This is a genomic window from Variovorax sp. 10L421 (assembly GCF_056395365.1).
The window spans coordinates 1-56,492 of sequence record NZ_JBFTJJ010000009.1 but is presented as its reverse complement, the minus strand read 5'-3'; the positions used below and the strand labels follow the sequence as shown (position 1 = coordinate 56,492).

At 64.2% G+C, this 56,492-nt stretch carries 55 protein-coding genes and 1 pseudogene; 42 read left to right on the top strand and 14 right to left on the bottom strand.

Translation table 11 applies throughout. The features are described from left to right. Positions 1–5: 5 nt before the first annotated feature. Entirely contained in the window at positions 6–431 is a 426-nt protein-coding gene (locus AC1DFC_RS14110; protein ID WP_413331582.1) for an NfeD family protein, read from the bottom strand. Positions 432–647: 216 nt separating this feature from the next. Here AC1DFC_RS14110 and AC1DFC_RS14105 point away from each other — a divergent pair, with 216 nt between their 5' ends. After that, positions 648–2,945, top strand: a complete 2,298-nt coding sequence (locus AC1DFC_RS14105; RefSeq protein ID WP_413311685.1) for an Orn/Lys/Arg family decarboxylase — start codon at positions 648–650, stop codon at positions 2,943–2,945. A 28-nt stretch (positions 2,946–2,973) separates the two neighbouring features. On the opposite strand, the gene AC1DFC_RS14100 is transcribed toward AC1DFC_RS14105, so the two are convergent. Next, positions 2,974–3,816: a DNA ligase gene (locus AC1DFC_RS14100; RefSeq protein ID WP_478179452.1), complete on the bottom strand. Its 843-nt coding sequence runs from the start codon at positions 3,814–3,816 to the stop codon at positions 2,974–2,976. Positions 3,817–3,878: 62 nt separating this feature from the next. Beyond that, positions 3,879–4,661, bottom strand: coding sequence for an enoyl-ACP reductase FabI (fabI, locus tag AC1DFC_RS14095; RefSeq protein WP_130424770.1), 783 nt, complete (start codon positions 4,659–4,661; stop codon positions 3,879–3,881). Between the two features lie 157 nt (positions 4,662–4,818). Between fabI and AC1DFC_RS14090 the strand changes: the two genes are divergently transcribed. From AC1DFC_RS14090 to AC1DFC_RS14035, 12 genes are all read left to right on the top strand, one after another. Further along, entirely contained in the window at positions 4,819–6,498 is a 1,680-nt protein-coding gene (locus AC1DFC_RS14090) for an extracellular solute-binding protein (protein WP_478179451.1), read from the top strand. 27 nt (positions 6,499–6,525) lie between these two features. Then, positions 6,526–7,560 (top strand): microcin C ABC transporter permease YejB, encoded by a 1,035-nt coding sequence (locus tag AC1DFC_RS14085; protein ID WP_413311690.1) that lies wholly within the window; start codon positions 6,526–6,528, stop codon positions 7,558–7,560. Beyond that, positions 7,553–8,596 carry an ABC transporter permease gene (locus tag AC1DFC_RS14080; RefSeq protein WP_413331584.1) on the top strand — a complete coding sequence of 348 codons (1,044 nt, stop codon included), beginning with the start codon at positions 7,553–7,555 and terminating at the stop codon, positions 8,594–8,596. Before AC1DFC_RS14085 ends, AC1DFC_RS14080 begins: the two co-directional genes overlap by 8 nt. Continuing rightward, the gene (locus AC1DFC_RS14075; RefSeq protein WP_478179450.1) at positions 8,593–10,230 is read left to right on the top strand and encodes an ABC transporter ATP-binding protein; all 1,638 of its coding nucleotides are present in this window, start codon (positions 8,593–8,595) and stop codon (positions 10,228–10,230) included. Before AC1DFC_RS14080 ends, AC1DFC_RS14075 begins: the two co-directional genes overlap by 4 nt. A 16-nt stretch (positions 10,231–10,246) precedes the next feature. Next, on the top strand, positions 10,247–11,449 hold the full coding sequence (locus AC1DFC_RS14070; RefSeq protein ID WP_007832268.1) for a YbfB/YjiJ family MFS transporter: 1,203 nt from the start codon (positions 10,247–10,249) through the stop codon (positions 11,447–11,449). Between the two features lie 195 nt (positions 11,450–11,644). Then, positions 11,645–12,292, top strand: a complete 648-nt coding sequence (rimP, locus tag AC1DFC_RS14065; protein WP_042673195.1) for a ribosome maturation factor RimP — start codon at positions 11,645–11,647, stop codon at positions 12,290–12,292. A gap of 16 nt (positions 12,293–12,308) precedes the next feature. Further along, on the top strand, positions 12,309–13,802 hold the full coding sequence (gene nusA, locus AC1DFC_RS14060) for a transcription termination factor NusA (RefSeq protein ID WP_056596656.1): 1,494 nt from the start codon (positions 12,309–12,311) through the stop codon (positions 13,800–13,802). A 24-nt stretch (positions 13,803–13,826) separates the two neighbouring features. Beyond that, on the top strand, positions 13,827–16,814 hold the full coding sequence (infB, locus tag AC1DFC_RS14055; protein ID WP_007832258.1) for a translation initiation factor IF-2: 2,988 nt from the start codon (positions 13,827–13,829) through the stop codon (positions 16,812–16,814). A 21-nt stretch (positions 16,815–16,835) separates the two neighbouring features. Next, positions 16,836–17,207, top strand: coding sequence for a 30S ribosome-binding factor RbfA (rbfA, locus tag AC1DFC_RS14050; protein ID WP_007832256.1), 372 nt, complete (start codon positions 16,836–16,838; stop codon positions 17,205–17,207). Positions 17,208–17,209: 2 nt separating this feature from the next. Further along, on the top strand, positions 17,210–18,166 hold the full coding sequence (truB, locus tag AC1DFC_RS14045) for a tRNA pseudouridine(55) synthase TruB (RefSeq protein ID WP_007832254.1): 957 nt from the start codon (positions 17,210–17,212) through the stop codon (positions 18,164–18,166). Then, positions 18,163–20,001, top strand: coding sequence for a translational GTPase TypA (typA, locus tag AC1DFC_RS14040; RefSeq protein WP_478179449.1), 1,839 nt, complete (start codon positions 18,163–18,165; stop codon positions 19,999–20,001). Before truB ends, typA begins: the two co-directional genes overlap by 4 nt. Positions 20,002–20,026: 25 nt before the next feature. Then, positions 20,027–20,944: a DMT family transporter gene (locus AC1DFC_RS14035; protein ID WP_478179448.1), complete on the top strand. Its 918-nt coding sequence runs from the start codon at positions 20,027–20,029 to the stop codon at positions 20,942–20,944. Positions 20,945–21,045: 101 nt separating this feature from the next. Here the strand turns inward: AC1DFC_RS14035 and AC1DFC_RS14030 are convergent, their stop codons facing one another. Beyond that, a complete protein-coding gene (locus AC1DFC_RS14030; protein WP_007832248.1) occupies positions 21,046–21,441 on the bottom strand; it encodes a COG4315 family predicted lipoprotein in 396 nt (131 codons plus the stop codon). A 178-nt stretch (positions 21,442–21,619) separates the two neighbouring features. Next, entirely contained in the window at positions 21,620–22,096 is a 477-nt protein-coding gene (smpB, locus tag AC1DFC_RS14025; RefSeq protein WP_007832247.1) for an SsrA-binding protein SmpB, read from the bottom strand. Positions 22,097–22,159: 63 nt separating this feature from the next. Between smpB and AC1DFC_RS14020 the strand changes: the two genes are divergently transcribed. Together AC1DFC_RS14020 and AC1DFC_RS14015 are read left to right on the top strand one after the other, a co-directional pair. Beyond that, a complete protein-coding gene (locus AC1DFC_RS14020; protein WP_007832245.1) occupies positions 22,160–22,606 on the top strand; it encodes a type II toxin-antitoxin system RatA family toxin in 447 nt (148 codons plus the stop codon). Next, the gene (locus AC1DFC_RS14015; protein WP_413331719.1) at positions 22,606–22,944 is read left to right on the top strand and encodes an RnfH family protein; all 339 of its coding nucleotides are present in this window, start codon (positions 22,606–22,608) and stop codon (positions 22,942–22,944) included. The genes AC1DFC_RS14020 and AC1DFC_RS14015 overlap by 1 nt, the downstream gene beginning before the upstream one ends. Positions 22,945–22,951: 7 nt before the next feature. On the opposite strand, the gene AC1DFC_RS14010 is transcribed toward AC1DFC_RS14015, so the two are convergent. Continuing rightward, entirely contained in the window at positions 22,952–23,476 is a 525-nt protein-coding gene (locus AC1DFC_RS14010) for a DUF4124 domain-containing protein (protein WP_478179447.1), read from the bottom strand. Positions 23,477–23,604: 128 nt separating this feature from the next. Between AC1DFC_RS14010 and guaB the strand changes: the two genes are divergently transcribed. From guaB to AC1DFC_RS13985, 5 genes are all read left to right on the top strand, one after another. Continuing rightward, positions 23,605–25,074, top strand: coding sequence for an IMP dehydrogenase (gene guaB, locus AC1DFC_RS14005; RefSeq protein WP_007832241.1), 1,470 nt, complete (start codon positions 23,605–23,607; stop codon positions 25,072–25,074). Between the two features lie 77 nt (positions 25,075–25,151). Continuing rightward, positions 25,152–25,400, top strand: a complete 249-nt coding sequence (locus AC1DFC_RS14000) for a type II toxin-antitoxin system Phd/YefM family antitoxin (RefSeq protein ID WP_007832240.1) — start codon at positions 25,152–25,154, stop codon at positions 25,398–25,400. An 11-nt stretch (positions 25,401–25,411) separates the two neighbouring features. Further along, complete coding sequence (locus AC1DFC_RS13995) at positions 25,412–25,831, top strand: type II toxin-antitoxin system VapC family toxin (RefSeq protein WP_007832239.1); 420 nt, start codon at positions 25,412–25,414, stop codon at positions 25,829–25,831. 12 nt (positions 25,832–25,843) lie between these two features. Then, positions 25,844–27,463: a glutamine-hydrolyzing GMP synthase gene (gene guaA, locus AC1DFC_RS13990; RefSeq protein WP_007832237.1), complete on the top strand. Its 1,620-nt coding sequence runs from the start codon at positions 25,844–25,846 to the stop codon at positions 27,461–27,463. A gap of 294 nt (positions 27,464–27,757) precedes the next feature. After that, positions 27,758–29,011, top strand: coding sequence for a tyrosine-type recombinase/integrase (locus AC1DFC_RS13985; RefSeq protein ID WP_478179446.1), 1,254 nt, complete (start codon positions 27,758–27,760; stop codon positions 29,009–29,011). On the opposite strand, the gene AC1DFC_RS13980 is transcribed toward AC1DFC_RS13985, so the two are convergent. Next, a complete protein-coding gene (locus AC1DFC_RS13980) occupies positions 28,992–29,252 on the bottom strand; it encodes a helix-turn-helix transcriptional regulator (protein ID WP_478179488.1) in 261 nt (86 codons plus the stop codon). The genes AC1DFC_RS13985 and AC1DFC_RS13980 overlap by 20 nt on opposite strands. A 329-nt stretch (positions 29,253–29,581) precedes the next feature. After that, positions 29,582–31,309: a hypothetical protein gene (locus AC1DFC_RS13975; protein WP_478179445.1), complete on the bottom strand. Its 1,728-nt coding sequence runs from the start codon at positions 31,307–31,309 to the stop codon at positions 29,582–29,584. Between the two features lie 513 nt (positions 31,310–31,822). On the opposite strand from AC1DFC_RS13975, the gene AC1DFC_RS13970 reads away from it, so the two are divergent. The 5 genes from AC1DFC_RS13970 to AC1DFC_RS13950 all read left to right on the top strand — a co-directional run bounded on the left by AC1DFC_RS13970 (position 31,823) and on the right by AC1DFC_RS13950 (position 38,140). After that, positions 31,823–32,353: a JAB domain-containing protein gene (locus AC1DFC_RS13970; RefSeq protein WP_478179444.1), complete on the top strand. Its 531-nt coding sequence runs from the start codon at positions 31,823–31,825 to the stop codon at positions 32,351–32,353. A gap of 646 nt (positions 32,354–32,999) precedes the next feature. Continuing rightward, positions 33,000–35,093: a ParB/RepB/Spo0J family partition protein gene (locus tag AC1DFC_RS13965; RefSeq protein WP_478179487.1), complete on the top strand. Its 2,094-nt coding sequence runs from the start codon at positions 33,000–33,002 to the stop codon at positions 35,091–35,093. A gap of 734 nt (positions 35,094–35,827) precedes the next feature. After that, entirely contained in the window at positions 35,828–36,136 is a 309-nt protein-coding gene (locus tag AC1DFC_RS13960; protein WP_478179443.1) for a DUF736 domain-containing protein, read from the top strand. A 563-nt stretch (positions 36,137–36,699) separates the two neighbouring features. Then, a complete protein-coding gene (locus tag AC1DFC_RS13955) occupies positions 36,700–37,530 on the top strand; it encodes a DUF932 domain-containing protein (RefSeq protein WP_478179442.1) in 831 nt (276 codons plus the stop codon). 259 nt (positions 37,531–37,789) lie between these two features. Further along, the gene (locus AC1DFC_RS13950) at positions 37,790–38,140 is read left to right on the top strand and encodes a DUF2958 domain-containing protein (protein WP_478179486.1); all 351 of its coding nucleotides are present in this window, start codon (positions 37,790–37,792) and stop codon (positions 38,138–38,140) included. A gap of 106 nt (positions 38,141–38,246) precedes the next feature. Here AC1DFC_RS13950 and AC1DFC_RS13945 read toward each other — a convergent pair whose 3' ends face one another. The 3 genes from AC1DFC_RS13945 to AC1DFC_RS13935 all read right to left on the bottom strand — a co-directional run bounded on the left by AC1DFC_RS13945 (position 38,247) and on the right by AC1DFC_RS13935 (position 40,503). Beyond that, positions 38,247–39,068: a DUF5677 domain-containing protein gene (locus tag AC1DFC_RS13945; RefSeq protein WP_478179441.1), complete on the bottom strand. Its 822-nt coding sequence runs from the start codon at positions 39,066–39,068 to the stop codon at positions 38,247–38,249. A gap of 230 nt (positions 39,069–39,298) precedes the next feature. Further along, positions 39,299–40,081, bottom strand: a complete 783-nt coding sequence (locus AC1DFC_RS13940; RefSeq protein ID WP_478179440.1) for a hypothetical protein — start codon at positions 40,079–40,081, stop codon at positions 39,299–39,301. A 122-nt stretch (positions 40,082–40,203) separates the two neighbouring features. Beyond that, positions 40,204–40,503 (bottom strand): helix-turn-helix domain-containing protein, encoded by a 300-nt coding sequence (locus AC1DFC_RS13935; RefSeq protein ID WP_478179439.1) that lies wholly within the window; start codon positions 40,501–40,503, stop codon positions 40,204–40,206. A gap of 133 nt (positions 40,504–40,636) precedes the next feature. Here AC1DFC_RS13935 and AC1DFC_RS13930 point away from each other — a divergent pair, with 133 nt between their 5' ends. From AC1DFC_RS13930 to AC1DFC_RS13875, 12 genes and pseudogenes are all read left to right on the top strand, one after another. After that, on the top strand, positions 40,637–40,978 hold the full coding sequence (locus AC1DFC_RS13930) for a DUF2958 domain-containing protein (RefSeq protein ID WP_478179438.1): 342 nt from the start codon (positions 40,637–40,639) through the stop codon (positions 40,976–40,978). A 14-nt stretch (positions 40,979–40,992) separates the two neighbouring features. Further along, complete coding sequence (locus AC1DFC_RS13925) at positions 40,993–41,532, top strand: hypothetical protein (RefSeq protein ID WP_478179437.1); 540 nt, start codon at positions 40,993–40,995, stop codon at positions 41,530–41,532. 14 nt (positions 41,533–41,546) lie between these two features. Continuing rightward, positions 41,547–42,098, top strand: coding sequence for a hypothetical protein (locus tag AC1DFC_RS13920; RefSeq protein WP_478179436.1), 552 nt, complete (start codon positions 41,547–41,549; stop codon positions 42,096–42,098). 118 nt (positions 42,099–42,216) lie between these two features. Then, positions 42,217–42,420: a transcriptional regulator domain-containing protein gene (locus AC1DFC_RS13915; protein WP_478179435.1), complete on the top strand. Its 204-nt coding sequence runs from the start codon at positions 42,217–42,219 to the stop codon at positions 42,418–42,420. A gap of 64 nt (positions 42,421–42,484) precedes the next feature. Beyond that, a complete protein-coding gene (locus AC1DFC_RS13910) occupies positions 42,485–43,036 on the top strand; it encodes a DUF2285 domain-containing protein (protein WP_478179434.1) in 552 nt (183 codons plus the stop codon). A 92-nt stretch (positions 43,037–43,128) separates the two neighbouring features. Continuing rightward, entirely contained in the window at positions 43,129–43,434 is a 306-nt protein-coding gene (locus tag AC1DFC_RS13905) for a helix-turn-helix transcriptional regulator (RefSeq protein ID WP_478179433.1), read from the top strand. A gap of 28 nt (positions 43,435–43,462) precedes the next feature. Further along, a pseudogene (locus AC1DFC_RS13900) lies at positions 43,463–44,266 on the top strand (replication initiator protein A); the annotation flags it as partial. 213 nt (positions 44,267–44,479) lie between these two features. Next, complete coding sequence (parA, locus tag AC1DFC_RS13895; RefSeq protein ID WP_478179432.1) at positions 44,480–45,223, top strand: ParA family partition ATPase; 744 nt, start codon at positions 44,480–44,482, stop codon at positions 45,221–45,223. After that, positions 45,220–45,483 carry a chromosome partitioning protein ParB gene (locus AC1DFC_RS13890; protein ID WP_478179431.1) on the top strand — a complete coding sequence of 88 codons (264 nt, stop codon included), beginning with the start codon at positions 45,220–45,222 and terminating at the stop codon, positions 45,481–45,483. The genes parA and AC1DFC_RS13890 overlap by 4 nt, the downstream gene beginning before the upstream one ends. After that, positions 45,480–46,022 (top strand): DUF2840 domain-containing protein, encoded by a 543-nt coding sequence (locus tag AC1DFC_RS13885; RefSeq protein ID WP_478179430.1) that lies wholly within the window; start codon positions 45,480–45,482, stop codon positions 46,020–46,022. Before AC1DFC_RS13890 ends, AC1DFC_RS13885 begins: the two co-directional genes overlap by 4 nt. Next, entirely contained in the window at positions 46,019–46,564 is a 546-nt protein-coding gene (locus AC1DFC_RS13880) for a S26 family signal peptidase (RefSeq protein WP_478179429.1), read from the top strand. Before AC1DFC_RS13885 ends, AC1DFC_RS13880 begins: the two co-directional genes overlap by 4 nt. A 490-nt stretch (positions 46,565–47,054) precedes the next feature. Then, the gene (locus AC1DFC_RS13875) at positions 47,055–49,034 is read left to right on the top strand and encodes a DUF3363 domain-containing protein (RefSeq protein WP_478179428.1); all 1,980 of its coding nucleotides are present in this window, start codon (positions 47,055–47,057) and stop codon (positions 49,032–49,034) included. A gap of 68 nt (positions 49,035–49,102) precedes the next feature. Here AC1DFC_RS13875 and AC1DFC_RS13870 read toward each other — a convergent pair whose 3' ends face one another. Both AC1DFC_RS13870 and AC1DFC_RS13865 read right to left on the bottom strand, forming a co-directional pair. Next, the gene (locus AC1DFC_RS13870) at positions 49,103–49,411 is read right to left on the bottom strand and encodes a hypothetical protein (RefSeq protein WP_478179427.1); all 309 of its coding nucleotides are present in this window, start codon (positions 49,409–49,411) and stop codon (positions 49,103–49,105) included. 100 nt (positions 49,412–49,511) lie between these two features. Then, positions 49,512–50,306 (bottom strand): IclR family transcriptional regulator, encoded by a 795-nt coding sequence (locus AC1DFC_RS13865; protein WP_478179426.1) that lies wholly within the window; start codon positions 50,304–50,306, stop codon positions 49,512–49,514. Positions 50,307–50,544: 238 nt separating this feature from the next. On the opposite strand from AC1DFC_RS13865, the gene AC1DFC_RS13860 reads away from it, so the two are divergent. The 5 genes from AC1DFC_RS13860 to AC1DFC_RS13840 all read left to right on the top strand — a co-directional run bounded on the left by AC1DFC_RS13860 (position 50,545) and on the right by AC1DFC_RS13840 (position 56,218). Then, the gene (locus AC1DFC_RS13860; protein WP_478179425.1) at positions 50,545–51,849 is read left to right on the top strand and encodes an MFS transporter; all 1,305 of its coding nucleotides are present in this window, start codon (positions 50,545–50,547) and stop codon (positions 51,847–51,849) included. An 11-nt stretch (positions 51,850–51,860) separates the two neighbouring features. Further along, positions 51,861–52,883, top strand: coding sequence for a ketopantoate reductase family protein (locus tag AC1DFC_RS13855; protein WP_478179424.1), 1,023 nt, complete (start codon positions 51,861–51,863; stop codon positions 52,881–52,883). Beyond that, positions 52,880–53,620 carry an SDR family NAD(P)-dependent oxidoreductase gene (locus AC1DFC_RS13850; RefSeq protein WP_478179423.1) on the top strand — a complete coding sequence of 247 codons (741 nt, stop codon included), beginning with the start codon at positions 52,880–52,882 and terminating at the stop codon, positions 53,618–53,620. Before AC1DFC_RS13855 ends, AC1DFC_RS13850 begins: the two co-directional genes overlap by 4 nt. Before the next feature lie 258 nt (positions 53,621–53,878). Beyond that, positions 53,879–54,577, top strand: coding sequence for a polysaccharide deacetylase family protein (locus AC1DFC_RS13845; protein ID WP_478179422.1), 699 nt, complete (start codon positions 53,879–53,881; stop codon positions 54,575–54,577). Positions 54,578–54,868: 291 nt separating this feature from the next. Beyond that, positions 54,869–56,218 (top strand): IS5 family transposase, encoded by a 1,350-nt coding sequence (locus tag AC1DFC_RS13840; protein ID WP_478179421.1) that lies wholly within the window; start codon positions 54,869–54,871, stop codon positions 56,216–56,218. Positions 56,219–56,225: 7 nt separating this feature from the next. Here AC1DFC_RS13840 and AC1DFC_RS13835 read toward each other — a convergent pair. Further along, positions 56,226–56,492 (bottom strand): aminotransferase class I/II-fold pyridoxal phosphate-dependent enzyme (locus tag AC1DFC_RS13835; protein ID WP_478179420.1); only part of this gene is annotated, 267 nt, incomplete at its 5' end.

Below are 56,492 nucleotides of genomic sequence, written 5' to 3'. Positions count from 1 at the left end.
TGTGACTAGACCTTGTCGACGACCAGCCGGCTGCCGATCACCTCGACCACCCGGTGCTCTCCGGTCGACGGCGTGCGGCCCGCGCGCTGGATCACGGTCCACTGCGCGCCGCGGTAGCGCACGGTCGCCGTGCCATCGGCATTCCACGCATCGACCTGCACGCTCTCGCCGATGTCGAGGTTCACGTCGCGGTTGGCTTCGGTGGGCGGGGCAGGAGGGCGCTTGCGCTGGATCGAGTACCAGGTGAGCACGGCCCCCACGCCGATCACCGAGGCCACGATCAGCTGGGTGACGGTGCCGAAGCCCAGGTGCGCCGAGATCGCCGCGGCTGCAAAGCCTGCGGCCAGCAGCAAAAGGTAGACGGTGCCCGAGAGCAACTCGACCACGATGGCGGCCCCCGCAATCAGCCACCAGACGGTGGAATTCGCCATTTCAACTCCTCTTTTCCTTGTTCGATGCGCGCCATTCTGAGGCATATGCCCCAAGCGCTTGCCCTGGGTAGGGGTACTGCGCCTCAGCCGGAGAAATGGGCCTTGCCGGACGGGCCCGAATGGCTTGCAGGAAGCTGACGGGATCCGTCATCCGAATTCCGTACACTTCGCGCCTCGCCTCATTGCCTGTCTGTCTGCCTGTCCGGAGCCCCGCTCATGAAATTCCGCTTTCCCATCGTCATCATCGACGAGGACTTCCGCTCCGAGAACACCTCGGGCCTCGGCATCCGCGCGCTCGCGCAGGCCATCGAGACGGAGGGCTTCGAGGTGCTGGGCGTCACGAGCTACGGTGACCTGAGCCAGTTCGCACAGCAGCAAAGCCGGGCCAGCGCCTTCATCCTGTCGATCGACGACGAGGAATTCACCATCGGCCCCGACCTCGATCCGGCCGTGCTGAACCTGCGCAACTTCATCGGCGAAGTGCGGCGCAAGAACGCCGACGTGCCGATCTACATCTACGGCGAGACCAAGACATCGCGCCACATCCCGAACGACATCCTGCGCGAACTGCACGGCTTCATCCACATGTTCGAGGACACGCCGGAATTCGTGGCGCGCCACATCATCCGCGAGGCCAAGAGCTACCTCGAGAGCGTGCAGCCGCCGTTCTTCAAGGCGCTCATCGACTACGCGGAAGACGGCTCCTACTCGTGGCACTGCCCGGGCCACTCGGGCGGCGTGGCGTTCCTGAAGAGCCCGGTGGGCCAGATGTTTCACCAGTTCTTCGGCGAGAACATGCTGCGCGCCGACGTCTGCAACGCGGTGGAAGAACTCGGCCAGCTGCTCGACCACACTGGCCCGGTGGCGGCCAGCGAGCGCAACGCGGCGCGCATCTTCAATGCCGACCACTGCTTCTTCGTGACCAACGGCACCAGCACCAGCAACAAGATGGTGTGGCACCACACGGTGGCCCCGGGCGACGTGGTGGTGGTCGACCGCAACTGCCACAAGTCGATCCTGCACGCGATCATCATGACCGGCGCGATCCCGGTGTTCATGAAGCCCACGCGCAACCACTTCGGCATTATCGGCCCCATTCCGAAGAGCGAGTTCGAGCAGAGCGCCATCAAGGCCAAGATCAAGGCCAATCCGCTGCTGGCCGACGTGGACGCCGACAAGGTCAAGCCGCGCGTGATGACGCTCACGCAATCGACCTACGACGGCGTGATCTACAACACCGAGACCATCAAGAACATGCTCGACGGCTACGTCGACACGCTGCATTTCGACGAAGCGTGGCTGCCGCACGCGGCCTTCCATCCGTTCTATGGTGCCTACCACGCGATGGGCAAGCGCCGCGTGCGGCCGAAGGAATCGCTGGTGTTCGCTACGCAATCCACCCACAAGCTGCTGGCCGGCATCAGCCAGGCCAGCCACGTGCTGGTGCAGGACTCGCAAAACCGCCAGCTTGACCGCGACTTGTTCAACGAGGCCTACCTGATGCACTCGTCGACCAGCCCGCAGTACGCGATCATCGCGAGTTGCGACGTGGCCGCCGCCATGATGGAGCCGCCCGGTGGCACCGCGCTGGTGGAAGAGAGCATCCTCGAAGCGCTGGACTTCCGCCGCGCCATGCGCAAGGTGGAAGAAGAGTTCGGCAAGGACGAGTGGTGGTTCAAGGTCTGGGGTCCCGAGAAGCTCGTCGACGAGGGCATCGGCCGCGCAGAAGACTGGATCATGCAGGGGGAGAAGAGCGGCAAGCCGAAGAACAAGAAGTCGCCGCGCAACTGGCACGGATTCGGCGAGCTGGCCGACGGCTTCAACATGCTCGACCCGATCAAGTCGACCATCGTCACGCCGGGCCTCGACCTCGAAGGCAACTTCGCCGAGACCGGCATTCCCGCGAGCGTGGTGACCAAGTTCCTCGCCGAGCACGGTGTGATCGTGGAGAAGACGGGCCTCTACAGCTTCTTCATCATGTTCACCATCGGCATCACCAAGGGCCGCTGGAACACGTTGCTCACGGCGTTGCAGCAGTTCAAGGACGACTACGCGCGCAACCAGCCGATGTGGCGCATCCTGCCCGAGTTCTGCCAGCAGCACCCGGGCTACGAACGCCTCGGCCTGCGCGACCTGTGCCAGCACATCCACCAGCTGTACGCGCGTTTCGACGTGGCGCGCCTCACGACCGAGATGTACCTGAGCGACCTGACGCCGGCCATGAAGCCCAGCGACGCCTTCGCCCACATCGCGCACCGCAAGACCGAGCGCGTGGAGATCGACGAGCTCGAAGGCCGAATCACCACCAGCTTGATCACGCCGTACCCGCCGGGCATTCCGCTGCTGATTCCTGGCGAAGTGTTCAACAAGAAGATCGTCGACTACCTCAAGTTCTCGCGCGAGTTCAATACGCAGTGCCCGGGCTTCGAGACCGACATCCACGGCCTCGTGGCGCGCATCGACGAGACGGGCAAGAAGCGCTACTACGCGGACTGCGTCAAGGAAGCGAAGTAGGCCGCGGCCGAAGTCGTTCGAGGGGTGGTCAGCCCTCGCGAACGCGCATGAAGCGCGCGAAGCGGGGCAGGCCCTTGGCGGTGGTGCCGTTGTAGCGGTAGGTCACCCAACTGCCGATGGCGGGTGGGTTCTCCCGTTCGGCATCGGTCAGTCCGGTGCCGAGCTTGAAGCGCTTGCCGTCTGACGTCTCGACCACCAGTGCGCCGAGCCGGGCGCTGTGCCGGCCCTTGCCGGCCACGTGCTCGATCACGCGGGCCTCGGCGTCTTCATAGGGCTTGACCTTCAGCAGGTCGCTGTTGCGCTCTCCGCGGTACTGGGAACTGCCGCGGTGGAGCATCAACCCCTCTCCGCCCATCTTGATTGTCTTGTCGAGCAGCGCCTGCAGCTCTGCATGCGTGGTCGCGCGCTGCTGCGGCACCGGCACCACCCAGGGAGCGTCGGTGATGGGAAGCAGGTTGCGCAGCGCGGCCAGCCGCGTCGTGAAGTCGCCGCCCTGGGCGGGCAGGTCGAACACCATGAAGCGCATCTCGTGCCATGCGACATCGTTGGGCGTCTGGCTGCGCACTGTCGACATCGCATGGGCGAAGCGGCCGCGTCCGGCCCACAGCTCGCCGTCGAGCGGTTGCCTGGGCAGCGGGGCGGTGAACCATGCGGGCGCCGTGATCCGCTCGCCGCCGCGCGTCCAGAGCTGCTTGCCGTCCCAGTAGCCGCGCACGCCGTCGTACTTCTCGCTGACCCAGTAGTCGTTCAGCGACATGCCGGGGCGGTAGACGTCGGCCAGCATCAGCGAGGGCGCTGCCTCGCGCGCGAATGCGGAGGGCGCGACGATCACGCCGAAAACGGCAAGCAGCAAGGAGCGTCGATTCAGCACGATGTGTGAAATGGGTTGCGCAGCACGGCCGTTTGGCAGCCGTGCCGGGGTTTGGCGCAGGACTACTCGGCCATCCCTCCGACGACGTTGCTGAAGCCGCCGTCCACATAGGTGATCTCGGCAGTCACGCCGCTGGCCAGGTCGCTCAGCAGGAAGGCGGCCACGTTGCCGACTTCCTCGATGGTCACGTTGCGGCGGATCGGCGAGGCGTCGGCTACCGCCGCCAGCATCTTGCCGAAGCCCTTGATCCCGCTGGCCGCCAGCGTCTTGATGGGGCCCGCGCTGATACCGTTGACGCGCATGCCCTTCGGGCCGAGCGAGGCGGCGGTGTAGCGCACCGAGGCTTCGAGCGAGGCCTTGGCCAGGCCCATGGTGTTGTAGTTGGGCAGCGCGCGTTCGGCGCCCAGGTAGGTCAGCGTGAGCAGGGCCGACTTGTCGTTGAGGTAGGGCAGGGCCGACTTGGCCATGGCCGGAAAGCTGTACGCACTGATGTCGTGCGCGATCTTGAAGCCTTCGCGCGAGAGCCCGTCGAGGAAGTCGCCCGCGATGGACTCGCGCGGCGCGAAGCCGATGCTGTGCACGAAGCCGTCGAACTTCGGCCAGGTCTGTGCGAGGTCGGCGAAGAGCTTGTCGATCTGCGCGTCGTCGCCCACGTCGCAATCGAAAATCAGCTTCGAGCCGAAGTCTGCGGCATATTCGGTGATACGGTCCTTGAATCGCTCGCCGACATAGCTGAAGGCGAGTTCCGCGCCCTGCTCATGGCAGGCCTTGGCAATGCCATATGCAATGGAGCGATTGCTCAACACGCCGGTGATCAACAGTTTTTTGCCGGAAAGAAAGCCCATGAAGTTGCCTCGTGAAAATCTTGGGCAGAATTCTCGCATGCGAGGTTGGCTGCTTCCGGTTGTGTTGGCTCTCTCGGCGGCTCCCTCGTGGGCCGCGCATGCGTACGCCCAATTTGGCGACATCAAATATCCCCCGGGTTTCACTCACTTCGACTATGTGAACCCCGACGCTCCCAAGGGCGGCGAAATGCGGCTGGTGCCGCCCACCCGGCCCACCAACTTCGATAAGTTCAATCCCTTTACGCTGCGTGGGACCTCGCCCTCGGGCGTCGGGTCCTTGATGATCGAAAGTCTGCTGACGGGCAATTCCGAAGAACCGACGACCGCCTACGGACTTCTGGCCGAGGACGTCGAGGTGGCACCGGACCGGCTCTCGGCCACGTTTCGCATCAATCCCAAGGCACGCTTCAACGACGGCTCCTCGGTGCTTGCGGCCGACGTGGTGTATTCGTTCAACACACTGAATGGCCCGCTCGCCTCGCCGCAATACCGCACCATCTACGCAGAGGTAAAAAAGGCCACGGCCATCGGCGATCGCACGGTGCGCTTCGATTTCGCGAGCCCCAACCGCGAGTTGCCGTTGGTCGTCGGCGGCATGGCGGTGTTCAGCCGCAACTGGGGTGGCGGCAAGCCTTTCGACCAGATCATCACCGAGGTCCCCATCGGCTCGGGCCCCTACAAACCTGCCAGCGATCGCATGGGGCGCGATATCACCTATGTGCGCCGCGCCGACTATTGGGGCGCCGACCTGCCCGTGCGCAAGGGCCTCTACAACTTCGATCGCGTGACCTACAAGGTCTACCTCGACGAGACCGCGCGCTTCGAGGGCCTGAAGGCGGGCGAATTCGATTTCATGCGCGAATTCACTTCGCGCAACTGGGCGCGCCAATACAAGGGCAAGCAGTTCGACAGCGGCGAGATCGTCAAGCGTGCCTTCGAGAACCACAATCCAGGCGACTTTCAGGGCTACGTCTTCAATATCCGCAAGGACAAGTTCAAGGACCCGCGCGTGCGTCAGGCCATCGGCCTCGCGTTCGACTTCGAATGGCTCAACAAACAGCTGTTCTATGGCATCTACACCCGCGTGCAGGGCTACTTCCCCAACAGTGAGTTCCACGCCGAAGGACTGCCCAAGCCGGATGAGCTGGCGCTCATGGAGCCGCTGCGCGGCAAGCTCAAGCCCGAAGTGTTTGGGGCGGCCCCGATCCCGCCGAGCACCGCGCCGCCGGGCAGCCTGCGCGAGAACCTGCGCCGGGCTCGTGCGCTGCTGGAGCAAGCCGGATGGACCTATCGCGATGGCGCGTTGCGCAACGCGAAGGGCGAGGCCTTCACCATCGAGTTCCTGAACGACCAGCCGGGCCTGATCCGCGTCGTGACGCCCCTGCAGGCCACGCTGCGCAAGCTCGGCATCGAGATGACGTTTCGCACGGTCGACTTTTCATTGGCGCAGCAGCGTGTGCAAACCTTCGACTTCGAGATGACGTCGTCGCGCTTGCCCGGCAATACAGCGCCGGGAGGTGAACTGCTCGAGCTGTTCGGGGCGAAATCTGCCGAAACACCGGGTTCGGCCAATGTCTGGGGTATTGCGGATTCTGCCGTCGATGCAGTGATCGGCAAGGTGCTCGCCGCTACCACGCGACCCGAGCTGGCCACGGCGATGCGCGTGCTCGACCGTGTGCTGTCCCATGGCTATTACTCCATTCCCCAGTATTACGGCAGCGCTTTCCTGGTCGGCTACCGACCGGCGCCGTTCGGGCTGCCGCCGACCATTCCGCCGTACTACGATGTCGGCGACTGGGCGCTTTCCACGTGGTGGGCGTCGCCCGCCAACAAGTAGCCCCGCCACACGGAACCAAAAAGCCGAATGTTCAGCTACATCCTCAAGCGCCTGCTGCTGATGATCCCGACGCTGCTGGGCGTGCTCATCATCACCTTCGGCGTGATCCAGTTCGTGCCGGGTGGTCCGGTCGAGCAGATGGTGGCGCAATTGCAGGGGCGCGACTCGGGCGGCGAGCGTGCTGCTTCGAGCGGTGCTGGATACCGCGGCCGGCAGGGCCTCGACGCGCAGCGCATCGAGGAGATCAAGAAGCTCTACGGCTTCGACAAGCCCGCGCACGAGCGCCTGTGGACCATGCTGAAGTCGTTCGCGCGCTTCGATCTGGGCACCAGCTTCTATCAGCGCAAGGACGTGTGGCAGCTCGTGAAGGAGAAGATGCCGGTGTCGATCAGCCTCGGGCTCTGGACCTTCTTCATCAGCTACCTGATCGCGGTGCCACTGGGTGTGGCCAAGGCGGTGCGCGCCGGATCGCGTTTCGACTTCGTCACCACGTTGATCGTGCTGATCGGTTATGCCATCCCGGGTTTCGTGCTGGGCGTGGCGCTGCTCGTGATCTTCGGCGGGCAACTGCAATGGTTTCCCCTGCGCGGGCTCACCTCACCCAACTGGGAGAGCATGAACTGGGGCGCACGCATCGTCGACTATCTCTGGCACATCGCGTTGCCCGTGACCTCGATGGTGCTCGGCAGCTTTGCGGTCACTGCAATGTTGACGAAGAATTCCTTCCTCGAAGAGATTCGCAAGCAATACGTGCTGACGGCGCGCGCCAAGGGCCTGTCGGAGCGACAGGTGCTCTGGAAGCACGTGTTCCGGAATGCGCTGATCCCGATCATCACGGGCTTTCCGTCGGCCTTCATCGGCGCATTCTTTACGGGCTCGCTGTTGATCGAGACGCTATTCACGCTCGACGGGCTGGGCCTGCTGAGCTACGAGAGCGTGATCCGGCGCGACTATCCGGTCGTGCTGGGCACGCTCTATCTGTTCACGCTGATCGGTCTGGTCACCAAGCTGATTTCAGATCTCTGCTACGTCTGGGTCGATCCGAGGGTCAAGTTTGATTAGCGCCACTGTTGTTTCCGTGAGCCCGGGTCGTCGTGCCTGGCGCCGCTTTCGCCGCAATCCGCTGGGGTTCTGGAGCCTGGTCGTTTTCTCGATCCTTGTCGTGCTGAGTCTGTTCGCCGAAGTCCTGTCGACCGACAAGCCGCTGGTTGTTCGCTACGAGGGCCAGACCTATTTCCCCGTGCTGCGCGACTATTCCGAGAAAACCTTCGGTGGCGACTTCGAGACGCCTGCCGACTACCTCGATCCCTTCATCCGCAAGCGCATCACCGATGGCTCCAACTGGGCGATCTACGCGCCAAACCGCTACGGTCCACGCACATTGAACTACTTTGCGTCGCAGCCAAATCCGGCGGTGCCATCGGCCGAGAACTTCTTCGGCACCGATGACCGAGGCCGCGACTTGCTGGCGCAGCTCATCTATGGTTTCCGCGTGAGCGTGCTGTTCGGCCTGGCGCTCACCGCCATCGGCACGGTGCTGGGCGTGGTCGCCGGTGCCGTGCAGGGTTATTTCGCCGGCAAGACCGATCTCGCGTTCCAGCGTTTCATCGAAATCTGGGGCTCCATGCCGGAGTTGTACCTGCTGATCATCTTCAGCGCGATCTTCGCTCCCAGCGTGGCACTGCTGCTCATCCTGCTGAGCCTGTTCGGCTGGATGGGCCTGGCCGACTACGTGCGCGCGGAGTTCCTGCGCAACCGCCAGATGGACTATGTGCGCGCCGCGCGCGCTCTGGGCGTCGGCAACCTGCAGATCATGTGGCGCCACATCCTGCCCAACAGCATGGTGCCGGTCGTCACTTTCCTGCCGTTTCGCATGAGCGCGGCCATCCTGGCGCTGACCTCGCTCGACTTCCTGGGCTTGGGCGTGCCGCCGGGCACGCCGTCGCTCGGCGAGCTGCTCAGCCAGGGCAAGGCCAACATCGATGCCTGGTGGATCTCGATATCGACCTTCGGCGTGCTAGTCGTCACCCTGATGCTGCTGACATTCATGGGCGACGCGCTGCGCGACGCACTCGATCCGCGCAAGGCCGACAAATGATGAACGATCCGCAACTCAAGCAGGCCCTGCTGGACGTGAAAGGCCTGCGTGTCGCGTTCGGCGGCAAGGAGGTCGTGCACGGCATCGACTTCCAGATGGCCGCCGGCGAAAAGCTCGCGCTGGTCGGCGAGTCGGGCTCGGGCAAGACGGTCACGGCGCTGTCGCTGCTGCGGCTGGTGCAGAACGCCGATGTCACCGGCGTCGCAAGGCTCTTCGGTGGCGCAGCGCCGCAAGGCGTGCGCGACCTGCTGTCGATTCCGGAGCGCCAACTGCGCGGCATCCGCGGCAAGGAGATCGCAATGATCTTCCAGGAGCCGATGACCGCGCTGAATGCACTCTACAGCGTCGGCGACCAGATCGCGGAGGTGCTCGAACTGCATGAGAGTCTGTCGGCTCGCGCCGCGCAGGCGGCCGCTGTCCAGTTGCTGGCCGATACCGGTATTCCCGAGCCGGCGCGGCGGGCGAGGGCGTTTCCGCACCAACTCTCGGGCGGCCAGCGCCAGCGCGCGATGATCGCGATGGCGCTCGCCTGCAAGCCGCGCCTGCTGCTGGCCGACGAACCGACCACCGCGCTCGACGTCACGGTGCGCGCGCAGATCCTGGAACTGCTGGCCGATCTGCAGCGCAAGTACGGCATGGCCGTGCTGCTCATCACGCACGACCTGAACCTGGTGCGTCGTTTCGCCGATCGCGTGGTGGTCATGGAGAACGGCCACGTCGTCGAGCATGGCGCCGTGGCGCCGGTGTTCGATGCCCCGCAGCATCCCTATACGCGCAAGCTGATCGACAGCCATCCGCAGCGCAATGTGGCGGCCGTTGCCGCGCGTGCCGACGCAACGCCCGTGATAGAGGCGAAGGCCCTGCGCGTGATCTACCCTGTGCCGAGGCCCGGCATCGCCGGCTGGTTCCGAAAGGGCGAGTTCGTGGCGGTGCAGGGCGCGGATTTCCGCATCGTGCCGGGCGAGACGCTGGGCGTGGTGGGTGAATCGGGTTCAGGCAAGTCGACGCTTGCGCTGGCGGCGCTGGGGCTCTTGAAGCACCAGGGTGCACTGGAGGTCGCGGGCAAGGGCTGGGCGGTCGATCGCGCCTCCGATCTCGGCTTGCGCCGCGTCATGCAGGTAGTGTTCCAGGACCCGTTCTCTTCGCTGTCGCCGCGCATGACGGTGGAGCAGATCGTGGGCGAGGGGTTGCGCGTGCATGCACCCGAACTCGACATCGGAGCGCGCCGCGCCCGCGCGCTCGCCGCACTGGCCGACGTCGGGCTGACGGAGGCCCAGTTCCCCTCGCTGCTCGACCGCTATCCGCACGAGTTCTCGGGCGGCCAGCGGCAGCGCCTGGCGATCGCCCGCGCGCTGATCGTCGATCCGCAACTGTTGGTGCTCGACGAGCCGACCAGCGCGCTCGACGTGACGATCCAGAAGCAGGTGCTGAGCCTGCTGCAGCGCCTGCAGCGCGAGCGGGGGCTGAGCTATCTGCTGATCACGCACGACGTGGAGGTGATCCGTGCCATGGCGCACCACGTCATCGTGATGAAGGACGGTGCCATTCTCGAAACCGGGCCGGTCGAGCGAGTGCTCGACGCGCCCGATCACCCCTACACAAAAAAGCTGGTGGCCGCCGCGCTGCTGGAATAAACGGAGATTGCAGGAAATGTCGGAAATCGGACGCGACCGGCGCGGCGCCTGGCGCGCGGCGCTGGCCTGCATGGTCACCCTTGCGGTGGCGATGGGCCTGGGGCGCTTCGCCTTCACGCCCATGCTGCCCATCATGCTGCACGAGGGAAAACTGGAGCTCGCGGCGGGCGGGGTGCTGGCGTCGCTCAACTACCTGGGTTATTTCCTCGGCGCGCTGAGCTGCGCGGCCATCGGCATCAAGGCTTCGAGCATGGTGCGCGGCGGATTGGCGGCCACGGCGGCCCTGCTGATCGGCATGGGGTTGCTGCACAGCTTTACCAGCTGGGGCGTGCTGCGTACGGCGGCGGGCGTGATGAGCGCCTGGGTTTTTGTCTTTGCCTCGGGCTGGGGGTTGCGCCGCCTGTCGGAAACGAACGCGCCAACGCTGGCCGGGGTGATCTACACCGGGCCGGGCATCGGCATCGCCATGACCGGCCTGCTCGGCGGGGTGCTGGGGCGCTGGGGTTCCGAGGCGGGGTGGATCGGCCTGGGCATCCTGGCAATCGTGCTGGTCGCGGTGATCTGGCGGGTTTTCGACGACGGCGAGCGGGCACCGGTCGGCGGCGGGGCTGCGCCGGCGCCTGCTGCCGCGGCCCGCGAAGCCGGATCGGCGGCCGACCGCAGCGACGCCATCTGGCTGGTCGCGCTCTATGGCCTGGCCGGTTTTGGCTACATCATCACTGCCACCTTCCTGCCGGTGATCGCCCGGCAGGCGCTGCCGGGGTCGCCCTGGCCCGATTTCTTCTGGCCGCTGTTCGGGCTGGCCATCATTCCGGGGGCGTTGATCGGAGCCCGCGCGCCAACGCATTGGGACAATCGGCTGCTGCTGGCTGGCGCCTACGCGCTGCAGGCGCTCGGTGTCGTTCTGTCGGTGGCGTGGCCGAGCATCGCCGGATTTGCGCTCGGCAGCCTGCTGCTGGGCATGCCGTTCACCGCCATCACGCTTTTCGCCATGCGGGATGCCCGTCGTCTGCGAGGCAATGCGGCGGCCGGGCTGATCGGCTATGCAACGGCTTCCTATGGGGTAGGGCAGATCATCGGGCCGCTGTTTGCGGCGCCGCTGGCCCAGCGAACCGGGTCTTTTCAGTTGCCGCTGCTCGTCGCGGCGGCGGCGCTGGCACTCGGTGCGGTCCTGTTTGCGTTGGTTTGGTCTAAATCGCGTCGCGCAATAGCCGATTGAGGGGCAAAGCCCCTTCATATATTGCACAAATAGCATATAATTCGAGGCTCACGACCAAACGGGCGGGTACCAACCGCCCGTTTTTTTTGGTCTATGCATTCTGGGCTGAGCATTCATGGCTGAGCTCATGGCGATTTGGCATCCGTGGCGGGCGGGTGGCATGAATCCAGTTACTCAAAAGGCGCATTCGAACACGTGGCATTGCAGCAAATAGTGGAACAAACCGTGGCCGGTCTCGGCTATGACCTGGTCGAGATCGAGCGCTCGGCCGGGGGATTGCTGCGCGTGACGATTGATTTGCCCTGGACGGCCCCCACCTCCGAAGCCGTGGCTGCCGGTGTGCCCGAGCCCTTCGTGACGGTTGAGGACTGCGAGAAGGTGACGCGCCAATTGCAATTCGCGCTCGAGGTCGATGGTGTCGATTACAAGCGGCTCGAGGTGTCCTCGCCGGGTATTGACCGTCCGCTGCGCAATGAGCAGGATTTCGAGCGTTTCGTGGGCGAGGTGATCGACATCACGCTCAAGGCGCCCATGGGCGCGGCAGCGGCGGGCCAGGTGTCGGCCAACCGCAAGAAGTTTCGCGGCACGCTGGAGCGGGTCGCAAAGGTAGAGGGTGCCGCTGGCGCCCAGGGCTGGCAAATCGTCTGGAGCGATGCGCCGGAGCCCAAGCCAGGTCAAAAAGTGAGCAAGAAGCGCGCGCCCGCAACGCTGCAGGCGCTGGGCTTCGTGCTGGACGAGCTGCGCGACGCGCGGCTCGCGCCCATTGTGGATTTCAAGGGCCGCAAGGCCAAAACCCAACCGGGTTTTTCGGATATTGACGACGGAACGCAGGTTCCGGACTGACCAGAGGAGTGGTGGCATGAATCGCGAAATGTTGATGTTGGTGGATGCGATCTCGCGCGAGAAGAACGTCGAGCGTGACGTCGTCTTCGGCGCGGTCGAATCCGCACTGGCGCAAGCCACCAAGAAGCTCCATCAGGGCGACGTGGACATCCGCGTCGCGGTCGATCGCGACAGCGGCGACTACGAGACCTTCCGCCGTTGGCATGTCGTGCCCGACGAGGCCGGCCTGCAGCTGCCCGACCAGGAAATCCTCCTGTTCGAAGCCAAGGAAGAAATGTCGGACATCGAAGTCGGCGAGTACATCGAAGAAGCGGTGGACTCGGTGCCGATCGGCCGCATCGGCGCCATGGCCGCCAAGCAGGTCATCCTGCAGAAGATTCGCGATGCCGAGCGCGAGATGCTGCTCAACGACTTCATGTCGCGCGGCGACAAGATCTTCGTGGGCACCGTCAAGCGCCTGGACAAGGGCGACATCATCGTCGAGGCAGGCCGCGTCGAAGGCCGCCTGCGCCGCAGCGAGATGATCGCCAAGGAAAATCTGCGCAATGGCGACCGCGTGCGCGCCATGATCATGGAAGTTGACCTGACGCTGCGCGGCGCGCCCATCATTCTTTCGCGCTCGGCCCCCGAGTTCATGATCGAGCTGTTCCGCCAGGAAGTGCCCGAGATCGAACAAGGCCTGCTCGAAATCAAGAGCTGTGCTCGCGACCCCGGTTCGCGCGCCAAGATCGCCGTGCTCTCGCACGACAAGCGCGTCGATCCGATCGGCACCTGCGTCGGCGTGCGCGGTACCCGCGTCAACGCCGTGACCAACGAGCTCGCCGGCGAGCGCGTGGACATCGTGTTGTGGAGCGAAGACCCGGCCCAGTTCGTGATCGGTGCGCTGGCCCCGGCCAACGTGTCGTCCATCGTTGTGGACGAAGAAAAGCACGCCATGGACGTGGTGGTCGACGAGGAAAACCTCGCGATCGCCATTGGCCGCGGCGGCCAGAACGTGCGCCTGGCTTCCGACCTCACCGGTTGGAAGATCAACATCATGGACGCCAACGAGTCGGCCCAGAAGCAGGCGAGCGAAACCGACGCCAGCCGTAAGCTCTTCATGGAAAAGCTCGACGTCGACGAAGAGATCGCCGACATCCTCATTTCCGAAGGCTTCAACAGCCTCGAAGAGGTGGCCTACGTGCCGATCTCAGAAATGCTGGAGATCGAGGCCTTCGACGAAGACACCATCAATGAGCTGCGCTCGCGTGCCAAGGATGCGCTGCTGACAATGGAAATCGCCAAGGAAGAGGGTGTCGAGCCCCAATCGGCAGTGTCGCAAGACCTGCACGATCTCGAAGGCCTGGACCCCGAGCTGATTCCCAAGCTGACCGAAGCGGGTGTGAACACCCGTGACGACCTTGCCGACCTCGCGGTCGATGAACTCACCGAGATCACCGGCCAGAGCGCCGATGACGCCAAAGCCCTCATCTTGAAAGCCCGCGAACACTGGTTCGCCGGCCAAGAGTGACGGTCATGGAGGCACGAAACCAATATGTCCAGTACCACTGTCGCCGAGTTCGCGAACGAGCTCAAGAAGACTCCCGAAACCTTGCTTGACCAGCTCAAGAGCGCAGGCGTGCCCAAAGCGGCCGCCACCGATGCACTCACCGAGGCTGACAAGCAGCGCCTGCTCGGCCATCTGAAGGCCAGCCATGGCACTGTCGAGCCCGAGCGCAAGAAGATCACGCTGACCAAGAAATCGACCAGCGAGATCAAGCAGGCCGACGCTACCGGCCGCGCCCGCACCATCCAGGTGGAGGTGCGGAAGAAGCGCACCTTCATCCAGCGCGAGGATGGCCATCCGGCCACGCCCGAACACGCGCAGCAGGCCGCCGAAGCCCCGGCAGCCGCACCGGCCGCACCCCGCGTAGACGAAGCCGAACTGGCCCGCCGCGAGGAAGAAGCGCGCCGCCAGGCCGAGCTGATCCGCCGCCAGGAAGAAGAGCTGGCCGAAAAGCGTCGCCTGCGTGAAGAAACCGAAGCACGTGAACGCGAACAGGCTGAAAAAGCCGAACGCGCCGAACAAGCCGAGCAGGAAGCCGCTCGTATCGCCGCCGAAAAGAAGGCTGCCGCCATCGCGGAGGCCGCGGCAGTGAACGCTGCCGCCAGGTCAGCCGCCGCGCCGGCCGTGGCGCCAGCGCCCGCAGCGACAGCGGCTGATGTTGCTGCYGCCGCCGCGGAGCAACAGGCTGCCGACACCAAGCTCGCCGCGCAGACCGCTGCGATGCAGGCCAAGGAAGACGCGAAGGCCAAGGCTGCGGCCGAATCGAAGGCCCGTGCCGACGAGGAAGCTGCGCGCGCCAAGGACCTCGACGAGCGGCGCCGCAAGGCCCTCGCCGAAGCCGAAGCCATCCGCGCCATGATGAATGCACCGGCCCGCGTGCTGGTGCCGCACAAGGCGCCCGAGAAGCCGCAGCCCGAGAAGGCCGCGGTCAAGGGCACGCTGCACAAGCCGGCTGCACCCGCAGCGCGCCCAGGCGCGCCTGCCGCGCCCGGCGCTGCAGCGGCACCCGGCGCTGCCGGTGCCGGCAAGGAAGTCAAGTCAGCGAAGCTCTCGTCGAGCTGGGCTGGCGATCCCGCCAAGAAGAAGGAAATCAAGACCCGCGGTGATGCCAGCGGCGGCGTCGGTCGCGGCAATTGGCGCGGAGGCCCGCGTGGGCGTCGCGGCAACGACCGTGGCGGTCATGACGAGCAGCACGCACCGGCCGCACCGGTCGAGGCACGCGTGCTCGAAGTGCACGTGCCCGAAACCATCACCGTGGCCGAGCTCGCGCACAAGATGGCCGTCAAGGCGCAGGAAGTCATCAAGCAGCTGATGAAGCTTGGCATGATGGCGACCATCAACCAGTCGCTCGATCAGGACACCGCGATGATCATCGTGGAGGACATGGGTCACAACGCCGTGGTTGCCGCGCTGGACGACCCGGAAGCCTTCACCGACGAGGACGTGTCGGCGCAAACAGCCGAAGCCCTGCCGCGCGCACCGGTCGTGACCGTCATGGGCCACGTCGACCACGGCAAGACCTCGCTGCTCGACTACATCCGCCGCGCCAAGGTCGCCGCGGGCGAAGCCGGCGGCATCACGCAGCACATCGGCGCGTACCACGTGCAAACCGAACGCGGTATGGTGTCCTTCCTCGACACCCCGGGTCACGAGGCCTTCACGGCCATGCGTGCCCGCGGTGCGCAGGCCACCGACATCGTGATCCTGGTGGTGGCGGCCGACGACGGCGTCATGCCCCAGACCAAGGAAGCCATCAAGCACGCGAAGGCGGCAGGTGTGCCGATCGTGGTTGCGATCAACAAGATTGACAAGCCCGATGCCAGCCCGGACCGTGTGAAGCAGGAACTGGTGGCCGAAGAGGTCGTGCCCGAAGAGTACGGCGGCGACGTGCCGTTTGTCCCGGTGTCCGCCAAGACGGGCCAGGGCATCGACGACCTGCTCGAGCAGGTGCTGCTGCAGGCCGAAGTGCTGGAACTCAAGGCGCCGGTGGATGCCGCCGCCAAGGGCCTGGTCATCGAAGCCCAGCTCGACAAGGGCCGCGGCCCGGTCGCCACCGTGCTGGTGCAGTCCGGCACGCTCAAGACCGGCGACGTGGTGCTGGCCGGCTCGACTTACGGCCGCGTTCGCGCCATGCTGGACGAAGACGGCAAGTCGACCAAGGCCGCGGGCCCCTCGATCCCGGTCGAGATCCAGGGCCTGACCGAAGTGCCGCAGGCGGGCGACGAGTTCATGGTGATGAGCGACGAGCGCCGTGCGCGCGAAATCGCCACCTACCGTGCCGGCAAGTTCCGCAACACCAAGCTGGCGAAGGCGCAAGCCGCGAACCTGCAGAACATGTTCACCGACCTGTCGGCCGGCGAAGTGCAGACGCTGCGCATCATCATCAAGGCCGACGTGCAGGGCTCGCAGGAAGCGCTGGCGCAATCGCTGCTCAAGCTGGCGACGGACGAGGTCAAGGTGCAGGTGGTGTACGCGGGCGTGGGTGGTATCAGCGAAAGCGACATCAACCTCGCCATCGCCTCCAAGGCGGTCGTGATCGGCTTCAACGTGCGTGCCGATGCCGGTGCGCGCAAGCTGGCCGAAGGCAACGGCGTGCAGCTGAACTACTACAGCATCATTTACGACGCCGTGGACGAGATCAAGGTCGCGATGTCGGGCATGCTGGCGCCGGAGCGCCGTGAGGAAATCATCGGCTCGGCCGAGATCCGCACGGTGTTCGTGGCCTCGAAGATCGGTACGGTCGCGGGTTCGTACATCACATCGGGCTCGGTCAACCGCAGTGCGCACTTCCGCCTGCTTCGCGACAACGTGGTGATCTACACCGGCGAAGTCGACTCGATCAAGCGCATGAAGGACGATGTCCGCGAAGTCCGCGAAGGTTTTGAGTGCGGTATCAAACTCAAGAACTACAACGACATCAAGGAAGGCGATCAGCTCGAGTTCTTCGAAATCAAGGAAATCGCCCGGACGCTGTAAGCGTTCGAAGCGAGAGAGTCCATGCCGAAAAGAAAAGCCGCCGCCCCCAACCGCGCGTTCAAGGTTGCCGACCAGATCCAGCGCGATCTGACGGAGCTGATTGCGCGCGAGTTGAAGGATCCGCGCGTGGGCATGGTCACGATCCAGGCGGTCGAGGTCACGCCGGACTATGCGCATGCGAAGGTCTTCTTCAGCCTGCTCACGGGCGACGTGGACGAGACCACCGAGGCGTTGAACCAGGCCGCGGGATTCCTGCGCAACGGCCTGTTCAAGCGCCTGCATATCCACACCGTGCCCACGCTGCACTTCCTGTTCGACCGCACCACCGAGCGTGCAGCCGACATGAACGCGCTCATCGCGCAGGCCGTCGCTTCGCGTTCGAAAGACGACTAGCCATGAACGCGCCACGCACACGGGTGCAGCGGCGCCCTGTGCATGGGGTGTTGTTGCTCGACAAGCCGCTGGGACTCTCCAGCAACCAGGCCTTGCAGAAGGCCAAGTGGTTGCTGCGCGCCGAAAAGGCGGGCCATACCGGCACGCTCGATCCGCTCGCCACGGGAGTCCTGCCGCTGTGCTTTGGCGCGGCCACCAAATTCAGCCAACTTCACCTTGACGCCGACAAGACCTACGCGGCCACGGCCCGTCTGGGCGTCAAGACCGCGACCGGCGATGCCGAAGGCGACGTGATCGCCGAGCGGCCCGTGCACGTCACGCCGGAAGACCTGGCGCGCGTGGAAGCGCAGTTCACAGGCCCGATCCGCCAGGTGCCCCCGATGCACAGCGCGCTCAAGAAAGACGGCAAGGCGCTGTACGAGTACGCCCGCGAAGGCATCGAAGTCGAGCGCGCGCCGCGCGACGTGGTGATACACAAGCTCGAACTCGCCGCCATCGATGACAACACGATCCGCATTCTTGCCGCCGTCAGCAAGGGCACCTACATCCGCACCCTCGGCGAAGACATCGGCGAGGCGCTGGGCTGCGGTGCGCACCTGACCTCGTTGCGCCGCACCGCCACTGGCGGCTTCGTCGAAGCCCGGTGCATCACGCTCGAGGCGCTCGAAGCCTTGGACGAAGAAGAGCGACTGGCACGGCTCCTGCCTGCCGAAGCTCTGGTGGACGGCCACAGCCGCGTCACGCTCGGCGCGGAAGATTCGGCACGTTTTCTCTCGGGCCTGCGCCGCCGCGGCAGTTGGGCCGATGCGAGGGAGGTGGCCGTGTTCGGCACCGAGCCACCTGCCTTCCTCGGCACGGCCCACGTCACGGCCGGCGAACTGATACCGGGGCGCTTGCTGAACCCCATCGAAATCCAGCAAATTCTTTTGAACGCACAACAGATCGAAGCGACACCATGAGTACCAACCAAATCCGCAATATCGCCATCATTGCCCACGTGGACCATGGCAAGACCACGATGGTCGACCAACTGCTGCGCCAGTCCGGCACCTTCGCCGAGCACGAGAAAGTGGTCGACACGGTGATGGACAACAATGCCATCGAAAAGGAACGTGGCATCACGATCCTGGCCAAGAACTGCGCCGTGACCTGGGAAGGCACGCACATCAACATCGTCGACACCCCGGGCCACGCGGACTTCGGCGGTGAAGTGGAGCGCGCGCTGTCAATGGTCGACGGCGTGGTGCTGCTGATCGATGCACAGGAAGGCCCGATGCCGCAGACGCGCTTCGTGACCAAGAAGGCGCTGGCCCTGGGCCTGAAGCCTATCCTCGTGGTGAACAAGGTCGACAAGCCCGGCGCGAACCCCGACAAGGTGGTCAATGCCGCCTTCGACCTGTTCGACAAGCTCGGCGCAACCGACGAGCAGCTGGACTTCCCCGTGGTGTACGCCTCGGGCATCAACGGCTGGTCGTCGCTGGAAGAAGGCGCACAGGGCGAGCAGTGGGGCCCTGACATGTCGGCCTTGTTCAACACCATCCTGAAGCACGTGCCGTCGCAAAAGGGCGACCCCGCCGCGCCGCTGCAACTGCAGATTTCCGCGCTCGACTTCTCGACCTTCGTCGGCCGCATCGGCGTGGGCCGCATCAGCCAGGGCACGCTGAAGCCGATGACGGACGTGATCGTGATGGAAGGTCCGGATGGCAAGGCCGTGAAGGGCCGCGTCAACCAGGTGCTGACGTTCCAGGGCCTGGACCGCGTGCAGGCGACAGAAGCCGGCCCCGGCGAGATCGTGCTGATCAACGGCATCGCTGACATCGGCATCGGCGTCACCGTGACCGACGCCGCCAACCCGGCGCCGCTGCCGATGCTCAAGGTCGACGAGCCGACCCTGACCATGAATTTCTGCGTCAACACCAGCCCGCTGGCCGGCCGCGAAGGCAAGTACGTCACCAGCCGCCAGATCTGGGACCGCCTGCAGAAGGAACTGCAGCACAACGTGGCGCTGCGCGTGAACGAGACCGACGAAGAGGGCGTCTTCGAAGTCATGGGCCGCGGCGAACTGCACCTGACCATCCTGCTGGAAAACATGCGTCGCGAAGGCTATGAAATGGCCGTGTCGAAGCCGCGCGTGGTGTTCCGCAACGTCAACGGCGAAAAGCACGAACCCATCGAGCTGGTCACGGCCGACATCGAAGAACAGCATCAGGGCGGCGTGATGCAGGCACTGGGCGAGCGCAAGGGCGAACTCGTCAACATGGAACCGGACGGCCGCGGCCGCGTGCGCCTCGAGTACCGCATTCCGGCGCGTGGCCTGATCGGTTTCACGAACGAGTTCCTGAACCTGACGCGCGGTTCGGGCCTCATCAGCAACATCTTCGACAGCTACGAGCCGCACAAGGGCGAGATCGGCAGCCGCAAGAACGGCGTGCTGATCTCCATGGACGACGGTGAAATCTTCACCTACGCCCTGGGCAAGCTCGACGATCGCGGCCGCATGTTCGTGAAGGCGAACGACCCGGTGTACGAAGGCATGATCGTCGGCATCCACAGCCGCGACAACGACCTGGYGGTGAATGCCACGCGTACCAAGCAGCTGACGAACTTCCGCGTCTCGGGCAAGGAAGACGCGATCAAGATCACGCCTCCGATCGAACTCACGCTCGAATACGGCGTGGAATTCATCGAGGACGACGAGCTGGTCGAAATCACGCCCAAGAGCGTGCGCCTGCGCAAGCGCTACCTGAAGGAACACGAGCGCAAGCGCGCAGGCCGCGACACGTCGCAGGGCTGATCGCTTTCGGATTGCAGCCCCCTTCATGCGCCTGACGCACGGCAGCGCCGTCTGGCTGATGGCCGTCGTGACCCTGATGTGGGGCACGGCGGGCGTCGTTACGCGGCACCTCGCGCAGGCGCACAGTTTCGAGATCACCTTCTGGCGCAGCTTCTTCACGATGCTGGCGCTGCTGGTGATCTTGCCGCTTTGGCGGGGGCGTGCGGTGTTCTCGCAGCTGCGTCATGCCGGGCGCGAGCTCTGGATCTCCGGCGTGTGCTGGGCCGTGATGTTCACGGCCTTCATGGTCGCGCTCACGCTGGCTTCGACGGCCAGCGTGCTCGTCACGATGTCGCTCGGGCCGCTGTTCACTGCGCTGGCGGCGCGCTCTTTCATCGGGCATCGGCTGCCCGCGCGCACCTGGCTGGCCATCGTGGTCGCGGGGGCCGGCATCGGCTGGATGTACGGCACGCAACTGCTGCAGGGCGGCGGCGGTTCACTGGCCGGTACGCTCGTTGCGCTGTGCGTGCCTTTGGCCGGCGCGACCAACTGGACCGTGGTTCAACACGCGCAAGCCAAGGGTCGCAGGATCGACCTGGTACCTGCCGTGCTGATTGGTGCGGTGCTCTCGGCGCTGTTCACGTTGCCCTTCGCCTGGCCCTTCAGGGCCAATGCGCATGATCTCGGGCTGCTGGCTTTCCTGGGCGTGTTCCAGCTCGCCATTCCCTGTGTGCTCTCGGTTCTGTGCGCCCAGGTGCTGAAGGCGCCTGAGGTCGCGTTGCTGGCCTTGCTGGAGGTGATCTTCGGCATCGCGCAGGCCTGGATCGGCGCGGGAGAGCGGCCTGCAGCGAGCGTGCTGACCGGCGGGGTGCTGGTCATCGGCGCGCTGGTGTTCAACGAACTGCTGGCATTGCGTGGGCGGCGCAGCACGATCGCCGACACCGCGGTGCCGGGTGCCCACTGAGGGGCCGGTTCTGCCGCGTGCGGTTCGGATCTCCTCCACACCGCGAAACCAGAAAAAAACGCCGGCAGATGCCGGCGTTTTTGCGTCAGATCCGCAGGGGATCAGGGACGGGCAACCTTCCAGGCGCCGTTCAGGACACCATCGCCGGTCTTGTCGCCGGGCTTGGCATCCTTCGCCCAGTAGTACAGCGGCCAGCCCTTGTAGGCCCACTGGCGCTTGCCGTCTTCGCGAATGATGATGGTGTAGCCGCCGATGGGCTTGGCGGCGTCGGCCACGCCGAGCGGGGGCCAGTTGGTGGCGCACTGGGCGTTGCAGGCGGAGGTGCCGGAGCCCGCGGTGTCCTTGGCGAAGGTGTACAGCGTCATCCCGTTCGGTCCGACCAGCACGCCGTCAGCGGTGCGGGTGGGCGTGTCGGGCGCGCTGGCGGTCTTGTTGGACATGCCGCCGCAGCCGGCGAGCAGGGCCGCCGCGAGGATCGAGGCGCTGAGCAATTTCATGCAGTTTCTCCTTCAGTTGAAAAATCGCGACAACAAGCTTGGTGACAGGCCAGGCGAGATGATTGCGCGAGCCGGCAGTTTATGCGGTCGGCACGACAAATTGCGGTAGGCCGGGGTCGCGAGTTCGAGCAAAAGGGTCGTGCGGCAACCTGCCGGGGATGGCGCCTGCAGAAAAGACTCAGCGGCTGCGGTTCTTCATCGCGCGCTCGACCTCGCGCTTGCCTTCGCGGTCCTTGATGGTGTCGCGCTTGTCGTGCTCGGCCTTGCCCTTGGCGAGCGCGATCTCGCACTTCACCTTGCCGGCTTTCCAGTGCAGGTTGAGCGGCACCAGCGTGTAGCCCTTTTGCTCGACCTTGCCTATCAGGCGACGGATTTCGTCCTTCTTCAGAAGCAGCTTCTTGGTGCGGACCGAATCGGGATTGACGTGGGTGGACGCGCTCTTGAGCGGGTTGATCTGGCAGCCGACGACGAACAGTTCGCCGTTGCGGATCACCACGTAGCCGTCGGTGAGCTGCACCTTGCCTTCGCGCAGCGATTTGACTTCCCAGCCTTCGAGGACCATGCCGGCCTCGAAGCGCTCTTCGAAGAAATAGTTGTACGCGGCCTTCTTGTTGTCGGCGATGCGGGAGGAGGTGTCTTGTTTCTTTGTGGCCATGACTCGGGAATGTGGGGGCTGCATGGCTTCAATACAATCCGTCGCGCACGCTGTGCCGATTCTATGAAAACAGTCAACAAGTCCGTCCTCATCTGGTACAGCGCCGAAGAGATGTATGCGCTCGTCACCGATGTGGCGAGGTATCCGCAGTTTCTTCCGTGGTGCGACAAGGCCCGCATTCTCGAGCAGGACGAGGCCGGCATGACGGCCGAAGTCGGTCTGGCATTCGCCGGTTTGCACCAGAGCTTCACGACCCGCAACACGCACGTGCCGGGGCGCGAGGTGCAGCTGAAGCTGGTCGACGGGCCATTCTCCAACCTCGATGGCAAATGGAAGTTCGTGCCCGTGGGCGAGCAAGGCGAGCGCGCCTGCCGCGTCGAGCTGCACATGAGCTACGGCTTCAGCAACTTCGCCCTGCAGGCACTGGTGGGGCCGGTGTTCGACACCATCGCCTCCAGCCTGGTCGAGGCGTTCGTCAAGCGCGCCGAGCAGGTCTACGGCTCGTCCTGATGATCATCGAGGTCACGCTCAGCTGCTCGCCGGCGGCGCGCGAGGTGTTCGAGCAGGTCCTGCGGCTCGCACCCGACACGACGCTGGCCGATGCGGTCCGGGCCAGCGATCTTTCCCTGCGCTTTCCGGATCTGGATTGGCGGCACGCCATGACCCCGGGCATCTGGGGCAGGGTGGTCGAGTGGGAGCAGGCCCTGAAGGACGGCGACCGCATCGAGCTGTGCCGTCCCCTCAAGGTGGACCCCAAGGTGGCGCGCCGGGAGCGGTTCCAGCGCCAGGGTGCTCGGGGCACAGGCCTGTTTGCGAATCGCCGCAAGGGCGGCAAGGCCGGCTACTGAGCGCCGGTTACTTGCAGTCGCTGTTGATGACCGTCTGAAGGCGCTTCTGCTCGGCGGCGCGCGCAGCGTCGTCCATGATCTCGCGCTCGCCCTGCGCATTGACCTTGGCAATGCGGATGCCGCTGTCGACCGTGGCTTTGCCCTGGCGCGCGAGCGCGCAGTTGTCGGCCTTGGCCTTCGCAACCTTGGCTTCTTCCGCAGCCCGCTTGGCTTTTTCCTCGGCCTCGGCCTTCTTCGTCTTTTCCTCGAGTTCCTTGTCGACGCCGGTGGGCTTCGGCGTGCCCGCCGTCTTGGCAGGTGCACCAGCCTCCGCAGTCGCGCCTTCGGCGGGCGATGCATCGACGTTGGGATTCGCGCGCGGCACCGGCGGCGGACCCACGCGGCGCAGGATGTTCTTCTCCGGCACATCGGGCGGTGGCGCCTGATCGCTGAAGACCTTCTTGCCGTTCTTGTCGACCCATTGCCATTGCGCGCTCGCCGACAGCGGCAGCGCAACGACACATCCCAGTACCAGCCAGTGCACGAATTTCATCCCTGAAGTTTAGCCGGGCCTTACTTTTTGCAACATGCGGGGTGGGTGGTTTTGCAACGCTTCGAAAAAGCCCGGCCCGGCAAACAGGTCGGGGGCCTCGTTACAATCCATCTTTTGGAGCTTCACCCATGCGCCTTCTCGGCAAAGCGCTCACCTTCGACGACGTGTTGTTGGTGCCAGCGTTCTCCCAGGTCCTGCCCAAGGACACCTCTCTCGCCACCAAATTCTCCCGCAACATCACGCTGAACCTGCCGCTCGTCTCGGCGGCCATGGACACCGTGACTGAAGCCCGCCTCGCGATCGCCATCGCGCAGGAGGGCGGTATCGGGATCGTGCACAAGAACCTCACCGCGCAACAGCAGGCCGCCGAAGTGGCCCGCGTGAAGCGCTACGAGTCGGGCGTGCTGCGCGACCCCGTGGTGATCACGCCGACGCACTCGGTGCGCCAGGTGATGGCGCTGTCCGACCAGCTCGGCATCTCGGGCTTCCCGGTGGTCGACGCCGGCAAGGTGGTCGGCATTGTCACGGGACGCGACCTGCGCTTCGAGAACCGCTACGACGTGCCCGTCAGCGAAATCATGACGCAGCGCGACCGGCTCATCACCGTGCCCGACGGCACCACGCTGGCCGAGGCCAAGGCGCTGCTGAACAAGCACAAGCTCGAACGCCTGCTGGTCATCAACGGCGACTGGGAGCTCAAGGGCCTGATCACCGTCAAGGACATCACCAAGCAGACCAGCTTCCCCAACGCCGCACGCGACGCCAACGGTCGCCTGCGCGTGGGCGCGGCGGTCGGTGTGGGTGACGGCACCGAAGAGCGCGTCGAAGCCCTCGTGAAGGCCGGCGTCGACGCCATCGTGGTCGACACCGCGCATGGCCACAGCGCCGGCGTGATCGAGCGCGTGCGATGGGTCAAGAAGAACTATCCGCAGGTCGACGTCATCGGCGGCAACATCGCCACCGGCGATGCCGCGCGCGCACTGGCCGACGCCGGCGCCGACGCGGTCAAGGTCGGCATCGGCCCTGGCTCCATCTGCACCACCCGCATCGTGGCCGGCGTGGGCGTGCCGCAGATCATGGCGGTCGACAGCGTCGCCACCGCACTGCAAGGCACGGGCATTCCGCTGATCTCCGATGGCGGTGTGCGCTACTCGGGCGACATCGCCAAGGCCATCGCGGCCGGCGCCAGCACCGTGATGATGGGCAGCATGTTCGCCGGTACCGAAGAGGCGCCGGGCGAAATCGTGCTGTACCAGGGCCGCAGCTACAAGAGCTACCGCGGCATGGGCTCCATCGGCGCGATGCAGCAGGGCAGTGCCGATCGGTACTTCCAGGAGTCGACCACCGGCAACCCGAACACCGACAAGCTGGTGCCCGAGGGCATCGAAGGCCGCGTGCCCTATAAGGGCTCGATCGTCTCCATCGTCTACCAGATGGCCGGCGGCGTGCGTGCCAGCATGGGCTATTGCGGCTGCGCCACCATCGCGGACATGCAGAACAAGGCCGAGTTCGTCGAGATCACCACGGCCGGCATTCGCGAGAGCCACGTCCATGACGTGCAGATCACGAAGGAAGCGCCGAACTACCGCGCTGAATAAGCTCATTCTGGCCAGACCTTGAAAATCGGGCCAGACTGAGTTTAGAATTTGGGCCAGATTCAGATTTTCTGGCCCAAATGCAATCCATCGGCATCGCTGAAGCCAAGAACAACTTCTCGGCCCTGATCGACTCGGTCGAAAAGGGCGAGGAGGTTCGCATCACCCGCCACGGCAAGGAAGTCGTGCGCATGCTGCCGGTGCGCCGCAAGCCGGTCATCACCGACGAGCAGATCGAGCGCGAACTCGGGCAGATCGATGCGCTGCACGCCGCCATCCAGCCGGGTCTGCCACTGCGCGTATTGCTCGACGAAGGGCGCCAATCGTGACAGCCTTCGTCATGGACGCCTCGGTGACCTCCGCCTGGCTGCTGCCCGACATGGCCAGCGAACACACCCGCAAGCTCTACGCCGCCATCCGCCGCGACGAGGTCGAGCCGCAGGCACCGAATGCCTGGCAATGGGAGTGCGCCAACATCCTCGCCAACGGCGTGCGCAGCGGCCGCATTCCGACGTCGGCAGTCGAAGGGCTGTGGAGCGTGCTCGACGCCATCCGTCACCGCGTCGAACTGCACGAGCTCGCGCCCGCACAGCACAAGGCCGTGCTCGCCGTGGCCATCGACGTTGGCGTGTCGCTCTACGACGCCGGCTACCTCTGGCTCGCCAAGTCGCTCAATCTCCCGCTCGCCACCTTCGACGAGCACCTCATCCAGGCAGCGCCCCAGGCGGGCGTGAAGCTGTTCGACATTTCAACGCTCTGAGTCCCAACGCCCATGCAACACGACAAGATCCTCATCCTCGACTTCGGCTCGCAAGTCACGCAACTGATTGCACGCCGCGTGCGCGAAGCCCATGTGCTCAGCGAGGTGCATCCCTGCGACGTCACCGACGAATGGGTGCGCGAATACGCGGCCGACGGCCATCTCAAGGGCGTGATCCTGTCGGGCAGCCATGCCAGCGTGTACGAAGAAACCACCGACAAGTGCCCGCAAGCTGTATTCGACCTCGGCGTGCCCGTGTTCGGCATCTGCTACGGCATGCAGACCATGGCGCATCAGCTCGGCGGCAAGGTCGAAGGCGGCCACAAGCGCGAGTTCGGCTTTGCGGCCGTGCGCGCCCATGGCCACACCGCGCTGCTGAAAGACATCTCGGACTTCACCACGCCCGAAGGCCACGGCATGCTCAACGTGTGGATGAGCCATGGCGACAAGGTCACCGAACTGCCTCCGGGCTTCAAGCTCATGGCCAGCACCGACAGCTGCCCCATCGCCGGCATGGCCGACGAGGCGCGCCGCTACTACGCGCTGCAGTTCCACCCCGAAGTGACGCACACGGTGCAGGGCAAGGCGATCATCGAGCGCTTCGTGCTCGGCATCTGCGAAGCCAAGCCCGACTGGGTCATGCGTGATCACATCGCTGAAGCGGTCGAGAAGATCCGCGAGCAGGTGGGCGATGAAGAAGTCATCCTTGGCCTCTCAGGCGGCGTCGATTCGAGCGTGGCCGCTGCGCTGATCCACCGTGCCATCGGCGACCAGCTCACCTGCGTGTTCGTCGACCACGGCCTTCTGCGCCTGAACGAGGGCGACATGGTCATGGAGATGTTCGAAGGCAAGCTGCATGCGAAGGTGATTCGCGTGGATGCCAGCGACCTGTTCCTCGGCAAGCTCGCCGGCGTGAGCGACCCCGAAGCCAAGCGCAAGATCATCGGCGGCGAGTTCGTCACCGTGTTCAAACAGGAAGCCGCCAAGCTCAAGGCCGGCGATGGCGGCCACAAAGGCGCGACCTTCCTCGCGCAGGGCACCATCTACCCCGACGTCATCGAGTCGGGCGGCGCCAAGAGCAAGAAGGCCGTCACCATCAAGAGCCATCACAACGTGGGCGGCCTGCCCGAGCAGTTGGGCCTGAAGCTGCTCGAACCGCTGCGCGACCTGTTCAAGGACGAAGTGCGCGAACTCGGCGTGGCGCTCGGCCTGCCGCCCGAGATGGTGTATCGCCATCCGTTCCCCGGCCCGGGCTTGGGCGTGCGCATCCTCGGTGAAGTGAAGAAGGAATACGCCGACCTGCTGCGCCGCGCCGACGCGATCTTCATCGAGGAACTGCGAAACTTCACCGACGCCGAAACGGGCAAGACCTGGTACGACCTCACGAGCCAGGCTTTTACCGTGTTCCTGCCAGTGAAGAGCGTGGGCGTGATGGGCGACGGCCGCACCTATGACTACGTGGTGGCGCTTCGCGCCGTGCAGACCAGTGACTTCATGACCGCCGACTGGGCAGAGCTGCCCTACGCGCTGCTCAAGAAGGTGTCGGGGCGGATCATCAACGAGGTGCGTGGCATCAACCGCGTGACGTACGACGTGTCGAGCAAGCCGCCTGCGACGATCGAGTGGGAATGATCCGCAGGGCTTCCGACGCTATCGCGGACTATCGAAAAATCGACGTAACTTGTTGATTTTAAATAAATTTCAGTTCAGAGACTATCGGCATCATTTGCTGACAGACGGAACGAATTGACGGTAGATCCGACGGTAGAAAAATGGCGCTCGGATGGTCTAAAATTTCTACCGTCAACCAAATGGAGGCCTTGACGGTAAAAATCCTGGCAAAAGCTAGGATTCATGCGGGTTTTCAGAGGGTTGGTGGTCTGAAACGCGGGTGACGGTAAAAGCGTTCCCGCCCAGGAGAACGCCATGCTCACCGATACCGCGCTCAAGAACCTCAAGTCGAAGGACGCCCTGTACAAGGTGGCGGACCGGGACGGCATGTACGTGACCGTTTCACCCGCCGGCACCATCACCTTCCGCTACGACTACCGCCTTAACGGGCGTCGTGAGACGCTCACCATCGGCCGTTACGGGCCGATTGGCCTGTCCCTGGCCAAGGCAAGGGAGCGCTGCATGGAGGCACGCCGGGCCGTGGAGGAGGGGCAGTCGCCCTCGCAGGAGAAGCAGCGCCAGAAGCGCCGCATCGCCCAGGCCAAGACCTTTGGCGAGTTCACCACCCGGTGGTCTGCGGGTGCGCGCATGGCAGACAGCACCCGTTCGATGCGCAAAAGCATCCTCGATCGCGACATCCTGCCCATCTTCGAGAACCGGTTGCTGATGGAGATCACGGCTGATGACTTGCGAGAGCTGTGCAACAAAGTCAAGGCGCGCGGAGCGCCGGCCACGGCCGTCCACGTCCGCGATATCGTGAAGCAGGTCTATGCTTTCGCCATCCTGCACGGGGAGAAGGTGCCCAATCCGGCCGACGACGTGGGGCCTTCTTCCATCGCCACCTTCGTGCCCAAGGACCGTGCACTGACGCCCGCCGAGATCCGCATCATGCTTTCGCAGATGGAATACGTGGCGTCCTATCCGACGATCAAGCTCGGCCTGCGTTTGATCCTGCTGACCTTGGTACGCAAGGGCGAGCTGATTCACGCGACGTGGGACGAAGTGGACTTCGAGAACGCTGTTTGGAGCATCCCGAAGGACCGGATGAAGGCGGGCAAGGCACACAACATCTACCTGTCGCAGCAGGCGCTCGATATCATGGTGGCGCTTCGCACCTGCGCCGGAGGATCGCGCTACCTCATCCCGTCGCGCTACGACGGCGACAAGTGCATGTCCAACGCCACACTCAATCGTGTAACGCAGCTGATCGTCCAACGGGCGAAGGCGAGTAAATTGCCGCTGGACCCGTTCACAGTGCACGACCTGCGGCGCACGGGCTCAACCATCCTCAATGAGCTGGGTTTCAACAGCGACTGGATCGAAAAGTGCCTTGCTCACGAGGATGGCCGTTCCTCACGCGGCATCTACAACAAGGCCGAGTTCGCGGAGCAGCGGCGGCACATGCTGCAGGAGTGGGCTGACATGATCGACGCCTGGGCTGCCGGAAAGCCGCATACGCCGACGTTGCTGCCCCCGTCGATGCGGGTCCTCACGACGCAGGCGATCTGACCGGGCGAGTTTTCCGCAGATGAACGTCAGGGGAGGGCGCGCGCTGGATCCGCGCGTTTTCCGACGCAATGCGCCGGGCGGCAAGCCAGGCCTCGACCTCCGCGAGATCCCAGACAACGCAACGCGCCGTCAGGTTAAATCGTTTCGGAAATTCTCCGCGGCGCTCCATCTCATAGATCGTCGTGTCGGCCAGCGGCACCATCTGACGGAGCTCACTTCGGCGCAGCGTGCGGCGAGACATCGTTGAGACAGCAAAGGGCACAGGGTCTGGTCTTGCGACCTGCTTATCGCTTGAGTTTCGAGTCGTTGAGTTGTGAGGTTCCATGATTGGCTCCGACGGGATCGCTACCTCAGGGCTGACAGGGCGGCGCGGGACACGATGCCGATATGTTGTTCGTGCCGCTATCTATCGGGAACCTATTCAGTCGTATCCGAGCGTAGCTGTTCTCGTCGCCGCTGGTTGCCTGCTTCAGTCAGGCTGAACTCTTGCTGCCGCTCTGCGCGACAGCTGGCCGCCAATGAGGCCGAGCTGCTTGCCTGGGGCCGACCGTTGAGGCTGCCCCCGCGCGATCAATGTCCAGAAGCCCCCAGCGATTGATCGACGAATTCGACATAGGTTCTCAGGGGACACAGTTTCTCGATGCCGAAGGCCACCAGGCGTTTGCCAAGTGCGCTGAGAGGCATTTCCTGCGGGACGACGCGAAAATGCACGTCTTCCCGAGGAAGCCAGCACAGCGATTGGCTCCAGTCGGCGAACTGCCGCAATGAGGAAGCGTGCTGCATGCCCTGCGCGAAAACGCGCTCGGTCATGATGGGGAGCCTCGCGTTGTTGCTGAGCGTGCCGCCAAAGGTCTTGATAACGACAACCCCTTCGATGCGCCAGTCACCTGAGTCGGAGGCATCAAGGCCAAGGGCGTTCATGGCCTGACCTATTCGTGGCTGCAGCCAATGCATCTTGCGGGCGAGCTGCCCCACCTTTTCCCGGCAAGCCTTCTTTCGATTCTGTACCTCGCGCGGATCGCCAGGCTGGAGCATCCATCTCAGTTCGCCGACCAGGATCGTCCGGCAGGTTGGGTCAGCGACGAGCAGATCGATCTCCTCGAAGCCCCCGTCTGCCCGGATGGTCAGGTTGCCCTTTGCGAGCGGCCATCGGGGTTGTATCGCCTTCAGCAGATCTCGAACCATGTCCGCCTCGAACAGTTTGCTCATGCTGTCGAACCTGTTGCTGTCGATGCGAGCCTGGAGGCCGAGCAGGTTTCTTTCATAGTTCGACGACAGAAAGAGCAGGCAGGGAACTGCCAGCAGGCCGTTTCCCAGCGCAACGATCGGCTGCAGCGCAGGGTCTGGGGTTTTCATGGCGTGCCCGTAGCTCAGGTACTGAACGAAGCTGCGGATCGCTGCTTCACCGAGAGAGCACATTTCGTCAAGATCGGTGAGCAGGCCGGACATCGTGGTGATGTGCAGCAGACTGGCTTCGCCGCCGCCGCGCAGACCATGGTGGACGGCGCCGAAATGGACCGCGATCCAGTGGTACATGCACCGTACGCACATCGCGTTGATGAGGAGCAACGTCTCGTGGCGTCCACCCCACGGGAAGCGCCAGCCTTCGGGCACCATGGACGGTGGCTGCATCATCTCCTGGGCGAGTGCGACGGCCAGATCAGTCTCGTAGCCGTAGACCACCTTCCGACCGGAAATTCGCGTCGAGCGAGCAATTGCCTCGACTATGCGTGGCCGGAATTCCTCCCTGCGCGCCCACGCGTAGAGGTTGGCGGAATGGTCGATCACATCCAGGGGCATGTGCCCAAGGAGTTCGAGGGCCGCATATCGTTTGTCGTGGTGGATGTCATCGAACTCGATATCGATGGCTTGATCACCGTCGGTGAACATCACGGTCCCGGCATGTGCGGCCGAGCAAAGCTGATTGGCCGCCTTGAAGTCCACCCCGGCCTGAAGCAGTTCCGCGGTCTTGATGTACAGCTTGGGAATGACGCGAACGGGAATCGCTGCGCTCGATGTGTCCGTGCATTCCTGGCGGATTCGATCGAGGGCGAAGCGGGCAGAGTACTTCTGGCTGTCCACCTGGAACTCGACGATCGGCGCATCTTCGTCCTCCGTGAGCGTGAAGAGTCCGCGGAAGGAATCCTCGAGCACCGTCAGCAGGTACCACGTCGCAATGGTTCGATTCGGGTGTGCAATTGCCACCCCGTGGTAGTTCGCGTCAAGGTCTCTTTCTACTGCCTCGTGCAACTGAGTCGAACGGTTTTCGGTTCTTTTGGGGCGCTCCTGGCCTGACATTGCGAAATCCCTAGCCACTGATGGCTCTAATGGTTGTTGAAGCAGCGGGAATGTCGCTGAAGATGATCCCTCGACTTCCTCCTCTGCTGCCCACTCTATCGTCATGGATGCGCATCTGGGAGGCGGCAGGCGTCCTTTGATGAAAGAGCGTGAAAGTCAGGATCACGGAACGCGAGGATCTGAATTGCGCGTCCCGGTGTTCCACCGTCGGGCTCTGCGGGCTCCGCCCCGAGCCGCTCATGCGTCTCGGCCATCCGGCTTGGATCCCTTACGCCTTCGGCCGCCGCTGGCGCTGCCGGCCTGCGCGCTGCGCTTGCCAATGCAATGCGGGCGGGCGGTGTGCGTGGGGCTGGTTTGCTGTTCCCTTCATCCTCGCACGCCGTTCTCGCGATCAAGGTCTGCGCGTGCTGCGCACGCTTGCGTCCTCGCGGCCGTCTTCGAACCTGTGACAGCTGCGCTGCGGCGTGACGGTCTCCGGTCTCGGGCAATCCCGCCCGATCACTGGAGTTCGCCATGTCGCACGATCTGTTCTCTTCCCTCGATTCCTTCGCTTCTTCCGTTTCGTCTTCGCTGCTGGTTCGCGATGTTGCGGGCGAGTACCGGCCGGCCAAGGCCGATGAGGTGCTGGCTGCCGCACAGCGGGTGCTGGTGGCCCGGGTACGGGGCACCGACGTGCTGACGTCGCCAGCGGTCGTCAGGGACTTCCTGCGGACGAGGCTCGGAGCGCTTCCACACGAGATTTTTGCGGTGGTCCACCTCAATGCCGAACATGCCGTGCTGGACTATGTGGAGATGTTCCGGGGCACGGTGACGCAGACCTCGGTCTATCCACGCGAGCTGGTCAAGGATGCGATCCGGCTGGGGTCCGTGGCGGTCCTGCTCGTGCACAACCATCCGACGCTTCGAGTCGATCCGTCGCGCGCCGACGAGGCGCTGACCTCCACGATCAAGAACGTCATGGGTTTGATCGATGTGCGGGTGCTGGACCATCTGATCGTGGGCGGCAGCGAGATCCTGAGCATGGCGGAAAAGGGGCTCATGTAGGCAGCGAGGGCTTCGGCCCTCTTCGTTTCTTCTTGATCGTGCGCGCTGCGCGCGTGTCCTGACTCCAGGGGTCGACCTGCGGCCCACCCCGCCGCGCTGCACTTGGCGCCCCGGGAGGCTGCCGAACAGGCTTGCCTGATCGGCCTGTGCATCGTGCTGATGGCGCGCTGCGCGCTCTGGTTTCCTCTAGCAAGGCGTGCCTTCGGCACGCAGGGGCGCTCGCCGCGCGGCGGTGGTTTCAGCGCACGCCCTGGCCCTTCGATCGCTGTTCGTCTTTCCCCAAGTCCATCGCTTTCTCCCGCGACCGTAGCCCGCGGTGCCTGGCCGTCAAGGCGCGCAGGGCCGTGTCCTCGCCTGCGGCTGCGGGCCGCACCAACCCTGCGCTTCCTCCTTGACGGCCCGTCCCTCGCGGGCCCGGTTCTTCGCGGGCGATGAACTCAGGAAAGACGGCGGCACACAGGGCCCGGCCCAGGTCTCTGCGCCGAACCCACCAAAGCCACAACGGGCTCCGAATCTTGGAATCCGGTCAGCTTGAAACCACAGGAGGCAAGCGTATGCAGACACCGAAACCATGAACCGACGCCGGAGATTTTGTTTTCTTCCTTCTTCGTCTTGAACGTCCCCGAGCGGGACAGGAGGTTTGACCATGAATACCGTTTCCCATCCAGAAATCCATGCCCTGCACGCAGTCGCTGCTTCTGCGGCTGTCGCCGCAGCTTCCAGTACTGCCTGTGCCACAGTCGAAGCCATCACCGTTCCGGTGGTCGCGCCGTATGAACTGCATCTGATCGCGCTGTCCAGGCTGCGGCCCTCGAACCGCAATGTGCGCAAGAGCGGCGGCACCGCGATTCCCGAATTGGCGGCGTCCATCGTCCGCGTGGGCCTGCTGCAGAACCTCACCGTGATCGCATCGCCCGATGGCGAGCATGTCGAGGTGGTCGCAGGCAAGCGACGGCTCTCGGCTTTGAAGCTGCTGGCCAAGCGCCGCAAGCTCGGCAAGGATCATCCCGTGCCTTGCCTGCTGGTACCCGATGCATCGGCGCGCACCGTCAGCCTGACCGAGAACGTCCACCGGGAATCCATGTCCCCGGTGGATGAACTGTTCGCCTGGAAGGCCCTTGCTGCCGAAGGCCGTTCGCTGGAAGACATTGCGGCGGACTTCGGGGTCACGCCGCTCGTGGTCCGGCGCCGTCTGAGACTCGCCAACGTCTCGCCCCGGCTGCTTGCCGACTATCAGGCCGATGCGGTTTCGCTGGAGCAGTTGATGGCGCTGGCCATCACCGACGACCATGCGGCGCAGGAGGCCGCGTTCTACGACGTCCCGCAATGGCAGCGCAGCCCGGAATCGCTGCGCGATCACCTGACGAGCGAAGAGATCGACGCCAGCCGCGATGCGGTGGCGCGTTTCGTCGGGGTGGAGGCCTACGAGGCAGCGGGCGGGGGTGTCCGGCGCGATCTGTTCTCGGACGAGCAGAACGGGGTATTCCTGACTGATGCCCGGTTGCTGGATGCGCTGGCGCGGGACAAGCTGGCGGCTGTCGCCGAATCCGTGCACGTCGAGGGCTGGGGCTGGGTGGAGGTCGCACCACGTGCCACGGCGGCGGAACTGCACGGCTTCCAGCGGGCGCGCCGCACGCGCCGGGAACCCGGCAAGGCGGAGGCCAAGCGCATTGCCAAGCTGGAAGCCGAGCAGAACAAGCTTCAGGACAAGCTCGATGACGAGGATGCCGACCTGTCCGACGATGGCGTGCAGGCCCTGCAGGAAGAACTCAACCGGCTGGGCAACGAACTCGAAGCCATCGAGCAGACCTTGATGGCCTACGCTCCCGGTGTCATGCCGGTAGCCGGGGCCGTGGTGTCGGTCGATCACATGGGCGGCGTCGTGGTGCATCGCGGCTTGCTGCGCGAGGAACAGGCCAAGGCGCTGCGTGCGCAGGAGCGGCAGGAGGCGGGGAACGTCACCAGCGGCGGCAGTGGCGACATCGATGGGGAAGCAGAGAATGCCGAAACGGCGAAGCAGGGTATCTCGGAGAAGCTGGCGAAGCGGCTGAGCGCGCACCGCACGGCCGCATTGCAGGCGGAAGTGGCCCGGCATCCCCAGGTGGCGCTGGTGGCTGTGGTGCATCAACTGGCACACCGGGTCATCCTCGACGGGTATGGCGGCACGCCCGTCAACATCACGGCTTTTCCGCAGGATCGCCTGACGCAGTACGCGCCGGACGTGGACGAGGCTCCGGCGGCGGCGGGCATGCGCGAGGTGCGGGAGGCCTGGGCGGCACGCCTGCCCAGTGACCCGGAGGCCCTGTTCACTGAACTGCTGGCAATGCCGCAGAGCGAACTGCTGGCGCTGCTGGCGGTGTGCGTGGGCTTCACCATCTCGGCCATCGCATCGCAGGAGAGCGAGGTTCCCGCTGCCCAGCTGGCGCAGGCCGTGAACCTCGACATGCACGACTGGTGGACGCCCAGTGCTGCGGGCTACTTCGACCATGTATCCAAGGCCAAGGCGCTGGATGCGGTGCAGGTGTTCGCACCGGGAGAAGTGAACCGGCTCGCCAAGCTCAAGAAGGCGCAGATCGCCAGCGAGGCCGAGCGGCTGGCGGCGGGATCGGGTTGGCTGCCGGTGATGTTCAGGAAGCCGGAGCCTGCCGTCGAGGTACCGGCAGCACAGGACGCGGGGGCTGATGCCGAAGCGAATGCTTCGGAGGTTGACGACCTCGAAGAAGTGCACGTCACGGCGTGAGCATCCGCCCCGGCTTCGGCCGGGGTTTTTCTCTATCTCACGCTGCGGCCGATTGCATCGGCGAGACGCGCGCGGCAGGTGTGCCGCGCGCGTTGGAACTTCTGGATTCCAGCGGGCGCTGCCCGCGACTTCTGACATGGCGCCCCGCCTGTGGGCGGTGCGCGGTCGTTCGTCCGGTGTTGCCGCGCTCAATTGCGCGTTGGCTTGCCGTCCTCGATCCTGGCGGGAGGGGATCACCGTGAACGACGGCGGTTCACCGACAGGCCGGATGCATGCTGACTTTCGAGCTGCTATCTCCCCCTGTCCTGTCGCGTCAGTGCGGCGCTGCGTTTTGCCTGTCTCGTGGTCAGCCGGCTAGGCATTCGGCGGAGCCGAATCCATGCCGGAGCGCTGTCATGTGGTGGGCGTTCCTGGGCCATGCGACCCGTCCTTTGCGAGGACAGGTCCGCTCCCTCGGCCTTGTATTTGCCGTGAATCCTGGCGCGGGCACGGCGCACGCTCTCTGCGTTCGGTGCGCCTCGGGCTTGTTCGCCGCAACCGGCCTGCCCAGAAAATTTCCCCTCCGCTGCGCGGATTCCTCGCGAGGCAAGTTTCCTGGGCCTGCCGGTCCTTCGCGCTGCTGCGGCCCCTGCGCTTCGCTGTGGGGTGCGGCGCGCCCGGCACCGCGCCGTCCGGTTCACGCCAAGGCCGCGATGGGCGCGGAACCAGGTTCAAACTCGAAGGACTTTTCAATCATGGCTCACATCGGCACTTTCACCGCACAGAACGACAGCTTCACCGGCACGGTTCGCACCCTCACGTTGAACGTGAAAGTCAAGATCGTGCCCAGCGACAAGGGCAGCGAGAACGCACCGGACTACCGCATCGTCGCGGCGGGTGGATTCGATATCGGCGCAGGCTGGAAAAAGGTCAGCCGCGCCGAGCGTCCGTACCTCTCGGTGACGCTGGACGATCCGTCGTTCCCGGCGACGATCTACGCCCGCCTGGTCGAAGGCGAGGACGGCGTGCACAACCTGATCTGGTCGCGCAGCAAGGGCGACTGATCGCCGCCCCGGCGCCCCGCTTCGGCGGGGCGCTTTGCCGTGTTCGGCACCGACCTCTTTGCGGTCTCGATGGGTGGTTGGCCTTGTGGGCCGTGTCATGTGCGTCTGCCGGACTTCGCGCATTCGTCGCAAAGCCGATTCTGTTCCTTCGTGCTTTTACGGATCGTCGTAGAGAAGTGCAGGAAGGTTTTGTTCTTCGTCGAGTTTGATGGGAAGCGGCTTGGAGGTTTGGCGATTCCGTGCGTCTCCGGCGATGCCGGACCGCGCTCTTGTGCTGCGCATCGAGCCGCCGGGCGTCTCGACCCATCCGGGCGCTGATCGCTGACGCCTTCGCGCCTGCGGCGCTGCGCGCTTCGCTTGCGGATAACCGAAGCAGGAAAGGGGAGGGTGTGGGGCTGGCTTGCTGGTGAGCCCATCGTGCCACGGCGGTCTGGCCGTCAAGGTCTGCGCGCACTGCGTGCGCTGGCGGCCGGGGCGGCCGTCTTCGAACCTTGACTGCTGCGCTGCGCCGTGCCCCGAAGGGGCTCGGGCAATCCCGCCCGGCTTCCTTTTGGAGATTCATCATGAAACTCGCTTCCCGTTTCGCCCATCATTCCCCGTCGCTGCGCAGCAGCTCGCCTCTGACCGACGACCAGATCCGCGCGGTCGCGCCTTCGATCTTCGCTGTCGACAAACACGCGAGCCGGTCCGACCGCTACACGTACATCCCGACCGGCGAGGTGCTGACCGCGCTGCGCAAGGAGGGCTTCGAGCCGTTCATGGTCTGCCAGACGCGGGTTCGGCAGGACGACCGGCGCGATTTCACCAAGCACATGGTGCGCATGCGCCATGCGACCCAGGTGAACGATGCCGAGGCCAACGAGATCGTGCTGCTGAACTCGCATGACGGGACGAGCAGCTATCAATTGATTTCAGGTCTGTACCGATACGTCTGCAGCAATGGCCTGGTGTTCGGCGATACGTTCTCGGATGTCCGCGTCCATCACAAGGGCCAGATCGTGGACCGTGTCATCGAAGGTGCCTACGAGGTACTCGATGGTTTCGATCTGGTGCGCGAACGCCGGGATGGCATGCGGGCCATCACCCTGGATGCGGCTGAGCAGGCGATCTTTGCGCGGGCCGCACTGGCGCTGAAGTACGAGCCCAATCCGGTGAAGCCGGCGCCGATCACGGAGGCTCAGGTGCTGGAACCCCGGCGCCCGGACGACATGCGTTCTGATCTGTGGTCCACGTTTAACCGGACCCAAGAATCACTGGTCAACGGTGGGCTATCTGGCCGCGGTGCCACGGGTCGCCGGATGCGCACCCGGCCCGTGCAGGGCATCGACCAGAACGTGAAGCTCAACCGGGCGCTGTGGATGCTGGCCGAGGAGATGCGGCGGCTCAAGGGCTGATGCCCACGGCGGGGCGAGGCCCCGCTGCTGGCGCTATCGCCTTTGGCGCGATGGCGCCAGTTTTCCTGTGTCGCGCGGTACGTTGGGGGAAGGGGCTGGCTTGCTGTGACCTCCATCGTCGCACGGTGTTCTTGCCGTCAAGGTCGGCGCGCACGGCGTGCGCTGGCGGCCTGCGGCCGTCGTTGAACCTGGACGGCTGCACTGCGCCGTGCCTCCTGCGGTCTCGGGCAATTTCGCCCGGATTCCGTTCAAGGAGAACATCATGACCAGGCTCATCACCGACGAACAACGTGCGCAACTGCTGGCCAACGGCCGGCAGTCCATCGAGAACCCGGACTTCGATCCGCATCCGGTGGTCAAGCTCTTCACGCCAGACGCAGGGGCGACCTGGCTGCTGTGCGGGGTCGATCCCGATGATGACGACCGCTTGCACGGCCTGTGTGACCTGGGGCTGGGCTTTCCGGAGTTGGGCTGGGTGAGCTTGGCTGAGCTGGAGGCGCTGCGCGGACCGCTGCGTCTGGTCGTGGAGCGGGATCTGTACTTCAAGGCCGACAAGTCCATCGGCGCCTATGCGCGCGAAGCCCGGATGGCCGGACGCATCGTCGCGTAGCTGCACCTGTTGCTTTCGGCGCCGAATCGCCTCTGGTGCCGTTCAGACGCTGGAAGATGCGAGGACTTGGCCCAATCCCGTGACAGGGTGGCCGGTCCCGGCGGTTTTACTGATCGTCGGAAGCCCCTGTTCTGCCGAGGCTGAAATCGCCCAGTTCATGGAGCTTCTCTCGTGCGCTCACGACGAACGTTGCTACGGCCTCGGACGAGACATCTTGTGCTGTGATGGCGAGCGCAGCGATCACCGTTTGAGCGACGATGGTAGCGACAGAGCCGATACGCTCGAAGTCGGGTTCGTTCCTGAATGCTGTCGCTTCGCCGTTGTGATGGACGATGTGGTTCTCCATGTCCTGAACCGTCGAATGCACCGAATCGCTCAGGCTCGAGTACAGCACCACGTATAGATCGTGCAGTCCCGCTGTCCTGGCGAGTTGCTCGACATTCCTGGATGCCACATCGAGCTCTTTCATGGCCGCCCGGCTTTCAGCAATCACTTCGCGTGCGCGCACTTCGGACAGTGAACCTTTCAGGGTCTCCGAGGTAGATCCGAGGACCCTGTTGATGCGCTTGATGCGCGAGTCGTGATAGCCCGCAGCAAGGCTTTTGGCCGCATCGTTGTCCTTGGTAATTGCGCCCAGGGCAAACATGGCCTCCAGTGCGACCCGAGCCAGCGCCTCGCCTTGCTGAGCCATGCCCAGGTGCAGCAGGATGACCGCGCCCTGCGCGGTGCTCACAACCTTGGCGTACAGACACATGCGCATCTCGGCGACTGTGTCCCCGGGCTGGCTGGCCAGGTCGAACTGATGACGCCAGGCAAATGCGCACAGTTCCTCGACCCACCGCATCAATGGGCCGGCAGCGTCCTTGGCATTCGCATTGATCGCGGGCCAAGATCCGCGATCCAAAAATCCGTTGTCTTCGAATGACATGTTCTTCCTTTGTGTTTCGCAACGATCCGGAGCAGTTTTCCGCCGCCGCGGCGATGGTTCGCCCGAGGCAGAAGTTTCAGGTTGGATCTTGTCCGGCCTTCCGTGACAAAACGGATCTTCGCGATGAAGCCAGGCAAGTCGCTCATCCCCATTCGCGGCGGCACCATTCACCGGCACACCATGCGCTGGGACACCTTGGACCCCAACGCATGAACGTCGAGCCAGAGGCGCTAGTCACGGTCCCTGCGATAGGCGCCCGATATCCGTGACATGACTTCGTCGAAATTGAAGTCAGCTTGGAATCTGGACTCGAACCGTCCCTGTTCACCCTCATAGACAAACTCGGCGCAGTAGCAGTCAGGCTCCCCCTCGCCGCAGTCGTCACAAGTCGGATTGCAGTAAGCGATCATCTGATCGGGGGCATCGGCTGGATCATCTGATGCCATGAGAGCATCTTCGTGGGTCCAATCACTCGAAGCCACCTCGCCGCGGGCGAACTCCAATACATCCTCAACGGCGTCGAGATCCCAATCTGCCAGAGCTTGGTATGCCGGGCGCAGCACGACGCGAGCGTAGTCAAACCGGTAGCCATCGAGGATGCACAAGACACGGCCCTTCTCCTCAACTAAGCTCTGAAATGAGACGGGACCGTACTGCTGCTCAAGCTGGCGATACCGCTTTGGATCGAGCCGAATATGCTTGAGTGCGTTATTGATAGCGTCGATGAGTTCGAATTTTCGGTTGCTGAAGCGTGCGCCATTCACGCTGAACGTTTGATCGAACTTCCGAACCAAATCTGTTCTGCTTTCCTTGATCCCATCGGCATTGCGGATCGCCTGGATGTAATCGACTGCATGTGCAACAAACAGGTTGGCACCGAACACTTGGTGCAACTCCACATGCCCGGCGTTGATATTGGCTTTCAGCCGGACCATCGCTGGCTCAAAGATCGCCCGGATGTATCGGCCGTAGTCTTTGCACGCTTGTTCTAGCTCTGGATTGGGGGATGTCATTTTTCGTTGGCATTATCAGTTGCCCCCGATCTTGACGACAAAACAGACACGGATCCGGGGGCGGCTTGGCGGCTTCCGGACGCGATTGAAATCGTCCGCTTCTTGCCGGTATGTGCCAGTGGTTAGCCTCGTTGGTCTTCTTTCGGAAGCCGCGCTTCCGCCTCCAGTACCAGTTCGCCCGCGCTGCGCTGCAGCGCCCGTGCGATCTTGAAAACCAAAGCGAGCGTGGGCATGTGCTCGCCGCGTTCGATCTTGCCCATGTGGGAGCGTTCAATGCCGGCGAGATGGGCGAGGGTTTCCTGGGCGATGCCATCCTCGGTGCGGATCGCGCGCACGGCGGCGCCAAAGGCCTGCGCCGGCGCGGCTTCGAAGGTCGTCGCGCCGGCAGGCCTTCCTCGCTGGATTCCACGCTTGGGTTGCATGGCACCAAGCGTCGTAGGACATGGCTATTAAAACCACGTTAAAGATAACTCAATCCTTTGCGCGCCAACGCGCAGCAGCCTAGAATTCCCCGCGATGAACAGGCGGGTGTGCAGCCTGAACACCGGAGACCTCATGCCCTTCCTCACAGACGAACAGCGCCGCGAGATGCTCGCCAACGGAGCAGCCCGCGCCCGGGGCGAAGACATCGACTTCTACCCAGTGCTCAAGCTCTACACGCCCGATGCCGGTGCATCCTGGGTTCTTACCGCGCTCGATGCAGATGGAGACACGGCCTATGGACTCATCGACGTCGGCACCGGGTTTCCGGAACTGGGGACGGTGAGCCTGTCCATGCTGGCAGGCATCAAGGGGCCGAAAGGCCTGCCTGTGGCGGTCGAACCTCAGTACAAAGCGCGCAAGACCTTGTCGGTCTACGTGGCCGACGCGCAGCGCGACGGGATGGTCACCGACTGATCTGTGCTTTCGCTATGCTGATCGCCGGCATGGCACACGAATTCGACATCATTCACACGCTGGAGGCCCGGAGCAATTTCCAGCTGGAATGGCTCAAGAGCCACTTCCAGCTCAACGGCGACCAAATGCATCGCGCCATTCAGGGCTCCTACCTCGCACTGCGCGCCGGGCTCGATGCGAAGGGCATCGACTACAAGGAACTAAAGAACGCGCTGGTTCCCCTCACGAAGAAGATCGAAACGGCCTTCTTCTTTGACTGGACCAGGTTCAGCACGAACTTCTGGGGCCATGAGGTGATGGACATGCTGCTGCCCAGGCTCGAGCGCACCGGCACCCGGAGCGTTCTGTACGGTGACTGGACGGGAGATGGCTCGTCGTTTGCCGAAGCCTTCGAGGCGAGCTACGGCGAGACCGACATGGGAGTCCGGTTTCCGAACGCCTGGCGCGCGGGCACGGTGGCCTTCTACTACGTGAACAATCTGACGAGCGCGGGCAAACAGGCGTTCGAGCAAACCTTCGCCAATCATCCGGCGTACATCGGTGCGCTGGACTGACCTACACATCGCTCATGAAAGCGATGATCTCCACGATGCTGATCCGTGCCTTCATCCAGCACCGGAGCATCGTGATCGACACCCACGAAGATGGTCTCGGCCCTGACCACAACGAAGGCTATCTGCCTTGGCACTTCAAGAAGTTCGGACTGACGGTCAAAAGCGTCGAGAGCTCGCTGTACCAGATGTTCCTGTCGTACAAGATCGAGCGGCCGGTGCTCGATGATGAGGAAGATGTCGCCATGTCGCTGAATGCACTGACGCCGAACCCCGTGCACATCGATGACTGTGTTCTGGATCTCGATGAACGAAAGCTGGGCTACCTTCGACAGGCGCATGGCTCCGCGCTGACGCATGCGGGTCTCGCCGAGTTCTCGGCCGATGAACTGGCCGAGAGGATCAAGGCGCAGTTTCGCGGAGGCTACATCTACAGCATGGGGCGCTCCAGGGAGGACGACACGTTGAAGTTCAACGTGGTCGTCGAGGACCTCGGCCGTTCGCGCGTGCAATGTGGGCTGAAATACTTTCCATCCGAGAGCCGGGTCTCCGTCATCACGCTGTTCTGAGCGCGGGCCGCGCTCCCCGCGTTTGCAGCGCAGAGCGCGACCCCCCATCGCTCGAAAAGCCACCCGCGCCAGTCCGATCCATGGCAGCGTGTCCGTTCTACTGAACGGAGCACGCGCCATGACGACGCCTTCCGATACCGATGTGTCCGCCGCGCCCTGGAGCGCTGGCGCCGCCTACCTCTACACGCTGGACCTGGACGGTCCCGCGCTGGCCTGGGAGTACCTGCGCCGCCATCCCGGCTACCGCATGGCCTGGCAAGGCGGCCGACTTCGGCGCAACCGCGCAGCGGTACACCGCTGGGGCTTGCGATGTTGCCGATGACCCGCGCCTTGATGCGCGCGAGGCTCATCCGCTGTGGCTCAGCGATACCGGCGGTCTGCTGCATGTGCGTGCCCTGCACGCGCACCATGCACCAGCCCGTTCACCCACCACCGCGGCCTTCGACCTCTGGCGCATCCCTGGCCGCAAGCGCCTGGAGGGCTCCGGCGATGCGGTCTTGACTACGGCGATCGGCACGCGCCATGCGCGCATCCTGCTGGACGCGGGTTTGGAAGATGGATCTGCCTATGTTTGCACCGTCCTGTTGACCCTGCACCTGCGCGGCCAGCTCGGCGAGTTCCAGGACCTGGCCGCGCTGCTCGATGGCGATCCGCTGCCGAGTTCTCCGGCGCGGCCCGTCTCGCGCGCTGGCCTGCTGCACCTGCGCGCCCTGCAGGCGCTCGATGCCATGCAGGCCCATGCCTCGCACCGCGACCTCGCCATTGCGCTCTTCGGCCTGGAAGCGGTGCGCGCGCAATGGCACGCCGACGGCGTGCTGCGGGCGCAGGTGCGCCACCTCGTTTCACGGGCCGAGGGTTTGATGCGGCGTGGCTACCTGGGCTTGGCGGGGGTACGCCAGGCACACGTCAGCGCCCCCGGAGACGAACCCATGCGCTGAATATGTCCCTGCTCACGCGCCGTTGATTTCCCGAGACTGCCTCCATCGGACCGCGAATGGTTTGCGGCCCATCCATCCAGATGGAGGCCTTCATGGCAGTTGGACATTCGATCTATTCGCGCACGGCAGCAGCGACTGCGCCGCAGCCCGCTCCTTCGGCAGCGGCACCTGCCGCAGTCKCAAATCCTGAATTCCTGACTACCGATGAGGCGGCCGCCTTCCTGCGCCTGTCGCCGCGCACGCTGGAGAAGCAGCGCGTTCTCGGTGGCGGGCCGCGCTTTCGCAAGTTCGGCGCACGCGTGGTCTATGCCGCGACGGACCTGCGCGCCTGGGCCGACAGCAACACCTTCGGCATGACCTCCGATCCTGGCTACGTGGTGCGCGACTCTGTCCGCTGAATGGCTCTCTGAACCGGAACGGTCCGCCATGTCCAAGCGCCCCAGCGAACGCGAGCAGCTCCCGCTGTTCCGCGCGCTGCCGGGCGAGGACATGGCCTTGCGCGATGCCCAGGACCTGATGGCCTACCCGTTCTTCAGCCTGGCCAAGTCCCGGCGCACGGTGCCCATCCGCTTCGACGCCGGCGGCATCTCGCTCACCGTCGAAGGTGTGCCCGAGCATGGCATCGCGACCATCTGGGACGCCGACGTGCTGATCTGGGCCGCGAGCCAGATCGTGCAGGCGCGGGATGAAGGCCGGCCCACGTCCCGCCTGATGGCGGCCACGCCCTACGAGATCCTGCGCTTCGCCCAGCGTGGTACGGGCCAGACCGAGTACCTGGCGCTGCGCGCCTCGCTGGACCGGCTGCAGTCCACCACGGTCCTGACCTCTATCCGCCAGGCCGGCAAGCGCATGCACCGCTTCTCGTGGATCAACGAGTGGCAGGAGCACGTGCGCCCTGACGGACGGTCCGATGGCATCGAGCTGATCCTGCCAGACTGGTTCTATTCCGGCGTGATGGACGACGCCCTGGTGCTCACGCTCGATCCCACGTACTTCCGTCTCACCGGAGGCATCGAGCGCTGGCTGTACCGGCTCGTGCGCAAGCACGGCGGGCGGCAGCGCAACGGATGGCGCTTCGACCTGCGGCACCTGTACCTGAAGTCGGGAAGCCTGCAGCGCTACCGCGACTTCGCGCTGCACCTGCGCGGGCTGGTCCTGCGCCAGTCCTTGCCGGGCTACCGGCTCGCCATCGAGTGGTCCGGCCGCACTGAATGGCTGGCCTTCCGCCCCGATGCTGACGCGTCTCTACCGCCCGACTTGTCCACTGGGGATGTTGAAGAACCTGTGGATGGTGTGTGGATGGACTCGGGAGATCGCCGGCGCGGGAGTCGGGAGATCACCGGCGCCGCTATCGGGAGATCACTGGCGCAAAACCTCGCGCAGGCCGCGCCCAGCAACGGTTTGGGTCGTCCTTAACTTTTATACATAACTGGGACTAACTTGATGAATAAAAGAAGAGAGGTCAGCGCCGCTGCTCAAAAAACGGGCATCGCCTCGTCCGACGCGGCAGAAAGCCGCTTTCCAGAAAGGCAATCCGGCCTGGTCGGCAAAGTCATCGCGCTGCTCAACCAGAAAGGCGGCGCGGGCAAGACCACGCTCGCCACGCACTTGGCGGGCGAGCTGGCGATGCAGGGAAGGCGCGTCACGCTGCTCGATGCCGATCCGCAGGGCTCGGCTCTGGACTGGGCACAAAGAAGGCTGCAAAGCGGCCAGGAGCGCCTCTATGGTGTCTTCGGGCTGGCGAGGGATACCCTGCACCGGGAGGTGCCGCAGATCGCGCTGGAGGCGGATTACGTCGTGATCGACGGGCCGCCCAGGGTCGCGGCCCTTGCGCGCTCCGCGCTGCTGGCCGCGGACCTGGTGCTGATCCCGGTGCAGCCGAGTGCCTACGACGTGTGGGCGACGCAGGAGATGGTCGGTCTCATTGCCGAGGCCCGGGTCTTCAGGCCCCAACTGCGCGCGGCCTTCGTGATCAATCGGCGCGTGGTCGGGACCGTGATCGGGCGCGAGGCGCGGCAGGCGCTGGCCGATCAACCGTTCCCCGCCTTGAACGCCGAGGTCTCGCAGCGCATCGTGTTTGCTGACAGCGTGGCCGCTGGACGGCTGGTGAGCGAAGTGGCGCCGCAGTGCGCGGCAGCGCGCGAGATAGCTGCGTTCGCGAAAGCCGTGCGGGAGGTGCTGGGATGACGGCGCCCGCGACATCGAAGACGCAGCACCGCGCGCCCATCGGGCGTAGGCCAGCGGCCGATCCGGCCACGGCCTGGGTGCATCGCGAAGACAGCACCGCCACGTCGGCGAAGGCGGGGGTCTTCACCGCGCGGCTCACCATCGACGTGACGCCCGCGCTGCGCGGGCGCATCAAGGTGATCGCGTTCCAGCGCGGCATCACGGTGGCTGACATGTTGCGCGAACTGCTGGAGCGGGAGTTTGCGGAGGGCAGGGCATGAGCGCGCCGAATATCGCTTCCGCGCAGCCTTGGCCGCAAGCGGCGCTGTCGCCAAGATCCACCCATGTGTCAACCCACATGCGCGTCTCGCTCGCCTTCGTCGAGCACCGTGTGAATGTCTACCTTGGCTTCGGACATCCCGTGCGCGAGATCGTGCTGGACCGCTGGCGGCGCGTCGCGGTGCTCGCACCTGGGATGGTCTGCTGCCGCATCAAGTGGCTTGGCAACGACTACGGCACGGCGCTCTGGCAGCTCATGGTGCTGCAGGCGCCGACGCCGATCGACGAAGCACAGCGCGACATCCAGCGGATTGCCGGCGTCTCGCCTGGCGCGCGCATCTTGCTGCGCGCCGATGGCGAGCCTGGCGTCAAGGCCGTGCTCACCGCCATCGATGCCATCGAACAGATCGGTATCGATCCGTGCGCGGTGGCGGAGACCTACTGGCGCATGGCCGGCAACCGGCTGGCTGCGCGCCAGCCGCTGCCGGCGTATACGGCCGAACGGCATGCGGCGCATCTCGCGTGTGGGGCGCTGCGATGAAGCCGATCATGGCGCCGGCCCTGTGCCGAACCCTGTTGCTGGCCTGCATGGGTCTGGGCCTGGCGGCGCTGTGCGCGCCGGCCGTGGTGCCGATGCCTGTGCGCATCGTCTACAACGCCAGCGACAGCGTGGCGCGTGGCTGGTACCGCGTTTGTCGCATCGACAGCGCAGCTTCGCTGCGCGTCGACAGCATCGTGCTGGCCTGGCTTCCCGCCGGCGTGGCCGAATTCGCGGCGCAGCGCGGCTATCTTCCGACGGGCGTGCCTATCCTCAAACGCATTGGCGCCGTGGCGCCGCAGTTGGTATGTGTTCGGGATCATGTGGTTCGCATCGATGGCGCGGCCGTGGCAACGGCTCGGACACATGACGGCGTGCGCCGCCCGTTGTCGGCTTGGTCGCCATGCCGGCCCCTCGCCGAGGGCGAGTTGTTCCTGCTCAGCGACACGCATCCGGCGTCGTTCGACAGTCGCTACTTCGGGCCCATTGCAGCATCCGCAGTGGTCGGCATCGCGCGGCCGCTGTGGACTTGGGGCGCGCCATGAGCGGGTGTTCGGCACACCGTCCAGACGTGCGCCGCGGTCGTGTCGCGTCTGCGTCCGAACTGTCGCCGGCCCCGCATTCACGCGTGCACCGCGCCTGCACAGGTTCTGCCCCGCTGCTGCATCCAACCGTGCACGGGATGTACCGCCGAACGGTGGGTGAAGCCGTGCTTCGACCGCATTCCGACGTGCAGGGAGCCCCGCGCCAGCGTGCAGCGCCTGCTGCACCGCCGCTGCCCCTGGGGCAGCGTTGCGCACCCCGTGCGCGGCTGGCGGTGGGTCGGAGCCGGGAGCGGATGCGCGAGGTGGAGACGGAGGGCAAGACAAAAGGGGGCGGCACCTGTCCGCCCGCAAAGCCAGTCTGCACGTGGGGGTGGCGCGGCACGGCGCGGCTTCGCCGCCGTGCCGCTTGGGGCGCAAGGCTCGCGCCAAGACAGGGCTGCCCGCGTGCTTTGCACGCCGGGGCACGCCGCAGCTTTACGGGAGGACAGCCATGAGCGACCGCCGCGACGACGATTTCCGCATCCGCCCCTGTGCGCCGAAGAACCGGCGGCAGAGCTTCGTGTCCAAGGTGCTGAAGCAGGCGGGCAAGGCCAGTAGCGGCAAGTCCGCGGTGCGTTGCTTGACGTCAGCGCGTGGCACCGGCCAGCGCCCCGGCTCGCGCCTGGGGCGCGGCCACACGGCAGCGCGCTTCGCGGGGGCGAAGCTGACGCGCATGTCGCGGCGCGTGACCATCAAGACGTTGCTGGTCATTCAGCAACGGGCCAGCTCGCAGTCGCTCGCCAAGCACCTCCGCTACATCGAGCGCGACGGCGTGGGCCGCGACGGCGAGCTAGGCCAAGCCTACGGGCCGCAGACCGATGCCGCCGACCTCGACGCCTTCAAGGAACGCTGCGCCGACGACAGGCACCATTTCCGCTTCATCCTTGCGCCCGAGGACGGCGCGGAGCTGGAAGACCTGCGCACCTACACGCGGCACCTCATGGACCGCATTGGGGCCGACCTGGGCACGGGCCTCGATTGGGTGGCTGTCAACCACTGGAACACCGACAACCCGCACACGCACATCGTCGTGCGCGGGCGCGACGACACGGGCAAAGACCTCATCATCGCGGGCGACTACATCGCCGATGGCTTCCGCCAACGTGCCGCCGAGCTGGCGACCGAATGGTTGGGGCCGCGCACCGAGCTGGAGATCCGGCAGACCTTGCGGCGCGAGGTGGATCAGGAGCGGTGGACGAGCCTCGATCGCACGCTCAAGCGCGAGGTCGGTGACGATGGCCTGGTGCATGTCGAATGGCTCAACGAACCGAGATTGCAACGCCAGCGCCTGCTGCTGATCGGCCGCCTGCAACGCTTGCAGCGCCTGGGCCTGGCCAACGAGACGCAGCCGGGCGCCTGGGCCGTCCATGCCGATGCGGAAAAGACCCTGCACGCCGTGGGCGAGCGCAGCGACATCATCCGCACCATGCAGCGGGCCATGCGCGGCGAGGCGCGAGATCTGGCAGTGTTCCAGCCGGGAGACGACGGGCGCACCATCCTCGGCCGCGTGGCCGAGAAGGGGCTGGCCGACGAGCTGCGCGACCGGGGCTATCTGGTCATCGACGGCGTGGACGGCAAAGCCCACTACGTCGCGCTCAACGCCCGCAACGAACTGGCGAACTACCCGACCGGCGCGGTGGTGGAGGTGAAGGGGGCGGCCGACGTGTGCGCGGCTGACCGCAACATCGCCGCGCTGGCGAGCGATGGCCTGTACCGCACCGACCATCACCTGGCTATCGCGCAGGGGCAGGCCGTACCGGGCCGCGTTCCGCAGGAGGTAGTGGCGGCGCATGTCCGACGCTTGGAAGCCCTGCGCCGAGCGGGCATCGTGGAGCGCGTAGCCGACGGGCTATGGAAGGTGCCTGACGACCTGTTCGAACGCGGTCGCCAGTACGACGCGCAGCGCCAGGGCGGCGTGGCCGTGGAGCTGAAATCGCACCTTCCCATTGAACGGCAGGCGCGCGTGATCGGTGCCACCTGGCTCGACCAGCAACTGATCGGCGGTGGCCGGGGACTGAGTGACTTGGGCTTTGGCGGCGAGGCGAAGCAGGCGATGCAGCAGCGCGCCGAATTCCTCGCCGAACAGGGGCTGGCCGAGCGGCGCGGGCAGCGCGTGATCCTGGCACGCAACCTGCTGACGACGCTGCGCAACCGGGAACTGGCGCAGGCCGCCAAGGACATTGCTTCTGAAACCGGGCTGGAGCATCGCCCTGTAGCTGACGGGCAGCGCGTGGCCGGCGTCTACCGGCGCAGTGTCACGTTCGCCAGCGGGCGCTACGCGATGCTAGACGACGGCATGGGGTTCAGCCTGGTGCCCTGGCGGCCGGTGGTCGAGCAGCGATTGGGGCAGCAGATCGCTGCGACGGTGCGCGGCGCGGGGGTGTCTTGGGAGATTGCCAGATCACTCGGAAACGGTATAGGAGGATCTTGAAAAGATGTGAATAGATCAACTCGCCGGCAGGAATAGTTGGCAAGGAGAATCCAACTTGTCGGCTCACGTCAACCTTTGTGACTGAATACATCGTAGGAAGGGATGAGCTTGAACGTCTCGGGGTCACGCTTCGTCAGGTCGGAGTGGGCTCCCACATCCCCGGTCAAATCATGAATCGTGTGCAAAATGATGTTGCGGTAGTCCACCAGTTCTTTGAGTTCATAGCTCTCGGCTTGGTCGATGACCCCTTCGGATAGCACTGCCTTGACAAATCGACGCGATGCGCTGGTGGGCGGTCGCAGATTGACAGTGCCGCGCTCCTGCGCGACATCCTGCTCGAAAGAAGCCAGCCAGGAAAAACTCTCTGGCGATGCCATCTTTCTTCCGTGGGAACGCGACTACGAAACCATTCAACGTGTGAGACGTGCGCACTCCTTCGCAACACCGCTTGTCCCACGGACTCATGGCTTGGCAGGGTCAACTGTCGGAGTGGCCGATCGGGGCAGTTTCGCTTGGCTTCTTTACAGAGGCTTCTAATTCAAGCACGGCCTTTTTCAGCAATAACTTCAACGTGTCCTGCTTGCTGGCAAAGCGCGCCGAGACGCAGGCGAAGTTCAATGCTGCGAAGATCTTTCCGTGGCCGTCGCGCAGTGCTGCCGCGATGCCTGTGCCGCCGTTGTCGTACTCATCCACAACAACGCAGTACCCTTGATCGCGCGCTATGTCCATCTGCTCATGAATCTTGGCTGGATCCGTTAGTGTGCTCGTCGTAAACGAGCCAATCGGATGCTTTGCAAGTAGCGCATTGCGCTCATCAATCAGACTCTCGGACAGGAGAATGCGTCCCATCGCAGTGCAATAAACCGGCACAGTGCGGCCCACATCGGTTTGGTAGCGTATGGGTTGGGTCGTCAATGTCTGAACGAGCACCTTGACCTGACCGTCCGGAGTCAGTGCGCCTAGAAGCGCTGTCTCCCCCACCTGTTCCGCGAACTTCTGCAGGATCGGATCGGCGGCTGAGAGAAGGCGAACAAGCCTGCTGCTTGCCCACCCGAATCCTTGGGACGCAAAGATTTCATTGAGCGAGTAAAGCCCGCGGCCATCGCGAAGCAGGTACCCGCGCGCGCAGAGGGTCTTCAAGAGCGCAAGGACGGTCGTCTTGGGCATTTCCATCGCCTCAGTTACCGCCGCGAGCGTGGCGTCGCCTTCGATTCCCGCGAAGTACTCGAGAAGATCGAGCACACGTGCCGCAGAGCGGACTATTTCTGTCATCTGAAGAAAACCTCCATGAAAGGGCAAATCCGTAGGCCCTGGGCTCAGATTGTCGTCTTGCATCAAGTGCCGCCAGCCCCATCCAAGACTTACCAGTAATAAGGGTAAACCCCCCGCTTCGATTTCGCTCGTTGGCAATAATATTTGTACGTCGTTCCTATATATGAATGTCGTTCCGAAAATTGGCCGGCAGGCAACGTCAGACGTGTCCATCCAAACTTCTCTCACTGGAGTCCCCATGAGTTCCGCACAGGCTTCCACACTGCATGGCACCGCCGTCGAGCATGTCGCTGGATCCAGCAGACGCCGGCAACTGATAGCTGCCATGATTGGTAACGCCCTCGAGTATTACGACTTCATCATCTATGCCTTTCTGGCAACGACGATTGCCAAGCGGTTTTTTCATGGCGATGACGTGGCCGCGCTTCTTGCGACGTTTGCCACATTCGGCGTTGGATTTCTCGCGCGCCCTGTCGGCGCTGCACTGATTGGGCGCTTGGCCGATCTGCGTGGTCGCAAGATCGCATTGCAGATCACGATCTTTGGAATGGCCATCGGAACTGTCGGCATCGGCCTGTTGCCGGACTACCAAAGCATCGGTGTTGCCGCCCCGATTGCGCTGGTAGCGCTGCGCATCGTTCAGGGCTTGGCCGCAGGAGGTGAATGGGGAAGCGCGACAGCGTTCATCGTAGAGTCCGCCCCGCCGGGTCGCAGGGGTTTCTACGGCGCGCTGGGCCAAGCCTCGATCTCTGCTTCACTGCTTCTTTCCAGCCTCGTCGTGACGGCGTTGAACTTCGCCTACACGCCGGCCGAGGTTGACGCGTGGGCATGGCGAGTTCCTTTTCTGGCTGGCATCGTGCTTTTGCCAGTTGGGATCTACATGCGCCGTAACCTGGTCGAGCCGACGGTCTATCGCGAGGCACAAACCGCAATGAACACGCCACCGACACCCGCGTCGGTCGCGATGAGGCAGATGGGGTTGGCGTTTGGCTTCACCGTGGTGTGGACGGTGAGCTTCTACATCATGCTGTCGTACATGCCGACTTTCCTCGTCAAGCACGCAGGATTGACGCAGTCCCAGGCCCTCACCTCGAACTCCATTGCCTTGCTGTTCATGGTGATTGCGAGCCCAATTTTTGGCTATATCTCCGATCGCATCGGCCGAAAACCGCTGCTCCTGGGCTGCTGTGTCGCCTTGGCCGTGTTGGTCTACCCTCTGTTCTGGGTGGTCCTTCAACACAAGACATTGGTGGTCGCGCTGACTGTCCAAATAACCCTGAACTTGTTCCTCGCCGCGTTCAGTGGTGCGGCGCCCGCTGCGCTTTGCGAACTGTTTCCTACCCGAATCCGTACCGCGTCGCTGTCCATCGGTTACGCGCTGGCCACGGCGCTGTTCGGCGGCTTCGCGCCATATATCGCCACGTGGCTGATCGCGACGACTGGGCAGCCCATCTCCCCGACCTGGTATGTGATCGCCGCCGCTTTGGTGTCTGGCATTGCCATCTCCAGAAACCGCGAAACCGCACATGACAAGCTGAGCTAAGGCATTGATCAATGAATGAAAAGGACATTTTGGTTTGGGGTGCTGGTGCCATTGGCGGCACAGTCGGTGCATGCCTGAGCAAACATGGAAATCGGGTGACCTTCGTCGACGTGATTGACGATCACGTTGCAGCCATCTGCGATTCCGGACACGGCTTGAAGATTTCCGGGCCGAAGGGCGCGTTCGCTGTCGTTGCGCCAGCGTTCACACCTTCTGAACTGGAAGGGAAATGGAATCGCATCTTTCTGGCGGTAAAGGCGCAAGACACAACAACAGCTTGCGAGGCGCTGAAGCCGCATCTCGCCGAAGACGGCTATGTGCTTTCTCTGCAAAACGGCCTTTGCGAGAAAGAAATTTCCCGCATTGTGGGGAAGAGCCGTACCGTCGGAGCGTTCGTCAACTTTGGCGCCGACTGGACCGGGCCTGGAGAAATCCACTTTGCTAACCACGCCGCATTCGTCATCGGAGAACTCGATGGATCGATCACACCTCGGTTACTCCAATTAGAGAGCGAACTGAGGCTTTTCGACCCGAACGTAAGGGTGTCGGCGGACGTTTGGTCCTACTTGTGGGGCAAGCTCGCCTATGGCTCGCTACTGATGGCTCAGGCACTCGGAGAGAAGGGGATCGCAGAGTGCTTGGCCCGCCCCGAACTGCTGGAGGTTTGGCGCAGTGTGGCTGGGGAGGTCGTGGCGGTCGCGGAAGCCGAGGGTGTATTGCTTTCCGGCTTCGACGGTTTCAACCCCAGCGCCTTTAGCAGTCTGGCCACGGCAGAAGAGGCGGCGGCGAGTGTCCAGGCCATGGTCGACTTCAATCGTGCAAACGCCAAAACGCATTCAGGCGTCTGGCGGGACCTAGCGATTCGCAGGCGGCGTACCGAGGTGGGGGTACTTCTCGGAGAAGTGATCGAGGCAGGAGCGCGGCATGAATTGCCGTGTCCTTTCCTGCACAAGCTCGTGGCCATGGTGACGCAGATCGAGAACGGCGAGCGCGTTCAGTCCGATCAAAATCTTGAAGAACTGATTCCCCAATGAACATCCGATTCGACAATCAACTCGTTGCTGTGAGTGGGTGTGTATCGGACATCGGTCGCGCCATCTCAGCCGCCTTTCTTGCCGCAGGAGCGAAGGTTTATGGCTGCGACCTGAAGGCGTCGGTCCAGCTCGCCCGAGAGATTTTCTTCAGCGACGTCGACCTGAGCAATCGAAAAGCAGCAGCGGCCTGGATTCAAACGATCGAGAACCGGGAGGGTAGGGCAATCGACGTCCTGGTGCACAACGCAGGTGGGGTGGCCGGACAGATTCATCGGCCCATCGAGCGCGTCAAGGACGAGGAGTGGGACCGCGTTGTCGAAATCAATCTTGGCAGTGCGTTTGCGCTGTGCCGATCCGTTGCGCCAGGTCAGAAGCTACGCAGAGTTGGCGCAATTGTGGTGATTGCGTCGGGCGCCGCGCAGCAGGCGTCTCTGACCGGAGTGCAAGCCTATTGCGCAGCTAAGCATGGCGAGTTGGGTCTCATTCGCCAACTCGCGCATGAACTCGGGCCGCATGGTATTCGCGTGAATGCGGTGGCTCCAGGATTCGTGAGGACAACGGCAACACAGCGCCAGTGGGACGCGATGGGGGCGGACACGCAAGAACGTGTTCTGGAGAGCGTTGCGCTCAGGCGCTTTTCGGAACCCGAAGACATCGCCCATGCGGCTCTCTTTCTGGCAAGCCAGCAAGCCAAAATGATCAATGGGCAAATGCTTCAGGTCGACGGCGGCCGTTGACTTCATACGAACCACGCAGAGCAACCAAACAGCATGAACCAGCCAACCTCAGACCTCCAACCTTGGGAGTGGCCAGAGGCCACGTGGCGCGCCCGCGTTAACAGTGTGCGCGCGGGCAAGCCCCTCGCCCCTCGCACCTGGCCAAATGGAGCGCCTTGCGCCGTCGCACTTTCTTTCGACAGCGATCACGAAACCAACGAACTGCGGGATGGCGGCAGGTCAATTGGGAGAATGAGTTGGGGGCAAGCCGGCAACCGAGTGGGCATCCCGCGCATTGAGAAGATTCTGGAGCGGTTTGGCATCCATGCCACGTTCTTCGTGCCCGCCGTAGCTGCCTTGCTCTATCCTGAGGAGCAGCGACGGCTGCACGCCAATGGCCACGAGATTGCGCTGCACGGGTGGATACACGAGCTCAATACCAGCGTCTCAGGAGCAGTAGAGCGTGACCTCATGCTGCGCTCGGCCGATGCAATCGAATCAATCACTGGCGTGAGGGCGAAGGGAATGCGCACCCCTTCGTGGGACTTCAGTCCAGTCACCCTTCCAATCTGCATAGAGATGGGGCTGGAGTATGACTCCTCCTTGATGGCGGATGAGGATTGCTACGAACTCCTTCTCGACGGAAAACCTACGGGTGTCGTAGAGATCCCCGTCGAATGGGTGCGTGACGACGCGGCCTATTTCCTAATGCAACGCCATGGGTCGCTGAGGCCCTACACCCCCCCGGACGGCGTCTTCGACATCTTCATTCGTGAATTGAAGTACGCACTCGACTGTGGTGGTCTGTTCCAACTGACTTTGCATCCGCACGTGATCACGGCGAGGTCGCGCATATGGATCCTTGAAGAGCTGATTCGTTATGCGAGGGACCGCGGAGCGTGGTTCCCAACCCACGCCGAGCTTGCTGAATACGTTCGAAACAGCGCCCCATCCGCAGCACCTGAAGTTCCCACGTGACGCCGGAAAGCGCGCACTTCAAGGATCTCTTGGCAGGTATCCAGAAGTGGGTTGAGTGTGAATCACCTTCTCATTATCCGGTTAGAACGCGCCGCCCGGTGCACGGGCGCGAATGCCCGGAATGTCGTTGAGCAATCGGGTCGCGGTGTCGCGGCGCTGTCTGTAGTCCGCCCTGAACAATCCGCAACCCGTTGATTTTTTTTGAGATTTCAGGGTTTCCTTGGCGCACGACTTGCAGGGTCGATCGTTGTAGAACGCAGTTTCCTTGCAAATTCCGACGAGGTTTAAACAATGGGACCCAAGCCCGCAGCGCCCGAGACTGACGAGTTGTTCGTCTCCCGGCTCACCGAGTTGATCAACATGCGTCACGCGCTGGTGCGCTTGGCCGGCTTGATCGACTGGGCCGAGATCGAGCGCACCTTTGGCGCCCACTTCAGCTCCGGCCGCGGCCGACCCGCACTGCCTCCTCGCCTGGTCGCCGGCCTGCTGTACCTGCAGCACACCTTCGAAGCCTCTGACGCGGCCGTCGTCAACACCTGGGTCGAGAACCCGTATTGGCAGTACTTCTGCGCAAAGATCTACCTGCAGACCGAAGCGCCCATCGATCCGAGCAGCCTCACGCGCTGGAGGAAGCGCATCGGCGAGGAAGGCGTGGAGACCTTGTTGATGGCCACCATCGAGGCGGCCCGGCGCGGCGGCATCGTGAAGGCCTCCAGCGTGGATCGCGTCATCGTCGACACGACCGTCATGCCAAAGGTGATCGCGCACCCGACCGACAGCCGTTTGCTGGAGAAGAGCCGTCAGCACCTGGTGAAGCTCGCCGGCGAACACGGCATTGCCCTGCGCCAGAACTGCAATCGCACGGCCCCAAGGCTGGCCGCGCAGATCGGCCGCTACGCCCACGCCAAGCAGTGCAAGCGGATGAGGAAAGCCGTACGGACCTTGCGCACGCGCGTGGGTCGCGTACAGCGCGAACTGGCGCGCCAAATCGCCACGCTGCCCGAGCAGGCACGAACCAAGGTCAGCGATCTGCTGGTGCGCACGGGTCGCATCCTCACCCAGCGCACGAAGGACAAGAACAAGCTTTATGCGCTGCACGCCCCGGAAGTCGAGTGCATCAGCAAGGGCAAGGCCCGAACCCCGTATGAGTTTGGCGTGAAGGTCACCATTGCGACGACCTTGAAGGAAGGCTTGGTCGTGGGCATGCGCAGCATGCCGGGCAATCCATACGACGGGCACACGTTGGAAAAGACCCTGGAGCAGGTCGCCATCCTGGCCGAGCGCAAGCCGACCACCGTGATCGTGGACAAGGGCTATCGGGGCGTGGAGATCCAAGGGGTGCGCATCCTGCGCTCGGGCCAGAAGCGAGGCATCACGCGGACCTTGAAGGCGATGATCCATCGGCGCAGTGCCATCGAGCCAGCCATCGGGCACATGAAGATGGACGGCCGACTTGGCCGCAATCCGCTCAAGGGCGCGTTGGGCGACGCGCTGCATGCGGTGATGTGCGGGGCGGGGCACAACCTGCGCCTGATCCTGGCGAAGCTGCGGCTTCTTGCCGCCCGATTCGCGCTCACATTGCCTGCGCTGCTAGCGATGTTCTCCTCGCCAATGGGCCGCACTCAACTCGAGAACGCTTGAAATCGGATTATTCAGGACGGACTCTGTAGGTGGCAACCCAGTCGGGAAGAAAGGCCGCGTCGCTGTTCAGGGCGGCCACGGCGGCGACCTGGCTCACCGACGATGCGCCGCTGGTCGACTGCGATTGCAGCATGTCCAGCGCCGCGATGATGTCCGCGGGGCCGGCTGCATAGCCGATGCGCCAGCCCGTCATCGCATAGGTCTTCGACACGCCGTTCACCACCAGCGTGCGGTCGCGCAGGCCCGGCTCGATGGCCAGCAGATGCGGCGCCGC

Coding starts and splice junctions, on each gene's coding strand:
- AC1DFC_RS14015 (WP_413331719.1), top strand. CDS start 22,606: ATGATCATCGAGGTCACGCTCAGCTGCTCGCCGGCGGCGCGCGAGGTG.
- guaA (WP_007832237.1), top strand. CDS start 25,844: ATGCAACACGACAAGATCCTCATCCTCGACTTCGGCTCGCAAGTCACG.
- AC1DFC_RS13915 (WP_478179435.1), top strand. CDS start 42,217: ATGACGACGCCTTCCGATACCGATGTGTCCGCCGCGCCCTGGAGCGCT.
- smpB (WP_007832247.1), bottom strand. CDS start 22,096: ATGGCCACAAAGAAACAAGACACCTCCTCCCGCATCGCCGACAACAAG.
- AC1DFC_RS14000 (WP_007832240.1), top strand. CDS start 25,152: ATGCAATCCATCGGCATCGCTGAAGCCAAGAACAACTTCTCGGCCCTG.
- AC1DFC_RS13865 (WP_478179426.1), bottom strand. CDS start 50,306: ATGACAGAAATAGTCCGCTCTGCGGCACGTGTGCTCGATCTTCTCGAG.
- AC1DFC_RS13860 (WP_478179425.1), top strand. CDS start 50,545: ATGAGTTCCGCACAGGCTTCCACACTGCATGGCACCGCCGTCGAGCAT.
- AC1DFC_RS13995 (WP_007832239.1), top strand. CDS start 25,412: ATGGACGCCTCGGTGACCTCCGCCTGGCTGCTGCCCGACATGGCCAGC.
- guaB (WP_007832241.1), top strand. CDS start 23,605: ATGCGCCTTCTCGGCAAAGCGCTCACCTTCGACGACGTGTTGTTGGTG.
- AC1DFC_RS13875 (WP_478179428.1), top strand. CDS start 47,055: ATGAGCGACCGCCGCGACGACGATTTCCGCATCCGCCCCTGTGCGCCG.
- AC1DFC_RS14020 (WP_007832245.1), top strand. CDS start 22,160: ATGAAAACAGTCAACAAGTCCGTCCTCATCTGGTACAGCGCCGAAGAG.
- AC1DFC_RS13920 (WP_478179436.1), top strand. CDS start 41,547: ATGAAAGCGATGATCTCCACGATGCTGATCCGTGCCTTCATCCAGCAC.
- AC1DFC_RS14085 (WP_413311690.1), top strand. CDS start 6,526: ATGTTCAGCTACATCCTCAAGCGCCTGCTGCTGATGATCCCGACGCTG.
- AC1DFC_RS13890 (WP_478179431.1), top strand. CDS start 45,220: ATGACGGCGCCCGCGACATCGAAGACGCAGCACCGCGCGCCCATCGGG.
- AC1DFC_RS13855 (WP_478179424.1), top strand. CDS start 51,861: ATGAATGAAAAGGACATTTTGGTTTGGGGTGCTGGTGCCATTGGCGGC.
- AC1DFC_RS13955 (WP_478179442.1), top strand. CDS start 36,700: ATGAAACTCGCTTCCCGTTTCGCCCATCATTCCCCGTCGCTGCGCAGC.
- fabI (WP_130424770.1), bottom strand. CDS start 4,661: ATGGGCTTTCTTTCCGGCAAAAAACTGTTGATCACCGGCGTGTTGAGC.
- AC1DFC_RS13980 (WP_478179488.1), bottom strand. CDS start 29,252: ATGTCTCGCCGCACGCTGCGCCGAAGTGAGCTCCGTCAGATGGTGCCG.
- AC1DFC_RS13840 (WP_478179421.1), top strand. CDS start 54,869: ATGGGACCCAAGCCCGCAGCGCCCGAGACTGACGAGTTGTTCGTCTCC.
- nusA (WP_056596656.1), top strand. CDS start 12,309: ATGAATCGCGAAATGTTGATGTTGGTGGATGCGATCTCGCGCGAGAAG.
- AC1DFC_RS13940 (WP_478179440.1), bottom strand. CDS start 40,081: ATGACATCCCCCAATCCAGAGCTAGAACAAGCGTGCAAAGACTACGGC.
- AC1DFC_RS13945 (WP_478179441.1), bottom strand. CDS start 39,068: ATGTCATTCGAAGACAACGGATTTTTGGATCGCGGATCTTGGCCCGCG.
- AC1DFC_RS13935 (WP_478179439.1), bottom strand. CDS start 40,503: ATGCAACCCAAGCGTGGAATCCAGCGAGGAAGGCCTGCCGGCGCGACG.
- parA (WP_478179432.1), top strand. CDS start 44,480: ATGAATAAAAGAAGAGAGGTCAGCGCCGCTGCTCAAAAAACGGGCATC.
- AC1DFC_RS13970 (WP_478179444.1), top strand. CDS start 31,823: ATGTCGCACGATCTGTTCTCTTCCCTCGATTCCTTCGCTTCTTCCGTT.
- AC1DFC_RS13885 (WP_478179430.1), top strand. CDS start 45,480: ATGAGCGCGCCGAATATCGCTTCCGCGCAGCCTTGGCCGCAAGCGGCG.
- AC1DFC_RS13965 (WP_478179487.1), top strand. CDS start 33,000: ATGAATACCGTTTCCCATCCAGAAATCCATGCCCTGCACGCAGTCGCT.
- AC1DFC_RS13870 (WP_478179427.1), bottom strand. CDS start 49,411: ATGGCATCGCCAGAGAGTTTTTCCTGGCTGGCTTCTTTCGAGCAGGAT.
- AC1DFC_RS13930 (WP_478179438.1), top strand. CDS start 40,637: ATGCCCTTCCTCACAGACGAACAGCGCCGCGAGATGCTCGCCAACGGA.
- AC1DFC_RS14070 (WP_007832268.1), top strand. CDS start 10,247: ATGTCGGAAATCGGACGCGACCGGCGCGGCGCCTGGCGCGCGGCGCTG.
- AC1DFC_RS14030 (WP_007832248.1), bottom strand. CDS start 21,441: ATGAAATTGCTCAGCGCCTCGATCCTCGCGGCGGCCCTGCTCGCCGGC.
- AC1DFC_RS13880 (WP_478179429.1), top strand. CDS start 46,019: ATGAAGCCGATCATGGCGCCGGCCCTGTGCCGAACCCTGTTGCTGGCC.
- AC1DFC_RS14010 (WP_478179447.1), bottom strand. CDS start 23,476: ATGAAATTCGTGCACTGGCTGGTACTGGGATGTGTCGTTGCGCTGCCG.
- AC1DFC_RS14105 (WP_413311685.1), top strand. CDS start 648: ATGAAATTCCGCTTTCCCATCGTCATCATCGACGAGGACTTCCGCTCC.
- rbfA (WP_007832256.1), top strand. CDS start 16,836: ATGCCGAAAAGAAAAGCCGCCGCCCCCAACCGCGCGTTCAAGGTTGCC.
- AC1DFC_RS14075 (WP_478179450.1), top strand. CDS start 8,593: ATGATGAACGATCCGCAACTCAAGCAGGCCCTGCTGGACGTGAAAGGC.
- AC1DFC_RS14035 (WP_478179448.1), top strand. CDS start 20,027: ATGCGCCTGACGCACGGCAGCGCCGTCTGGCTGATGGCCGTCGTGACC.
- AC1DFC_RS13975 (WP_478179445.1), bottom strand. CDS start 31,309: ATGTCAGGCCAGGAGCGCCCCAAAAGAACCGAAAACCGTTCGACTCAG.
- truB (WP_007832254.1), top strand. CDS start 17,210: ATGAACGCGCCACGCACACGGGTGCAGCGGCGCCCTGTGCATGGGGTG.
- AC1DFC_RS14110 (WP_413331582.1), bottom strand. CDS start 431: ATGGCGAATTCCACCGTCTGGTGGCTGATTGCGGGGGCCGCCATCGTG.
- AC1DFC_RS13925 (WP_478179437.1), top strand. CDS start 40,993: ATGCTGATCGCCGGCATGGCACACGAATTCGACATCATTCACACGCTG.
- AC1DFC_RS13960 (WP_478179443.1), top strand. CDS start 35,828: ATGGCTCACATCGGCACTTTCACCGCACAGAACGACAGCTTCACCGGC.
- AC1DFC_RS13985 (WP_478179446.1), top strand. CDS start 27,758: ATGCTCACCGATACCGCGCTCAAGAACCTCAAGTCGAAGGACGCCCTG.
- AC1DFC_RS13850 (WP_478179423.1), top strand. CDS start 52,880: ATGAACATCCGATTCGACAATCAACTCGTTGCTGTGAGTGGGTGTGTA.